This is a genomic window from Leisingera sp. CC-HEC096, assembly GCF_059429235.1.
The window spans coordinates 2,373,452-2,429,016 of sequence record NZ_JCAIJS010000001.1 but is presented as its reverse complement, the minus strand read 5'-3'; the positions used below and the strand labels follow the sequence as shown (position 1 = coordinate 2,429,016).

At 63.6% G+C, this 55,565-nt stretch carries 54 protein-coding genes and 1 riboswitch (2 of these 55 running past the window's edge); of the genes, 36 read left to right on the top strand and 18 right to left on the bottom strand.

Features of this window, described 5'->3' with window-relative positions:
* On the bottom strand, window positions 1-90 hold the 5' portion of the coding sequence (locus tag AC5STI_RS11720) for a hypothetical protein (protein ID WP_495446774.1). The gene continues 225 nt to the left of window position 1, outside the view; 90 of the gene's 315 nt are visible here — the first part of the coding sequence; it begins with the start codon at window positions 88-90; the stop codon falls past the left edge of the window.
* A gap of 295 nt (window positions 91-385) precedes the next feature.
* Between AC5STI_RS11720 and AC5STI_RS11715 the strand changes: the two genes are divergently transcribed.
* The 3 genes from AC5STI_RS11715 to AC5STI_RS11705 all read left to right on the top strand — a co-directional run bounded on the left by AC5STI_RS11715 (window position 386) and on the right by AC5STI_RS11705 (window position 2,290).
* Window positions 386-730 carry a helix-turn-helix domain-containing protein gene (locus AC5STI_RS11715; RefSeq protein WP_490399604.1) on the top strand — a complete coding sequence of 115 codons (345 nt, stop codon included), beginning with the start codon at window positions 386-388 and terminating at the stop codon, window positions 728-730.
* A 197-nt stretch (window positions 731-927) separates the two neighbouring features.
* The gene (locus AC5STI_RS11710) at window positions 928-1,563 is read left to right on the top strand and encodes a helix-turn-helix transcriptional regulator (RefSeq protein WP_475047579.1); all 636 of its coding nucleotides are present in this window, start codon (window positions 928-930) and stop codon (window positions 1,561-1,563) included.
* A 61-nt stretch (window positions 1,564-1,624) separates the two neighbouring features.
* Window positions 1,625-2,290, top strand: a complete 666-nt coding sequence (locus AC5STI_RS11705; protein ID WP_495446773.1) for an acyl-homoserine-lactone synthase — start codon at window positions 1,625-1,627, stop codon at window positions 2,288-2,290.
* Window positions 2,291-2,450: 160 nt separating this feature from the next.
* On the opposite strand, the gene AC5STI_RS11700 is transcribed toward AC5STI_RS11705, so the two are convergent.
* The 3 genes from AC5STI_RS11700 to AC5STI_RS11690 form a co-directional block, all read right to left on the bottom strand.
* Window positions 2,451-3,968 (bottom strand): tripartite tricarboxylate transporter permease, encoded by a 1,518-nt coding sequence (locus tag AC5STI_RS11700; RefSeq protein WP_495446772.1) that lies wholly within the window; start codon window positions 3,966-3,968, stop codon window positions 2,451-2,453.
* Window position 3,969: 1 nt separating this feature from the next.
* Window positions 3,970-4,464, bottom strand: coding sequence for a tripartite tricarboxylate transporter TctB family protein (locus AC5STI_RS11695; protein ID WP_421054398.1), 495 nt, complete (start codon window positions 4,462-4,464; stop codon window positions 3,970-3,972).
* Window positions 4,465-4,701: 237 nt separating this feature from the next.
* A complete protein-coding gene (locus AC5STI_RS11690) occupies window positions 4,702-5,685 on the bottom strand; it encodes a tripartite tricarboxylate transporter substrate binding protein (RefSeq protein WP_475047574.1) in 984 nt (327 codons plus the stop codon).
* A 117-nt stretch (window positions 5,686-5,802) separates the two neighbouring features.
* On the opposite strand from AC5STI_RS11690, the gene AC5STI_RS11685 reads away from it, so the two are divergent.
* The 3 genes from AC5STI_RS11685 to AC5STI_RS11675 are packed head-to-tail and all read left to right on the top strand — an operon-like array spanning window position 5,803 to window position 8,854.
* Complete coding sequence (locus tag AC5STI_RS11685) at window positions 5,803-6,468, top strand: response regulator transcription factor (RefSeq protein WP_495446771.1); 666 nt, start codon at window positions 5,803-5,805, stop codon at window positions 6,466-6,468.
* On the top strand, window positions 6,465-7,850 hold the full coding sequence (locus AC5STI_RS11680; protein WP_495446770.1) for a sensor histidine kinase: 1,386 nt from the start codon (window positions 6,465-6,467) through the stop codon (window positions 7,848-7,850). The genes AC5STI_RS11685 and AC5STI_RS11680 overlap by 4 nt, the downstream gene beginning before the upstream one ends.
* Complete coding sequence (locus AC5STI_RS11675; protein ID WP_495446769.1) at window positions 7,820-8,854, top strand: ABC transporter substrate-binding protein; 1,035 nt, start codon at window positions 7,820-7,822, stop codon at window positions 8,852-8,854. The genes AC5STI_RS11680 and AC5STI_RS11675 overlap by 31 nt, the downstream gene beginning before the upstream one ends.
* A 60-nt stretch (window positions 8,855-8,914) precedes the next feature.
* On the opposite strand, the gene AC5STI_RS11670 is transcribed toward AC5STI_RS11675, so the two are convergent.
* From AC5STI_RS11670 to AC5STI_RS11645, 6 genes are read right to left on the bottom strand one after another with little or no spacing between them, the layout of a single operon-like run.
* Complete coding sequence (locus tag AC5STI_RS11670) at window positions 8,915-10,462, bottom strand: cryptochrome/photolyase family protein (RefSeq protein WP_495446768.1); 1,548 nt, start codon at window positions 10,460-10,462, stop codon at window positions 8,915-8,917.
* Between the two features lie 19 nt (window positions 10,463-10,481).
* Complete coding sequence (locus AC5STI_RS11665) at window positions 10,482-11,030, bottom strand: DUF3833 family protein (protein ID WP_495446767.1); 549 nt, start codon at window positions 11,028-11,030, stop codon at window positions 10,482-10,484.
* A complete protein-coding gene (locus AC5STI_RS11660; protein WP_495447761.1) occupies window positions 11,027-12,253 on the bottom strand; it encodes an MFS transporter in 1,227 nt (408 codons plus the stop codon). Before AC5STI_RS11660 ends, AC5STI_RS11665 begins: the two co-directional genes overlap by 4 nt.
* Window positions 12,254-12,255: 2 nt before the next feature.
* Complete coding sequence (locus tag AC5STI_RS11655; RefSeq protein ID WP_495446766.1) at window positions 12,256-12,747, bottom strand: hypothetical protein; 492 nt, start codon at window positions 12,745-12,747, stop codon at window positions 12,256-12,258.
* Window positions 12,740-13,897 (bottom strand): class I SAM-dependent methyltransferase, encoded by a 1,158-nt coding sequence (locus AC5STI_RS11650; RefSeq protein ID WP_495446765.1) that lies wholly within the window; start codon window positions 13,895-13,897, stop codon window positions 12,740-12,742. Before AC5STI_RS11650 ends, AC5STI_RS11655 begins: the two co-directional genes overlap by 8 nt.
* A complete protein-coding gene (locus tag AC5STI_RS11645) occupies window positions 13,836-15,185 on the bottom strand; it encodes an NAD(P)/FAD-dependent oxidoreductase (protein WP_495446764.1) in 1,350 nt (449 codons plus the stop codon). Before AC5STI_RS11645 ends, AC5STI_RS11650 begins: the two co-directional genes overlap by 62 nt.
* A 124-nt stretch (window positions 15,186-15,309) precedes the next feature.
* On the opposite strand from AC5STI_RS11645, the gene AC5STI_RS11640 reads away from it, so the two are divergent.
* Together AC5STI_RS11640 and AC5STI_RS11635 are read left to right on the top strand one after the other, a co-directional pair.
* Window positions 15,310-16,080: a DUF1365 domain-containing protein gene (locus AC5STI_RS11640; RefSeq protein WP_495447760.1), complete on the top strand. Its 771-nt coding sequence runs from the start codon at window positions 15,310-15,312 to the stop codon at window positions 16,078-16,080.
* Window positions 16,077-16,802 carry an SDR family NAD(P)-dependent oxidoreductase gene (locus tag AC5STI_RS11635; RefSeq protein ID WP_495446763.1) on the top strand — a complete coding sequence of 242 codons (726 nt, stop codon included), beginning with the start codon at window positions 16,077-16,079 and terminating at the stop codon, window positions 16,800-16,802. The genes AC5STI_RS11640 and AC5STI_RS11635 overlap by 4 nt, the downstream gene beginning before the upstream one ends.
* Window positions 16,803-16,844: 42 nt before the next feature.
* On the opposite strand, the gene AC5STI_RS11630 is transcribed toward AC5STI_RS11635, so the two are convergent.
* Together AC5STI_RS11630 and AC5STI_RS11625 are read right to left on the bottom strand one after the other, a co-directional pair.
* Window positions 16,845-17,480 carry a ChrR family anti-sigma-E factor gene (locus AC5STI_RS11630; protein ID WP_495446762.1) on the bottom strand — a complete coding sequence of 212 codons (636 nt, stop codon included), beginning with the start codon at window positions 17,478-17,480 and terminating at the stop codon, window positions 16,845-16,847.
* The gene (locus tag AC5STI_RS11625; protein ID WP_495447759.1) at window positions 17,481-18,035 is read right to left on the bottom strand and encodes a sigma-70 family RNA polymerase sigma factor; all 555 of its coding nucleotides are present in this window, start codon (window positions 18,033-18,035) and stop codon (window positions 17,481-17,483) included.
* Window positions 18,036-18,265: 230 nt separating this feature from the next.
* Between AC5STI_RS11625 and AC5STI_RS11620 the strand changes: the two genes are divergently transcribed.
* Window positions 18,266-18,982: an SDR family NAD(P)-dependent oxidoreductase gene (locus tag AC5STI_RS11620; protein WP_495446761.1), complete on the top strand. Its 717-nt coding sequence runs from the start codon at window positions 18,266-18,268 to the stop codon at window positions 18,980-18,982.
* Between the two features lie 383 nt (window positions 18,983-19,365).
* On the top strand, window positions 19,366-20,739 hold the full coding sequence (locus tag AC5STI_RS11615; RefSeq protein ID WP_495446760.1) for an ammonium transporter family protein: 1,374 nt from the start codon (window positions 19,366-19,368) through the stop codon (window positions 20,737-20,739).
* Window positions 20,740-20,812: 73 nt separating this feature from the next.
* Here the strand turns inward: AC5STI_RS11615 and hutC are convergent, their stop codons facing one another.
* Together hutC and AC5STI_RS11605 are read right to left on the bottom strand one after the other, a co-directional pair.
* Entirely contained in the window at window positions 20,813-21,496 is a 684-nt protein-coding gene (gene hutC, locus AC5STI_RS11610) for a histidine utilization transcriptional repressor HutC (RefSeq protein ID WP_495446759.1), read from the bottom strand.
* A gap of 136 nt (window positions 21,497-21,632) precedes the next feature.
* On the bottom strand, window positions 21,633-22,502 hold the full coding sequence (locus AC5STI_RS11605; RefSeq protein ID WP_495446758.1) for a glycosyltransferase family protein: 870 nt from the start codon (window positions 22,500-22,502) through the stop codon (window positions 21,633-21,635).
* A gap of 126 nt (window positions 22,503-22,628) precedes the next feature.
* Between AC5STI_RS11605 and miaB the strand changes: the two genes are divergently transcribed.
* The 12 genes from miaB to AC5STI_RS11545 all read left to right on the top strand — a co-directional run bounded on the left by miaB (window position 22,629) and on the right by AC5STI_RS11545 (window position 34,371).
* Complete coding sequence (miaB, locus tag AC5STI_RS11600) at window positions 22,629-23,951, top strand: tRNA (N6-isopentenyl adenosine(37)-C2)-methylthiotransferase MiaB (protein ID WP_495446757.1); 1,323 nt, start codon at window positions 22,629-22,631, stop codon at window positions 23,949-23,951.
* A 274-nt stretch (window positions 23,952-24,225) separates the two neighbouring features.
* Window positions 24,226-24,804 (top strand): OmpA family protein, encoded by a 579-nt coding sequence (locus AC5STI_RS11595; RefSeq protein WP_475047540.1) that lies wholly within the window; start codon window positions 24,226-24,228, stop codon window positions 24,802-24,804.
* Window positions 24,805-24,814: 10 nt separating this feature from the next.
* Window positions 24,815-25,123 carry a hypothetical protein gene (locus AC5STI_RS11590; RefSeq protein ID WP_475047537.1) on the top strand — a complete coding sequence of 103 codons (309 nt, stop codon included), beginning with the start codon at window positions 24,815-24,817 and terminating at the stop codon, window positions 25,121-25,123.
* A gap of 140 nt (window positions 25,124-25,263) precedes the next feature.
* Window positions 25,264-26,274 carry a PhoH family protein gene (locus tag AC5STI_RS11585; RefSeq protein WP_475047535.1) on the top strand — a complete coding sequence of 337 codons (1,011 nt, stop codon included), beginning with the start codon at window positions 25,264-25,266 and terminating at the stop codon, window positions 26,272-26,274.
* Window positions 26,275-26,342: 68 nt separating this feature from the next.
* A complete protein-coding gene (gene ybeY, locus AC5STI_RS11580) occupies window positions 26,343-26,855 on the top strand; it encodes an rRNA maturation RNase YbeY (RefSeq protein WP_495446756.1) in 513 nt (170 codons plus the stop codon).
* Between the two features lie 22 nt (window positions 26,856-26,877).
* Window positions 26,878-27,777 carry a hemolysin family protein gene (locus tag AC5STI_RS11575; protein ID WP_495446755.1) on the top strand — a complete coding sequence of 300 codons (900 nt, stop codon included), beginning with the start codon at window positions 26,878-26,880 and terminating at the stop codon, window positions 27,775-27,777.
* Complete coding sequence (lnt, locus tag AC5STI_RS11570; protein WP_495446754.1) at window positions 27,774-29,273, top strand: apolipoprotein N-acyltransferase; 1,500 nt, start codon at window positions 27,774-27,776, stop codon at window positions 29,271-29,273. Before AC5STI_RS11575 ends, lnt begins: the two co-directional genes overlap by 4 nt.
* Window positions 29,274-29,334: 61 nt before the next feature.
* Window positions 29,335-29,384, top strand: a riboswitch (SAM-SAH riboswitch).
* Window positions 29,385-29,391: 7 nt separating this feature from the next.
* Window positions 29,392-30,573, top strand: a complete 1,182-nt coding sequence (metK, locus tag AC5STI_RS11565; RefSeq protein ID WP_490399625.1) for a methionine adenosyltransferase — start codon at window positions 29,392-29,394, stop codon at window positions 30,571-30,573.
* Window positions 30,574-30,917: 344 nt separating this feature from the next.
* Complete coding sequence (locus tag AC5STI_RS11560) at window positions 30,918-31,451, top strand: COG3904 family protein (protein WP_475047525.1); 534 nt, start codon at window positions 30,918-30,920, stop codon at window positions 31,449-31,451.
* A 90-nt stretch (window positions 31,452-31,541) separates the two neighbouring features.
* On the top strand, window positions 31,542-32,318 hold the full coding sequence (gene trmB, locus AC5STI_RS11555; protein WP_475047522.1) for a tRNA (guanine(46)-N(7))-methyltransferase TrmB: 777 nt from the start codon (window positions 31,542-31,544) through the stop codon (window positions 32,316-32,318).
* An 86-nt stretch (window positions 32,319-32,404) separates the two neighbouring features.
* The gene (aroA, locus tag AC5STI_RS11550) at window positions 32,405-33,751 is read left to right on the top strand and encodes a 3-phosphoshikimate 1-carboxyvinyltransferase (protein WP_495446752.1); all 1,347 of its coding nucleotides are present in this window, start codon (window positions 32,405-32,407) and stop codon (window positions 33,749-33,751) included.
* Window positions 33,748-34,371 (top strand): (d)CMP kinase, encoded by a 624-nt coding sequence (locus AC5STI_RS11545; protein WP_495446751.1) that lies wholly within the window; start codon window positions 33,748-33,750, stop codon window positions 34,369-34,371. The genes aroA and AC5STI_RS11545 overlap by 4 nt, the downstream gene beginning before the upstream one ends.
* Window positions 34,372-34,457: 86 nt before the next feature.
* On the opposite strand, the gene AC5STI_RS11540 is transcribed toward AC5STI_RS11545, so the two are convergent.
* The gene (locus tag AC5STI_RS11540) at window positions 34,458-34,937 is read right to left on the bottom strand and encodes a YHS domain-containing (seleno)protein (RefSeq protein WP_495446750.1); all 480 of its coding nucleotides are present in this window, start codon (window positions 34,935-34,937) and stop codon (window positions 34,458-34,460) included.
* Between the two features lie 237 nt (window positions 34,938-35,174).
* Between AC5STI_RS11540 and AC5STI_RS11535 the strand changes: the two genes are divergently transcribed.
* From AC5STI_RS11535 to AC5STI_RS11505, 7 genes are all read left to right on the top strand, one after another.
* Window positions 35,175-35,561: a hypothetical protein gene (locus AC5STI_RS11535; protein ID WP_495446749.1), complete on the top strand. Its 387-nt coding sequence runs from the start codon at window positions 35,175-35,177 to the stop codon at window positions 35,559-35,561.
* Entirely contained in the window at window positions 35,495-35,707 is a 213-nt protein-coding gene (locus AC5STI_RS11530; RefSeq protein WP_495446748.1) for a hypothetical protein, read from the top strand. Before AC5STI_RS11535 ends, AC5STI_RS11530 begins: the two co-directional genes overlap by 67 nt.
* A gap of 154 nt (window positions 35,708-35,861) precedes the next feature.
* Entirely contained in the window at window positions 35,862-37,007 is a 1,146-nt protein-coding gene (locus AC5STI_RS11525) for an amidohydrolase (RefSeq protein ID WP_495446747.1), read from the top strand.
* A 2-nt stretch (window positions 37,008-37,009) separates the two neighbouring features.
* Window positions 37,010-38,200 carry a diaminopropionate ammonia-lyase gene (locus tag AC5STI_RS11520; RefSeq protein ID WP_495446746.1) on the top strand — a complete coding sequence of 397 codons (1,191 nt, stop codon included), beginning with the start codon at window positions 37,010-37,012 and terminating at the stop codon, window positions 38,198-38,200.
* The gene (locus tag AC5STI_RS11515; protein ID WP_495446744.1) at window positions 38,193-39,359 is read left to right on the top strand and encodes a M24 family metallopeptidase; all 1,167 of its coding nucleotides are present in this window, start codon (window positions 38,193-38,195) and stop codon (window positions 39,357-39,359) included. The genes AC5STI_RS11520 and AC5STI_RS11515 overlap by 8 nt, the downstream gene beginning before the upstream one ends.
* A gap of 15 nt (window positions 39,360-39,374) precedes the next feature.
* On the top strand, window positions 39,375-40,133 hold the full coding sequence (locus AC5STI_RS11510) for a maleate cis-trans isomerase family protein (RefSeq protein WP_495446743.1): 759 nt from the start codon (window positions 39,375-39,377) through the stop codon (window positions 40,131-40,133).
* Between the two features lie 139 nt (window positions 40,134-40,272).
* Window positions 40,273-41,844, top strand: a complete 1,572-nt coding sequence (locus AC5STI_RS11505) for an alkaline phosphatase family protein (protein WP_495446742.1) — start codon at window positions 40,273-40,275, stop codon at window positions 41,842-41,844.
* A gap of 79 nt (window positions 41,845-41,923) precedes the next feature.
* Here AC5STI_RS11505 and AC5STI_RS11500 read toward each other — a convergent pair whose 3' ends face one another.
* A complete protein-coding gene (locus AC5STI_RS11500; RefSeq protein WP_495446741.1) occupies window positions 41,924-45,040 on the bottom strand; it encodes a M10 family metallopeptidase in 3,117 nt (1,038 codons plus the stop codon).
* A 27-nt stretch (window positions 45,041-45,067) separates the two neighbouring features.
* Window positions 45,068-45,472, bottom strand: a complete 405-nt coding sequence (locus tag AC5STI_RS11495) for a hypothetical protein (protein WP_495446740.1) — start codon at window positions 45,470-45,472, stop codon at window positions 45,068-45,070.
* 282 nt (window positions 45,473-45,754) lie between these two features.
* On the opposite strand from AC5STI_RS11495, the gene AC5STI_RS11490 reads away from it, so the two are divergent.
* The 4 genes from AC5STI_RS11490 to AC5STI_RS11475 all read left to right on the top strand — a co-directional run bounded on the left by AC5STI_RS11490 (window position 45,755) and on the right by AC5STI_RS11475 (window position 49,412).
* Complete coding sequence (locus AC5STI_RS11490; protein WP_490399637.1) at window positions 45,755-46,657, top strand: metal ABC transporter substrate-binding protein; 903 nt, start codon at window positions 45,755-45,757, stop codon at window positions 46,655-46,657.
* Window positions 46,658-46,756: 99 nt separating this feature from the next.
* A complete protein-coding gene (locus AC5STI_RS11485; RefSeq protein ID WP_495446738.1) occupies window positions 46,757-47,674 on the top strand; it encodes a manganese/iron ABC transporter ATP-binding protein in 918 nt (305 codons plus the stop codon).
* On the top strand, window positions 47,674-48,552 hold the full coding sequence (locus tag AC5STI_RS11480) for a metal ABC transporter permease (RefSeq protein WP_495447758.1): 879 nt from the start codon (window positions 47,674-47,676) through the stop codon (window positions 48,550-48,552). Before AC5STI_RS11485 ends, AC5STI_RS11480 begins: the two co-directional genes overlap by 1 nt.
* On the top strand, window positions 48,552-49,412 hold the full coding sequence (locus AC5STI_RS11475) for a metal ABC transporter permease (RefSeq protein ID WP_495446737.1): 861 nt from the start codon (window positions 48,552-48,554) through the stop codon (window positions 49,410-49,412). Before AC5STI_RS11480 ends, AC5STI_RS11475 begins: the two co-directional genes overlap by 1 nt.
* Before the next feature lies 1 nt (window position 49,413).
* Here the strand turns inward: AC5STI_RS11475 and AC5STI_RS11470 are convergent, their stop codons facing one another.
* The gene (locus AC5STI_RS11470) at window positions 49,414-50,328 is read right to left on the bottom strand and encodes a LysR substrate-binding domain-containing protein (RefSeq protein ID WP_495446736.1); all 915 of its coding nucleotides are present in this window, start codon (window positions 50,326-50,328) and stop codon (window positions 49,414-49,416) included.
* Between the two features lie 94 nt (window positions 50,329-50,422).
* Between AC5STI_RS11470 and AC5STI_RS11465 the strand changes: the two genes are divergently transcribed.
* From AC5STI_RS11465 to AC5STI_RS11455, 3 genes are all read left to right on the top strand, one after another.
* Window positions 50,423-51,943, top strand: coding sequence for a trimethylamine methyltransferase family protein (locus tag AC5STI_RS11465; RefSeq protein ID WP_495446735.1), 1,521 nt, complete (start codon window positions 50,423-50,425; stop codon window positions 51,941-51,943).
* Between the two features lie 152 nt (window positions 51,944-52,095).
* Window positions 52,096-54,570, top strand: a complete 2,475-nt coding sequence (locus AC5STI_RS11460; RefSeq protein ID WP_495446734.1) for a GcvT family protein — start codon at window positions 52,096-52,098, stop codon at window positions 54,568-54,570.
* A gap of 22 nt (window positions 54,571-54,592) precedes the next feature.
* On the top strand, window positions 54,593-55,565 hold the 5' portion of the coding sequence (locus AC5STI_RS11455) for a GlxA family transcriptional regulator (protein ID WP_495446733.1). It continues 11 nt past the right edge of the window; the window shows 973 of its 984 coding nt (coding positions 1-973); its start codon is at window positions 54,593-54,595; its stop codon lies off the right edge, out of view.

Below are 55,565 nucleotides of genomic sequence, written 5' to 3'. Positions count from 1 at the left end.
GCGTGCGTGGGCGTAGTCTTGGGCTGCGGCAATCACGGCCCGAATGCGTTCTGCCTGCGTTTCAGGGAGGGCGGCATTACTGGCGTTCATCTCAAAAACTCCAAGCGTCATCAAAAAAAGCAGAACAACTGTCCGGAACTGCGGCTGCCCGTGCTTGCGGGCCTGTTCAGGAAATCTGTACCCTGCGGTTCGATCCGCCGGGGTCTTGAAGTCCTGAATGTCATCGCGTCCTCCCGCAATTTGCCGCGATAGAAATATAGTTCTATCTGCGTGCGGGTGTAAATCGGTTTCTGGGGGCTGATCCGCGAATATCTGCACTAAGTGATATCGTAGATCGAATTATAATTCTATTTGCGGGAACTATAGTTCTGTGTATGCTGCTGCTATGAAAGAACACGACACTAAAACACAACTCTCTGCTGATGAGGGGATTGAGCTTTGGAGGCAGCGCCTTCGTCAGGCGCTGGACATCCGCGGCCTGGACTATGATGAGGTCTCCGAAGCGGCAGGCAATAATCCGGAGTACGTCAGCAAGGTGCTGAATGGCCGGTTCAATCCGACCGTGGCGCGGATCATCCGGATTTGTGAAGTTGCAAATATAGACATGGCTTATCTGTTTTCAGATGAGCCGAACGCAGATGACCGTAGCGTTCTGGATAAAGCAGCGGATCTTACGGAAGATGACGCAATACTAGTTAGCCGGCTCATCAGCAGCGCCCGAGCGCGCTGATTCTATCCTTTCGATAATTCGTTTAAACAGGCGGGTTCCCTGGCGGGGCCTTTCCTGGTTGGCCTCGGCGACCGTGCGTAAGAGCGCTTCTAAGGTCGCCGCGGTAATCTTTTCTCTTTGCATAGTCTTGCCCGGGTAAGGTATTTATCATTTATGATAATCGCTTTTTGCGGTATCATCTGATTTGGTTGCATACTATGCGTGTGGATTACAATATGAGAAGTGATATACGCGGCATTCTTTTGAGGTCCTTGGATGAAATATCTGAGAACGGATATTCCATTGGTGTGGGCTTCAACGGGGTAGAACCGGTGTTCGTCCACAGCACTTATGCCAAGGACTGGGTGGATCGCTATGTCGACCAGTCCTACCTGCTTGTTGACCCGACCATTCAGTACGGTTTGAGCAGCACCGGCTGGGCAACCTGGAAAGAGCTTGAGCGGCTTTTTCCTGCGTCAAAGACGTTTTTTGAAGACGCCGCGGCCTTTGGGCTGAACCACGGCAATACGCTGGCGATCAGCGCTGACGGGCGCGTCTCAGTACTGAGCTGCTCTGGTCCTGAGTGGAGGGGCGAAGACCTGCGGATCGCCCGCGCGGCTCTCTATGCGCTGCACGCGCTGGAATTTGAGCCGTCCAACGCAATCACGCTTACGGCTCCGGTGAAAGATGTTCTCAGGATGATGTGCAACGGCTGCAAAGATCAGGAAATCGCTGATAATTTAGGGGTCAAGCTGGAAACGGTCAGAGCCCGGCGGCGGACCGCGATGCAAGCGCTTGAAGCCAAGACAAGCGCACAGCTGATATCACAAGTAATAAAATTCGGACTGATCTGACACTTCAGGATTTCAAACGGCTAAGACCCTTCGATCATGGCGCTGCAAAAAGGAGAGCGCCATGCAGCTACATATTTTTTCTTACGAACAGCGGTCCAGCTTCCAAGCGGCGTATCAGGGATTTCTTGCCCTGCGCAAACAGAAGCTGGTGGATGAACTCGGCTGGGGGTTGAATCACGATGGAACTTTTGAACAGGATCAGTACGACCGGCCGGGAGCCGTGTACTCGGTTGTCACGCAGGGCCGCCGGATCGTTGCCGGGGCGCGTGCTGCGTCCTGCGGCGGCAGTGACGGCTATTGGACGTATATGCTGAAGGATGCCAGGGACGATAAAATCCAAGGCATACCTGGCGGATTGCTGAGCGAGTACCCGGAGACAGGCCGGACATGGGAGTGCACCCGTTTCGTTATGGACGAAACCCTGGCGGACGCTGCGCAGCCGTCCATAGAGACCAAGCTGGTTGTTGCCGGGCTGTGCCAGGCGGCTTACAGCTTTGGCGCCACAGAGATGATGTCGCTATCGCCGCGCAGCCTGGGGTTGTTGCTGAGACGGTTCGGGTACTCTGTGCGCAGGGAGCCGGCCCGTTACATCTGCGATGATGACGGGCGCGAATACCGGTCGTTTCTGATGGCCTGCGACCCGGAGGTGAACCTGGACCTGGCAGCGTATTATGTTTCGCCTGCTTCGCAATTCGGCCTGGTGCCTGAGCTGCAAGGGGCTGCGTAACAGCGGTACCGTGATCCGGCGGCTGTTTGGCGGGGCTGTTGCTGCCCCGCCGGTTGAACCCGCCGCTGCCGGGCAAATGCTTGTCCGGCAGCTGCAATTTCTTCTGGCCGCCCCTTCGGAGATGGGCGGCAGGCGGGGCACGCCGTGCCCCCGATGCGGATCAGTCCGCGTCGGCAGACCCTTCGGCCCGCAGCCGGGCGCGCCGGGCGCGGTAACTGGGCAGAACCACCAGAATGATCGCAAGGCCCAGCAGGCCAAGGGTCATCGGCCGTTCCAGGATGAATCCCAGCCCGTCATAGAGCTGCATCGAGCGGGCAAAATTATCCTCCAGCATCCGCCCCAGGATGAAGCCGATCAGCAGCGGCGCCAGCGGGTAGTCCGCAAACCGCAGCACCGTCGCGCAGATCCCCAAACCCACCAGGATCAGCAGCTCGGTGGCGTTGTTCTGGCCGATGTAGGCCCCCATCAGGGTGAAGAACAGGATGAAGGGGATCAGATAGTTGCGCGGCACCGCCAGCACCTTGGCGATGTAGGGGATCAGCGGCAGGTTCAGGATCAAGAGGATCAGGTTGCCCAGATACATCGAGATGATCACCGCCCAGAAGATCTGCGGCTCATCCACCATCAGCCGCGGCCCGGGCGAGACGTTCAGCGCAATCAGCGCCCCCAGCAGGATCGCGGTGGTGCCGGAGCCGGGGATGCCCAGCGTCAGAAGCGGCACAAAGGAGCCGGTGCAGGCGGCGTTGTTGGCGCTTTCCGGCGCGGCGAGGCCTTTGACAGAGCCCTTGCCGAACTGCTCCTGCTCCTCCTTCGGGGCAATGTTGCGCTCGACCGCGTAGCCGAGGAAAGAGGCAATTGTGGCGCCCGCGCCGGGCAGCACGCCGATCAGGAAGCCCTGGATCGACTGGCGCCCGATCACCGGGGCGATGGCCTTGGCCTCGTCTTTGGTGATGCGCAGGTCCTTGATCTCGTTGCTGCCGCTGCCGGAGTTCGAGCGGGAGGGGTCCAGCACCAGGTACATCGCCTCTGGCAGGGCGAACATCGCCATCGCAAGCGTGATGAAGCCGAAGCCCGACTGCAGATCCATAATCCCCATGGTGAAGCGCGGCATGTTGAACAGCGCGCCTTCGCCCACCGTCGCCATGATCAGCCCCAGCAGTGTCATCAGCAGCGCCTTGCCGACCTGGCCGGAGCCCGCGAAGGCGGCAATCGCCGACAGGCCCACCACCATCAGCGCGAAATATTCGGCCGAATGGAACAGCAGCGCCACGGTGGCCAGCGCCGGGGCGAAGATCATCAAGAGGATCGCCCCGATGGTGCCGCCCGAGAAAGACGCGATGGCCGCCACCGTCAGCGCCTTGCCGGCCTTGCCCTGGCGGGCCAGCGGGTAGCCGTCGAAACTGGTCGCCACGGTAGAGGCGACGCCGGGCGCGTTGATCAGGATCGAGGAGGTGGAGCCGCCGAAGATCGCGCCGTAGTAGACACCTGCCAGCAGGATCAGCGCGGCGGAGGGGTCGCCGATGGAGATCGCCACCGGGATCATGATAGCGATGATCGACATCGGCCCCAGCCCCGGCAGCATGCCGATAAAGGTGCCGATGAGGCAGCCGCCGATGACCATCAGAAGATTGGTGAGGGAAAAGGCCGTTCCCAGCCCGACCATGATGCCTTCGAGCATGTCAGCCTCCGTTTGTCAGAAATGCGGGCCAGGGGCTCAGGAAGATGCCAAGCACCTCCTGCACCAGATACCAGACCACGCCGGCCGCCCCGGCGGTGACGGGCAGCAGGATGTGCAGCTTGCGCTCACCCAGCACCCAGGCGCCTGCAACCAGAAAGCCCACTGTGGCGGGCAGGAAGCCCGCAGGCCGCAGCAGCAGCGCATAGGCCGCCATCAGCCCCAAGAGCGCCAGCGCCTGGCCCAGCTTGTACTCCGTCAGGCGGCGGTAGTTGATGTCCATCGGTTTCGGGTCGTCAGCGCCCTTTTCAAAGCCCAGCAGCACGTAAAGGGCCACCAGGATGGCCATCACCGACAGGATCTTGGGAAAGGTGCTGGGCCAGATCGGGTTGCGTTTCATGAAGGGCGGCAAGGCGGCATCCATGGTGAAGAAGGCCGCATAGCCGTAGGCGAGGCAGATCATCAGAATGACCAGGGCAATCCAGCGGTCGAGTGCCATGTTCTCCTCCGGTATTTAGAGGGAGTGGAAGGAAAGGGGGCGCTGCCCCCGCCGCGCGCTGCGCGGCTCCCCCGGGGTATTTGCAGCCAGAAGAAGGACTGTGCCCGCGCTCTGAAAACAGTTTTCAGCGCCGCCGGGCGCGAAAGCCAATCAGTTATCGGCAGTTTGGGGGCGGGCTTCTTCTGGCTGAAAATATCCTGGGGGTGCGGGGGCAAAGCCCCCGCGGTTGCGCCGGGCTCAGAGGAAGCCGAGCTTCTTCATCAGATCGCCGATCGCCTGTTCCTGGTCCTCCAGGAAGGCGCGGAAGTCATCGCCGCTGTTGTGGATATTGACCCAGCCGTTGCGGGCGCGGACCTCTTCCCATTCCGGGGTATCGTACATTTTGGCGAGCGCATCCTGGTAGGCGGCCAGCTTGTCCTCGGGCAGGCCGGGGGCCGCGAAGAAGCCACGCCAGTTAACGAAGGTGGTGTCGAGCCCCTGTTCCTTCATCGTCGGCGCGTCCGGGTAGCTGTCCACGCGCTCATCGGCGGTGACGCCAATGATCTTCACCTCTCCGGCATTGGCCAGGTCGATGGCTTCGGAAAACCCGGTGCTGAGCGCCGCGATTTCACCCGACAGCAGCGCTGCCATGGCCTTGCCGCCCGCGTCATAGGGGATGTATTTCACCGCCGTCGGGTCTTCGCCCGCGGCCTCCATCACCATCGCCGCAACCAGGTGATCCATGCCGCCCGGAACCGAGCCGCCGCCAACCGCGGTGCCGCGCGGGTCGGCCTTGTAGGCGGCCAGCAGGTCCTCCATTGAATTGATCGGGCTGTCCTTGCCCACCACGATGGCCGCATAGTCGCCAATGGTGCCTGCCACCAGCGTCAGATCGCGGAAGTTCTGCGGGAACACGCCGGTGAGCGAGCGGATCACGATCGGGGTGGAATTCACCATAAGCGTGCCGTGCTGGCTGGCGGCGTTTTCGATCAGGTAGCCGATCGCCTTGCCGCCGCCGCCGCCGGACATGTTCTCGTAAGACGCCTTGCCCACCAGCCCGGCTTCGGTCAGCGCTTCGCCGGTGCCGCGGGCGGTGCCGTCCCAGCCGCCGCCTGCGCCGCCGGGGATCAGGAAGTGGATGCTGTCGACCACCTGCTCCTCGGCCCAGGACGGGGCGGCAAAAGCCAGCGCTGCCGCGGTGGCCGCCAGCGCGGCGCGGCGGGTCAGGGTCCATTTGTTCATGTTGTCCTCCCATTTGACAAAATGCGGTCAAGCCGCTCATGACTGAAAGTGAGCACAGCAAGCTGACACAAACCTGTCACGGGGCCGCCAAGAACAGTTTGGAAAGGAGCCGCGCCGATGCGCTTCCTGCTGGTTGAGGATAACGAAAGCCTGGCAAAGGCCATTCTGGACCGGCTGCGGCTGGACGGGCATGTTGTGGATCATGCGCCGGATGTGAGCACTGCCTCCGCGTTTTCCTTCACCACTGATTACGATTTGATTTTACTGGATATTATGCTGCCGGACGGGGATGGGCGCAGCTTCCTGAAGGCCCACCGGGAGAATGCGAAGGAAACCCCTGTGATCGTTCTGACGGCCCGCTCGGAGGTCTCTGACCGGGTCGGGATGCTGGACCTTGGCGCCGATGATTACATCACCAAGCCGTTCGATTTTTCCGAGCTGGAAGCACGCTGCCGGGCGGTGCTGCGGCGGCGCGGCGGCGGCAGTTCCAACCTGCGGCGATTCGGAAACCTGCAGTTCGACCCGATGGCGGGAACACTGTCCACCGGCGGTTCGACCATCACATTGCGCAACCGGGAGCTGCGCTTGCTGGAGGTGTTCTTGAACGCGCCGGATCGGATTTTTTCTAAGGCGAAACTGGTCGACCGGCTGTTTTCCTATGACGAGGAAGTTTCGGAGAATGCCATCGAGGTCTATGTCGCCCGGCTGCGCAAGCATCTGGCCGGGTCCGGGGTGCAGATCACCACGGTGCGCGGTCTTGGCTACCGATTGAGCCTGGGATGAGCGCTGCGGTCAATGTGAGCGGCTCCCTGCGCCGCCGCCTGCTGCTGCAGCTGGTGGGCAGCGCAGCGCTGCTGGCGGCGATCCTGTTCTTTGCGGTGCTGGGGTTTGTCCGCAACGTCGCCGAGGAAAGCCACGACAGGATCCTGCTGGCCTCGGCAACGTCGATACTGGATTCCGTGTCGGTGCAAGCGGGGGAGATCACCGCCGACATTCCCTATGCCGCCCTGTCGATGCTGGGAAATGTCAGCGACGACCGGGTGTTTTACCGGATCGCCAGCCCTGCCGGGGTGCTGACCGGATACACCGATTTGCCCGCCGGTAGCCAGCCGGTGCAGCCGGGGCAGCCACGGTTCGAAACCGCTGAGTACAAAGATGAGACGATCCGGGCGGTGACTGTGTCCCGCCGCCTGTCGGCGCAGGGCGCGCCGGTGGCGGTGCAGGTTTCAGTGGCTCAGACGCGCACCGGCCAGGCCGCCTTGCTGGAGCAGCTGTTCCGGTCCGCGTTGTACCTGGGGGTGGGCTTTTTTGTGCTTGCCTCGGGCCTGGCGGTGTGGACAGCGCAGTCCAGCATCACTCCGCTGCGGTCGCTCACTGAGGCGATTTCGCGGCGGGGGCCCAAGGATCTGCGCCCGGTGACCCGCCCGGTGCCTGCCGAGATGTCGCCGCTGGTGTCTTCGCTCAACAGCTTCATCAGCCGCTTGCAGGCCTCGCTGACCCGGTCCGAGGATTTCATTGCCGAAGCCGCACACCGGGTGCGCACGCCCTTGGCAACCGTGCGCACCCAGGCTGAGGTTACCCTGATGCGGGTCGATCGGGAGGAAAACCGGGCCAGCCTGCGCGAGATGATCCGCGCCATCGACGAAAGCTCCCGCGCGGCCGGGCAGCTGCTGGATCACGCCATGGTGTCGTTCCGCACTGACAGCCTGGAGCAGGAGGAGGTCAATCTGACCGCGCTGACCCGCGATCTGGCAGAGCGGCTGCAGCCGGTGGCGGAGCTCAAGGATATTGTTCTGCATTTCCAAAGTGATGACGATGCCCGCGTCAAAGGCGATGCCATCCTGCTGCAGAACGCGGTCCGCAATATTCTGGACAATGCCATCAAGTATTCCGGCCGGGAGAGGGACATATGGGTCCGCTCGGCAAACTCCGGCAGCGAGGCATGCATCCAAGTGGAAGATGAGGCTGGCGGCTTTGCCGGTGAGGATACCGAGGCGCTGACCCGCCGTTTCGTCCGCGGGGGCAATGCCGGGGACACCATCGGCTCAGGCCTGGGGCTGACCATTGCCCGCGAGGTGGCCGAAGCCCACGGCGGCCGCCTGATCATCGAGGACAGCCAAACAGGAGCTGGCGCATGCGTAACGCTTTGTTTTCCGCTCTCCTGACGTTCCTGACCCTTGCGGCGGCAGCGGCAGCCGGGTTCGAGGTGGAGGAACGGCACTGGATCGGGCCTGAGGACGGTACCCCGCTGCGGGTGATTTCAACCACGGACACGGCCTTTCTGGAGCCGCTGATCAGCAGCTTTCTGGAGGATCATCCGGGGGTGGCGATAGAGTACACCGTGGCCAACAGCAGCGAGGTGATGAAAGCGGTGCTGGAGGGGCAGGAGCCCTTTGACGTTGCCCTGTCTTCGGCCATGGATTTGCAAACCAAACTGGCCAATGACGGGTTCACCCGGCCTCATCAGTCCGCATCGACCGCTCTGATCCCGGAATGGGGCGAATGGCGCGGCCATGTGTTTGCTTTTTCCCTGGAGCCTGCGTCCATTGTCGTGTCAGCCGCAGCGTTTTCCGGCGGCAAAGCCTTGCGCACGCGGCAGGACCTGATTTCGCTGCTGCGCGCCCAGCCGGAGCGGTTCCGCGGCAAGGTGGGTACCTATGATGTATCGCTCAGCGGGCTGGGCTATCTCTTTGCGACCCAGGACGCGCGCACAGCGGAAACCTACTGGCGGCTGATGGAGGTCATGGGCAGCCTGGATCCGCAGCTGTTCTGCTGTTCGTCCAGCATGATCGAAAGCGTCGCCTCCGGAGAGATCCTGGTGGCCTATAACGTCTTGGGCAGCTATGCGCGGGCCCGGCGGGATCTGGCGGACAAGATCATCGTGATCGACCCCGAGGATTACACCCACCTGATGATGCGTTCCGCCGTTCTGCTGAAAGGCGGGCGGCGGCCCGGTCTGGCCCGGAGCTTTGTCGATCACCTGGCGGCCGCAGCCTGGTCGCAGCCGCCGGCGGCAAACTATCCCTTCTCTCAGCCGCCGGTCGCCTTTGTGGACAGCGCCAGCCCGAAACGGCCGATCCAGCTGGGGCCTGGTCTGCTGGTTTATCTGGACGCCGAGAAACGCCGCCGCTTCATGGCGGAATGGTTCAGCGCGGTCCGGAAGGAATGACGCTGCTGCGGTGCCCGCGGCCAAGACGGCCGTCCCGTCCTGCTGTCCCGGCGTTTGCGGTCAGAGCTGGTCAAGCACCTTGCGGGCGCTGTCCAGGTATTCCTCCTGCCGCGCCTCGGACATCCTGTCCCAGGTGCTGTAGGCCCGCTTGAGGCGCGGATTGTCCCGCAGCTTGTCCTGATTGCGCACCAGGAAGTCCCAATAGAGCGGATTGAACGGGCAGGCATCCTCGCCGGTCTTCTGCGTCACGCTGTAGCGGCAGCCTGCGCAATGGTCGGACATCTTGTTGATGTAATTGCCGCTGGCGGCATAGGGCTTCGACCCCAGCAGGCCGCCATCGGCGTACTGGCTCATGCCGATCACATTGGGGGCCTCCACCCATTCATAGGCGTCGGCGTAAACTGCCAGGTACCATTCATGCACCTGATGCGGGTCGACGCCCGCCAGCATGGCGAAGTTTCCTGTCACCATCAGCCGCTGGATGTGATGCGCATAGGCTTCGTCGCGGGTTTGGCGGACCGCAGCCGCCACACAGGCCATGTCCGTGTCAGCCGTCCAGAAAAAGCCGGGCAGGGGGCGGGTGGCCTCCAGAAAGTTCTGTTCGGTATAGCCGGGCATGTTGAGCCAGTAGATCCCGCGCACATATTCGCGCCAGCCGATGATCTGGCGGATGAATCCCTCGGCGGCATTGAGGGGGGCATCCCCCTCGTAATATGCCCGCTCCACCCGGCGGCAGACCTCCAGCGGCTCCAGGAGTCCCGCATTGATGTAGTGAGACAGGACGGAGTGGTAGAGGAACCGCTCCCCCTCCAGCATTGCGTCCTGATAATCGCCAAAGCCGGGAAGCGCCTTGTCGGCGAAGCTTTCCAGCGCTTCCAGTGCGCCGTCCCGGGTGACTGCAAACCAGAACGGGCGCAGGGTGCCGAAATGGTTTCCAAACCGGGCCTCGACCAGATCCAGAACCTCCTCTGTGATGGCGTCCGGGCTGGTTTCCGGCGGACGCGGCAGGAACAATCCGCCATCGGCCGGTTTGCGGTTCTCGTGATCGAAATTCCATTTGCCGCCTTCCGGCTCATCGCCGTCCATCAGCAGCCCGGTTTCCCGGCGCATCTCGCGGTAGAAATACTCCATGCGCAGCTGCTTGCGCCCTTCGGCCCATTCGCGAAACCGGTCATGGGAGCAGAGAAACCGGCTGTCCTGCGGCATCTCCAAGGGAATGTCCGCCGCCTCTGCCCAGTCAAGAAACGCGGATTTCAACCTGTATTCGCCGGGTTCGGTCACAACGACGCGGTCGACCGGATGCTCAGCAAGCAGCCGGTCGATTTCGCCGGTCAGGCTGCCGGAGTTATCCGGGTCATCGAGGCGCACATAACGCACCTGCCAGCGGTTATCCTCCAGCTCCTGCGCGAAGTGGCGCATAGCTGAGAACAGAAACGCGATCTTCTTCTTGTGGTGCTGGACATACCCGGCTTCCTCCGCAACTTCCGCCATCAGGATGATGTCGCGCTCGGGGGCCGCGCCCTTGAGCGCGGCGATGTTGCGGCTGAGCTGGTCGCCTAGAATGTGGATGAGGCTGCGCTCGCCGGACTGATCGTCAGAGGAGGTCATTGGGTGTCACCGTCACGGGTCAGCGGGCAGGCCGCATGGTGGCGACCAGCTCCGCAACCTTGAGCCCGAATTTGCGCATTTCCGACTTGTTCATGATCACGCCGTCAGCAGTCAGATACAGCCAATCGGTGGCTTTCAGGGTGTGCCCGCCGGCGCTTTCAGGCAGGATGATTTCATAGGTGAGTTGCACGGTGGAGCCGGACACGATGCCCTGCGCCTCTCCAACCAGATCATCGGCTGTTGCGGTAAATGTGTTTCCAGGGCCAAGGGTCAGGAACCATTTGCGGCTTTGGGTGACGCCGTTGGAATACGTGAATTCCTCGCTCAGCGTGCCGGTGTCGCCATCCCATTCGCCCACCATCCTGGCGGTAAAGCTGTTTGCCATCTTGCCGGTGGGGCCGAAAATCACGCCTTCGGACAGGATCTCACCGGACAGGTGCTTGGTCAGGATGAATTGCGGGCCGGTGTCCGCATAATCATCCGGTGATTGGAAGCGGAAGCTGAACAGGTAGGTTTTCGCGATCATCAGAAGAAGAACGATCGCGAGGAGTATGGTGAGGAGTTTCATGCTGTTGCTCTTTCTGATGGCAGGGTCAGGGCAAAGGCGAAGGCGGCGGTTTTCAGAATGCAGGGGAGGACGGCATAGGCCAGCGCAAGGGCGGTGAGCGCTTGCTGGCTGTTGTCCGTTCCAGGCCGGAAGCCCTGCTGCTCCAGCAGCGGCAGCGCCAGGGCGGCGGCCAATGCCAGCGCCAGTTTGCCGGCAAAGGACCAGATGCCGAAAGCGGCGGATGCGTTGAGACCCGCCTTGGTCAGCGCGATGCTGAACATGGCGGGCAGCAGCACCATGTCAGCACCCAGAGTGGCGCCCGACACCGCGCAGATCACCGCAAAGCCCAGCAGGCTGCCCGGGCTTAGGGCTGCGGCGCCCGCAAAGCTGGCAATGGCCAGCGGCATGGCGATCAGAAGCGTCTTTTTCGGTCCAACCCGCTGGCTGAGGCGTGCCCACAGCGGCACGCTGAGCCCGGCGCAGAGGAAGAACAGGACCAGCAACGGCCCGGCGTAACCTGCAAGCTGCAGCCGGTCTTCGACAAAAAACAGAAATAGGGTGGAGGTCAGAGCCACCGGCAGGCTGTTGAGCACCGCCAAGGTCAAAAGGCGCAGCGCGCCGGCTTGTGTCAGGGCCATGGCTGACAACGGCTGACCTGTGACCGCCGGGCGCATCCAGACCGGCCGGGTGGCCGCCGCGGTGAACAGGGCAAAGCCCCCGAGGACAAGGCCAAAGGCCGCATAACCCTGGCCTGCAGCACCGAGTGCTACCAGAACCGCTGGTGCGATGGCGGCGAAGATCACGCCGCTCAGCATTCCGGCTTCGCGGAAGGCGGCCAGCGTCATCAGCTCGCGCGGGGTGGACTGTTTGGCAAGCGTTGCGCTGCGGCCATAGAGAAGGATCATGCCCAGGCTGTAGGCCGAGAACAGCAGCAGCAGGACAAGCACAAGCTTTGGCACCACGAGGGGGCCTGCCGAAAGGCCGAACAGCAGCGGAAATCCGACGGCCAGGCCGCCCGCCGCCGCCAGCGCGAACCAAAGCTGCGACTGCGGCCAGCGGTCGATAGCCCAGCCGATCAACGGGTCCTGTACCAGATCAAACAGTCGGATCCCCAGCAGGATGCCGCCAAGCGCCCCCAATCCGATCCCCAGGTTAACTGACGCAAACTGCGGCAGGTGGATATAAAGCGGGATCCCCGCCGAGGCGAGCATCATCGCATAGAGGCTGACCCGGGGATACAGCATCATCAGCCCAGGAGCGCGCGGGTGAAGCGGTCAGAGCGGGTGTTTTCCCCGACAAAGATCGACATAAAGCTGCGCTTGATTCCTGCCTGGTTCAGGGTGCAGGCGGTGCGCCCATTGCGTAGAAACCTGACCCGGTCCGGACCCTGGCTGACCGCAAGATACCGGTCGCCGGGAGAGACGCCCTTGAAACAGGCCTCAAACTGGGTGCGGCCGGGCGCAGAATATCCCAGGCGCTGCATTTCGCGAAGCGTTGCCTCGACCAGATCATCCTGGCTCAGCCGGCGCTGATAGGTGAGCTCGATGCCGAAATCCTGGGACCAGTCGAGCGGTGCTGCGCCCCTGGTGAACAGCCGGGCCTGATAGACCGGCAGGCCAAGAAACCGGAATGTCGCCGCGCCGCGCTGTTCGGCCCCCGGCAGCAGCGATTGAACCGGAGAGGCAAAGCCGCCCGCCGGCACCGCAAGCAGGCAGAGGGTCAGGAGCAGCTTACGCATGGGCCAGCTCCACCTGCACCACATTGGTGTGGCCGATCGCAAAGGAGGCGGCGCAGATCTCAAGATAGTATTGCCAGTTGCGGAAGAAAGCCTCGCCATAGCCCAGATCCATGATGCGGCGCTTCTGCGCAGCCAGACGCTCGGCCCAGATCCGGCAGGTCTTGGCGTAGTCCTGGCCAAAGGCGAAATTGTCCGCGACTTGCAGCCCGGCGGTCTTTGCCTGCTGCGCGATCACTTGGTCGGACAGCAGCATGCCGCCGGGAAAGACATACTGGCGGATGTAGTCGGAGGAGGTCCGGTAGGTCGGGAAGAAGTCATCGCGCACCGTGATCGCCTGCAGCAGCACCCGGCCGCCTTCGGCCAGGCTGTTCTTGAGCTTGGCGAAATAGCTGGGCCAGTAGCGTTCGCCGACAGCTTCGATCATCTCGATGGAGACGATGCTTGAAAACTTCCCTTCGATATCGCGGTAGTCGCGCAGCTGGATGTCGGCGCGCCCGTCCAGGCGGCTTTCGGCATAGCTGTGCTGGTTGCGCGATATGGTGACGCCGGTCACGTCGCGGCCCTCGGCGCTGGCCTGCTCGGCAAAGCCGCCCCAGCCGCAGCCGATCTCCAGCACCTGCTCGCCATCGCCAAGCCGCGACAGAATACGGGCATTCTTGCGGGTCTGCGCCTGCGCCAGATCATCGCCCTCCGCCCCGAACAACCCGGAGGAATAGGTCATGCCGTCGTCCAGCCACAGCTGGTAGAACTCATTGCCCACATCATAATGCGCGCGGATGTTCTTGCGGGCGCCGCGTTTGGAGTTGGCCCGCAGCAGGGTGTCGACGATGCGGAACTTGGCCCGGTTCAGCGGGCTGGCCTGATCATAGCTGCTCAGGTGGTCCCGATTGCGCATCGCCAGCTGCATCAGCCCCTCGACGGACGGTGTGTCCCACAGGCCCTGCACATAGGCTTCGCCCAGCCCGACCTGGCCGTGCGCCGCCATCGCAGAAACCGCGGCCCAGTCGTTGATCTGCATTTCGGCCTCGGGGCCGTGGTCACCGAATTCATAGCGTGCGCCAACCGGCGTGCGCAGCGTCAGCCGCCCCTCACGCAGTCGCGCGCAGGTGTCCAGGAATTCCGACTGAAGAGCTTTGTCCGTGAATGCCATGATCTGTTCCTTTGACCGGTGAGTAGGTGAGAGAATTCATCATGCGGACGATCCGCATGGCGCTGGCGATGCCGTCTTCGTGAAAGCCGTGGCGATTGTAGGCGCCCGCGAACCAGGTGTTGTTCTGCCCCTGCATCGCCCGGATCTGGCGCTGGGCGCGCAGGGCTGCCTTGTCGAAAACGGGGTGGGAGAACGCCACCGTGTCATAGACCTTGTCCGCAGGAATGGGCCGGGTGGGGTTCAGGGTCACGAACAGCGGATCGCTTTCCGGGATGCTTTGCAGCCGGTTCATCCAGTAGGTGACCCCGACGCCGCCGTCCTGGCTGCGGTAGGCCCAGCTCGACCAGCAGCTGCGCCGCTTGGGCATCTGCCCTTCGTCGCAGTGCAGCACCGCCGTGTTCGGCTGATAGCGGATTGCCCCGAGCGCGGCGGCCTCCAGCTGAGTGGCATCAGCGCCAAGGATGGCCAGCGCCTGATCGGAATGGCAGGCAAGGATGATGTCATCAAAGACGCGCGGGTCCGCTCCCTGGGCCTGAACTGACACACGGCCAGCGCGGCGGGTGACGTTTTGAACCGGGGAGCCGGTGCGGATCTCACAGCCGCGGGCAATCAGCGCGGCTTCCAGACGGCGGACATATTCGATGCTGCCGCCCTTGACGGTCCACCACTGGTGTTTGCCGGTGCCCGCCAGCAGCGCGTGGTTGCGGAAGAAGCGGACCAGCGACTTGGCCGGGAAGGCATCGACGTCGGTGACAGGGGTCGACCAGATCGCGCCGCACATCGGCATCAGGTAGTGGTTGCGGAACCAGCTCCCTAGGCCCAGCTCCTCCACCAGTTCGCCGATGGTCTTGTCGTCATCGGTTGCTGCGGCCTCGGCCCGTTTGCCAAAGCGCACGATATCGGCGACCATCTTGTGGAACTGCGGGCGCACCAGATTGCGTTTCTGCGCGGCCAGCATGCGGAGATTGTTCAGCCCGTATTCCAGGCGGCCGTCGTCGATGCTGGCGCAAAAGCTCATTTCACTTTTGATTACCGGCACGTCCAATTCGCGGAACAGCCGGGTCAGGTAGGGGTAGGTGGCGTAGTTGAATACTATGAAACCGGTATCCACCGGCTGATCGCCGTTCTTGCCCGCCATCACGGTGCGCGCATGGCCGCCCAGCCGCGGAGCGGATTCAAACAAGGTGACATCATGCCGTTCAGACAGGTAATACGCCGCGGACAGCCCTGAAATACCGGCTCCCGCGATGGCAATCTTGCGCCGTGGCCCCTGAGTTTGATCCAGCATGTGTCGGTTTTCCCTTGCTGTTGTTTCGACCGGATACGCCGCCGGCAAGAATGCGGATCACTTCGTTCCCGATAAAACTGTGTTTGCGGGTGATCCGGGGCAGCGGCGGATGCGTAACCGGTGCATGATCGAACATATTGCAGCACAGACTTTTCACGCGCGCCGGGGCAGCCTGAGGAATGCATTCCGCTACGGCGTGGACTATATTCTGACTGACATGACCCATGGCGCGCCGCCGCTGCTGTCGCGCAATCGCTTCAACTTGTTCTCGATTCACGACCGCCGCCACGGCGGCCCCCGCGGCAACGGGCGCGGCGCCGCCTGGTTCCGCGAGGAGCTGGAGCGGCGCGGGTTTCACTTGGAGGGGGCCCAGCTGCTGCTGCTGACCCAGCCGAGCTTCCTGTGGTTCCATTTCAACCCGGTCAGCTTCTGGATCGCGGTGAAGGATGGCAGCCCGCGGGCCTTTATTGCGGAGGTGAACAACACCTTCGGCCACCGCCACTGCTATTTCGCGGCGCACCCCGATTTCCGCCCGATCCAGCGCAGCGATGTGATCGAAGCGGAGAAGCTGATGCATGTGTCCCCGTTTCAGCAGGTCGCGGGGCGCTACAGGTTCAATTTCGAAATGACAGAGCGGGCGTTCAACATCCGGATTTCCTATGCCAACGGGCGCGAGGGTGTGCTGGCGACGCTGAATGGCCTGCGCCGTCCGGTGACCGCCGGCGGCCTGCTGCGGGCTGCCCTGCGCAGGCCGCTGGGCGCCGCCCGCGTGGTGGCGCTGATCTACTGGCAGGCGCTCAAGCTTTGGGTCAAGCGCGCGCCATTCCTGCGCAAGCCGGAACCGCCGGAGCCGCTGATCTCTGACAGCTCGACATTTTCGGGGGGCAAAGCGTGACTCAGTTTGCAGGCAAAACCATTTGGATGGTCGGGGCGAGCCACGGTCTGGGGCGCGAGGTAGCGCGGCGGCTGGACCGGGCCGGCGCCCGGCTGATCCTGTCGGCGCGGTCAGAAGATGCACTGAACGCGCTGGCAGGTGAGCTGCGCCAGGCAGAGCCGGTGCCGCTGGATGTCACAGATGCGGAATCGGTTGCGAATGCCGCGCAGCAGGCCGGGCCGGTCGATGCACTGCTGTACAACGCAGGCGCCTATGAGCCGATGCGTACCCAGGATTGGGATAGCGAGGCGGTTCTGGGGATGAGCGATGTGAATTTCACCGGTGCGCTGCGCGTTCTGGGGCAAGTGGTCCCCGGGTTCGTAAAGGCGGGCCGCGGGGATATCACGCTGGTTGGCTCGCTTGCCGGATACCGGGGGCTGCCCGCGTCCATCGGTTACGGCGCCAGCAAGGCGGCGCTGATCAGCCTTGCAGAAACCATGCGCCACGACCTGAAGGACAGCGGCGTCACTGTGCGCGTGGTCAACCCGGGCTTTATCAAAACCCGGCTGACGGACAAGAACAGCTTTAAGATGCCGCAGCTGATGGAGCCGGAAGACGCCGCCGAACATGTGGTTGCTGCCATGCAATCGCGCCGGTTCCGGACGGACTTTCCCCGTCCATTCGCCTATGCGATCAAGGCACTTGATCTGATGCCCGACTGGCTGGTTTACCGCGGAAAGTGAGGCTGGGGGCCCAAGATCGTGCCCAGCCTCAATCAGTCTTCTTCAAATCCGGAACAGCGGTTGCAGCAAGCGCGGGATCAGCGCCTTGAACCGCAGCGGCGCATCGGTGGCCGCCAGACAGATGCAGGGGTCGCCAGCATCTGCAACCGGGGTGTGATCCAAGGTCTCATCACCGATCTCGACGTCCCCGACACCAAACCGCCCGGTTTCGTCGCTGAAGCTTCCCTGAAGCACCAGGGTGAGCTCCAGCCCGTTGTGGCTGTGATCCGGCACTGCCTGGCCTGCGGGAATATACAGCAGCCGCGCGGAGCCGAAGTCATCTTCGAATAGGATGTCCTGCTTTACCCCCATGCCCAGCGTGCGCCAGCGCGGCGGCCGGCCTTTCAAAGACTGCATAACCGGACCCGGATAGACCCCTTTGGCGTCATAGACCGGTGTCGGCGCGGCTGGCTCATCCAGCAGGGCCATGAGATCGGATTTCGCGCCCTGCGCCATCGCCACGCAGTCGGCCCCCTCCAGCAGCGCGCCGCCAACCGCCTGGTGCGCACCAAGCGCTGCCTGGCAGTCGCGGCAATAAGACAGATGGCTGGCGACAACCATCGAAAACGCGTGCGGCAGGCTGCCCGAGGCATAGGCCGCGATCATCGGATCGGGGATGTGATGGGTGATTGCAGGCATTCAACGCAATCCTTTTAGTTCCTTGCGCAGCCGCCCAAGGCCAAGGCGGATACGCGACTTTACTGTTCCCAGCGGCAAGCCCGTCTGGGTGCTGATTTCCTGATGGGTTAAATCCCCGATATAGGCCTTTTCGATCATCTCTTTCTGATCGGGGTGCAATTGCGCGATGGCTTGCCTCAGGTGCAGGGCTTCCTGCTCCAAGGCCAGGATCTGGCTGGCATCGGGCTCGGAACCGGGATCCTCTCCCAGTTCGTCGGGCACGGGCCGGTTCTCCTTGCGGACAATATCAATATGGCGGTTGCGGGCGATCTGGTAAATCCAGGCCGACGCCTGCGCCTTGTGCGGGTCAAACATCGCCGCCTTGCGCCAGATCGTCAGCATGACGTCCTGAACAATCTCTTCGGCCAAGGCGGGCCGGGCGCCGCAGCGGATCACAAATCCCTTGAGGCGCGGGGCCAGGAAATCAAACATGTCACCGAACGCCGCGCGGTCGCGGTCGTCGCGCACGGCCAGCAGCCACACGGTCAGCTGAGAATAGGTTTTTTCTTTTGACACTACTGCTTTGCCCTCAGGGGATGCCCGAAGCACAGCGTTTTTAACGGGCGGCCTGTCCAAGTTTAGTGTCAGCATAGTCCCGATACGGACCGGTGTGGAAGTTGGATCATAGGCGGGCGTGATTTTTTACGCGGCCCGCCAGCCCGGATGGATGGTCAGGCATCAAGAACTGATCCGCTTCCAATGCCGGGGCGTAACAAACGCAAATCCCTGCTAGAAGGTGACTGGTCATGCGAAACATTGTTGTCAGCGGCGGGTCCGGGGCGATCGGCTCAGCTTTCCTGAGTGAGCTGGCGCAGAAATACCCGCGCGCCAGCATCCATAGCCTGACCCGCACCCCGTCAGCCCAAGCCCTGGCCGGTGTTCAGTTCCTGCAAGTGGATTATCTGGATGAAGACAGCTTGCAAGCCGCAGCGGAGCAGGTTGCCGGCAAGGGTGCGGTTGATCTTGTGATTCTGGCGGGCGGGATCCTGCATCAGGGCGAGATCATGCCCGAGAAATCCCTGAGAGACCTGAGCGCCGAAAAGCTGCTGGCGCTCTTTACGGCCAACACTGTCGCCCCGGCCCTGACCGCCAAGCACTTTCTGCCGTTGCTGCCGCGTGACAGGCGGGGGGTGTTTGCAGCATTATCTGCGCGTGTCGGCAGCATCTCCGACAACTATCTGGGCGGCTGGTATTCATACCGGATGTCCAAGGCCGCGCTGAACATGTTCATCCGCAATGCCGCGATAGAAATCCGCCGCCGCCACCCGGAGGCCATTGCCGTCGGGCTGCATCCCGGAACAGTGGAGAGCGGCCTGTCGCAACCGTTTCTGCGAAACGTCGCGGAAGAGAAACGCTTTTCGCCGCAGTATTCGGTGTCCCGGATGCTGGCTGTGATCGACAGCCTGACACCTGCCCAAAGCGGACACTGCTTTGCCTGGGATGGCAGCCTCATCGACCCCTGAGACGTTTCTGAAGGCAGGTGGGGCAGGGCGCGTGCGAAGCCGTTTTCGCTGGGCGCAGGCGGTGCGTAGGCTGCCCGATAGCTTCCTTTCGCCCGAGCGGAGCCTAAAATTCTTGCACATCAGCTCTTTAGACTTGGCCATATGCGGCAGGCATCTTCCCGTTTGCGCACTCAGGGTAAAAAACATTTCCGGAAAATAAAAAATGTCTTTGTGATGCGCCTTCTTCCCAGCATCATTCACCTGAGGCCAGATGAGTCCGCAAGCCGGCCTGATCTGGTGCGCCTCAATCTGGCACGGCCCGCCTGAAGCGGTTGTGCGTGCCGGCAAACAAGACCGGGGAAACACACCCGGCTAGATGGCAATGAACCGGGAGGAAAATTCAAATGTCATTGGACGTGAGCACAATATTTGCTCAGCAAGTCACTCTGAACTCGCTGGTGCAGAACATTCTGTACGCATCGGGTATCGTCGGTGCAATCCTGGTGGTTGTGGGACTGCTGCTGATCGACGCGGGAACCGCGCGCCGCAGGAACCTGTTTAATTCAACCATCGAAAAGACGCTGGGCTTCTTCCTGGGGTTTGCAACCTACTACGTTATCGGTTTCGGCCTGTGGGCCGGGCAGTATTACATCATGGAAGGCGCAACCATGATGGATTCCATCAACGACTGGTGGCTGGGCGGCGCGATGACCAACGCCATGGCGCATCATACCGATCCGGGGATCTTCCCGGGGCTGAACACCTTCCAGATCTTCATCTTCTTCCTTGCTGTGTTTGCAGGGATCATCAACATCCTGCTGCATTTTGCGGTGTCTGAGCGGATGAAGGCCCCGGCCTATTTCATCACCTGCATCGTCGCCGCGGTGGTGTCCTCGGCACTCAGCTGGGCGACCTGGGGCTCGGTCGGGCCGCTGACCAACGCAGGCTTCCACGACTTCTTTGGCGTTGGCTTCGTGTATCTGTTCCCTGCGGGCATGGCACTGGTGTTCACGCCGAAACTGGGCGCGCGCCCGGGAATGATGGCACCGCATCCGCGGATCTCGGCCTACCTGGCCCCCAGCATCGGCCTGTGCGCACCGGGCCTGCTGCTGATCTTTGCCGGTCTGCCGATGGTGATCCTGTCCTGCCTGTTCTTCTTTGACCCCGAAGCGCTGGCGGTCAGTGTCACCATGGCTGATACCAGTGTCGGTATTGCGATCAACAACTACGCGATGGTCTGGGCCGGCGGCGCGGTCACGGGCCTGCTGATTGCCTACTCGACAGGCAAGTATGCCTATACCCTGCTTGGTCCGCTGGCCGGCTATGTCGCCGGGGCATCGGGCTTTGACGTATACCTGCCGTGGCAGGCCTTCATCGTCGGCCTCGCGGCGCCGTTCGTGGCCTATGTTGTCTACGAGTTCACGCTGAAGCGCGGCATCGACGAACACAAGCTGTTCCCGCTGTTCCTGGGCTCCGGTGTCTTTGGGATGGTCATGCTGGGTTTGTTCAAGGCCGGCACCCCGCGCGGCGGCTACTTCGGGATCGAGGAAGGCGCCTATGCGTTCCAGCACGGGGAAATCTCGCTGGTGATGCAGCTGGCTGGCACGGCTGTCTGCATCGGCACTGGCGTGGTCACGGCAATGATCCTGGCCTTCATCCTGGAGCGGACCGTGGGGCTGCGGGTGACTGAGGACGACCAGATCGAGGGTCTGGACGGCAAGATCTGGGATCTGGAGCCCGACGTGGTCACCCACGCGGACAGCGCGCAAAAAGCCTGATCCCGCCTGCAACTGCAAAGGCCCCGGCATTTGCCGGGGCCTTTTTCATGGCCGGGTCAGGCCGCGGCAGGCGTCACAGATGCGTGGTCAGCTTGTATCCCGGTGCAAAGTACAGCTTGGCCAGCGTGACCGGGCGGCCGCGCAGCCAAGTGATCCGTTCCGCCGTGAATACCGGGTCTCCGGCGGGCGCGTCCAGGAACTCGGCCACCGCCTGATCCGCCTTGGTCGCCATAAAGCTCAGCTCCAGATTGGTGAACGGCACCTTCTGCACCAGCCAGTCATTGGGTCCCGACTGGGAGAAATCCGCCTCCAGCACCTCCGGGATGCTGTCGGGGATCACCCAGCGCACTTCGTACTGAAAGGGTGCGTTGTCCGCATAGTGCATGCATCTGATGTGCAGCACCTCCTGGCCCTGGGGCAGGTCGAGCCGGGCGGACAGCCATGGCGGTGCAGCCTGGACGCTGCGCTCCACCAGGGAATAGCGGTATTCTGCGCCGGCTCCCGCAATCTCATCCCGGACAAGGGGGATTGAGAACTGGGCTTTGCGGACCGGGGAGTTCAGCACCCGTGTGCCTGCCTTTCGCTTGCGCTCCAGGAAGCCTTCCTCGGCCAGCTCCCGCAGCGCCCGGTTCACGGTGGTGCGGGTGCTGGAAAACTCCTCAGCCAGTTCGGTCTCGCTCGGCAGCAGGCTGTCCGGCGCCCAGATCCGGTTCTGGATGCGGTCGAGAACGACCTGCTTGATATCCCGGTAGCTCATGTTCCGGCGCGGTGCTGCCATTGTGCCTCTCAGGGTCATAAGAAAATTTAACACCCATAAGAATACACATAATCCCCGGACAGGAAAGCGGCATCCGGTCCCGGCGGCCTGCGCGCGCGGGCAGGGCGTCAGCCGCTCAGAACCATTGCCCGGGTTCCATCAGCCCCAGATCCAGCAGCTGGCGCGAGTGCCACTCGAACGGCGCGGAATTGTGCCAGCGGAAGGTTTCGATATCGAAGGTGGAGCCGGGATTGCGTTTCAGTGCCTTGGCTGTGCGGAAAGAGCAGACGGCGGCGGTCAGGTTGTGATGCCAGGGGCAGGCATAGGTGTTGTATTCCTGGTCGTTGAACGTGTGGTCGGCCTGCAGCTTCAGCCCCGGCTTGGCCCGGAACAAGGAGATCCGGTCAATTTTGCGGCTGGCTGGGGGAATGTGTTCCTCGAACCGCCAGCGCACGCCGCCGAAGAAGTCCAGCTGCCGCTCGCGCGGGTGGCCGGTTGCGGGGTCCTGACGGGCCTGGGCGTAATAGCCGGACTTGTCCAGATAGGCATTTTGCAGGGAGACCCCGGCGGGGCAGGCATCAAGATCGCCCGCATAGAGGTCAATCACGTAGCTGAGCATTGCCTCACGCCGCTCTTCGGTGTGAAAGGCCAGCATCTCGCCAACTGTGCGGGTCTCGCAGAACGGGTAGAAGAGGTATTCCGCGTTGTAGCAGTAGTATAGCCAGCAACCCGGCTGCGCCGCCGCAATGACTGCGTTGACGGCACCTGTCACCGCACCCTCCGGCCCGCAGTCGAACGGCACCCGGTGCACCTTGGCGCGCACGTCCTGCGGCAGGTCGAAGGCATCCGGCATCAGCGCCGCAACCGCTTTGAAGCCGCTTTGCAGATGGTGGCGCAGGGTGGTGGCAATCTCCACCTCATCCTCGATGAAGACCAGCGCAACCGGCCCCTTGGCCAGCAGCAGCTTGCCCTGCTTCAGGAAATCCTCCAGCGAAGAGTACATCATGCCCGTCTGCCCCTGCCTTTCTGGCCTTTGCGGTCAAAATCGGGTAATTCCCGCGTCATTGCAAGCGGCGGCATTTGCCTGTAATGCAGGCCGCTGACCCCGGATCAGGCTAAAAGGCTGAGACTCATGAGCGCCCCGAAAAAGCTGTTTATCAAGACCTATGGCTGTCAGATGAATGTCTATGACAGCGAACGCATGGCCGAAGCGCTGGGCGGCGAGGGCTATGTGGAGACCAAATCGGCCGATGACGCCGACATGATCCTGCTGAATACCTGCCACATCCGGGAGAAGGCAGCTGAAAAGGTCTACTCCGAACTGGGCCGCTTCAAGGGTCTGAAGGCCGAAAAGCCGGATCTCAAGATCGGCGTGGCGGGCTGTGTGGCCCAGGCCGAGGGCGAAGAGATCATGCGCCGCCAGCCGCTGGTCGACCTGGTGGTCGGCCCGCAAAGCTATCACCGCCTGCCGGAGATGGAAGCCAAGGCGCGCGAAGGGGAGAAGGTGCTCGATACCGATTTCCCCGAAGAAGACAAATTCGAAAAACTGAAAAACCGCCCCAAGGCCAAACGCGGCCCGACCGCGTTTCTGACCGTTCAGGAGGGCTGCGACAAGTTCTGCGCTTTCTGCGTGGTTCCCTATACCCGCGGTGCAGAGGTGTCTCGTCCGGCAGACCGCATCCTGCGCGAGGCGCAGGACCTGGTTGAGCGCGGCGTGCGTGAAATCACCCTGTTGGGCCAGAACGTGAACGCCTACCATGGGGCCGGCCCCAATGGCGACATGACCCTGGCGCAGCTGATCTGGGAGCTGGACAAGATCGACGGGCTGGAGCGCATCCGCTTCACCACTTCGCACCCCAACGACATGCAGGACGACCTGATCGAAGCGCATGGCACCTGTGCCAAGCTGATGCCCTATCTGCACCTGCCGGTGCAGGCGGGCTCCGACAAGATCCTCAAGCGGATGAACCGCTCGCATACGGCGGAAAGCTATATCCGCCTGATCGAGCGCATCCGCGCCGCACGCCCCGACATCCTGATCTCCGGCGATTTCATCGTCGGCTTCCCGGAAGAGACCGAGGAGGATTTCCAGGCCACCATGGATCTGGTGGAAGAGGTGAAATACGGCACCGCCTATTCCTTCAAATACTCCACCCGCCCCGGCACTCCGGCAGCTGAGCGTGCTCAGGTTGACCCCGCCGCGGCCGACGACCGGCTGCAGCGGCTGCAGGCCCTGCTGACCAGGCAGCAGCGCGAGGTGCAGGACAGCATGGTCGGCCGCGAGGTTGGCGTGCTGTTTGAAAGAGCCGGCCGCCTGCCGGGCCAGATGGTCGGCAAGTCCGACTATCTCCACGCCGTGCACGTGGCCGATTGCAGCCGTAACGCCGGGGATCTGGCGCGCGTCCGCATTGTCTCTTCGGGGGCAAACTCGCTGGCAGGCGAGCTGATCGGCTAAGGCCGCGGCCGCCAAGCGAATCTCCTGGGGAGCGGGCTGGACGCAGCTCGCTTCCGGCGCCCGGCAATGGCCGGGCATTTTCCGATTGCATCCTATTCAGAGACAATGGGTTCCCGGCACGCGGAGTGTCCGGAACTGGCGTCCAATGCGCGCCGGAAAAGGAGGAATTTAACAGGTATACTGCATCAATTTCAGCTAGATTTGCCTTCAGGCCTGAGCGGTGGGCCCCTGTGCGGCTCTCACCCTGGGGAACTTAGGTGAAGGAAATCTGGTTGTGTCGAAATTCAAATTGAACAAGGTGATTGCGCTGGCTGCCGCTGCCACGGCCGCGCTCAGCATCGCCGCCGCGCCTGCCAGCGCGCAATCCCAGCAGCGGACAATTAAGGGCGAACGGTACGTGCCGACCATCTGGGTCGATCCGGACGGTTGCGAGCATTGGGTGATGGATGACGGAGCCGAGGGCTTCATGACTCCGCATGTCAAACCCGACGGCAAGCCGGTCTGCCGGCGGGGCAACATCTGCGGGGTGATGCCGACCGACCAGTTTTTCGCCACCGACAGGCATGTGATCAACGCAGCTGGCAAGCAGCGCCTGCGCGAATTCTTCCAGAAGGCGCAGGGCAACGGCGCGCGCTCTTTCATCGTCGCAGGCCACACCGATAGCCGGGCGTCGGATGAATACAACATACGCCTGTCCGAACGCCGCGCAAATGCGGTGGCCAAGGTTGCCCGCTCGGTCGGCGCGCGCATCGCCGGTGTCCGCGCCTATGGCGAACGCGATCCAAGGGTGCCCAACACCAGTGCCGCGAATATGGCGCAAAACCGCCGTGTCGAAATCTACTGCCTGCGCTGAGGGGGATCCTATGAAACGCAATCTGCACGCCGCCGCCGTTCTGGCCGCAGCCGCCGCCGTTTCGGCCTGCACGCCGGCGGTCAACAAAACCACCGACCAGCATATCGGGGACGGCAAATCGCTGGACCTGTCCAACCTGACTGCAGGCATCTGGGTTGACCCGAATGGCTGCGAGCATTGGATCATCGACGATGGTCTTGAGGGCTACGCGGATCTGCGCCGCACGCCTGATGGCAAGCCGGTTTGCAACAGCGACCTGCCGCCGACGCTGGCGACCGGCCCGTTCAAGGACGGTTCGACCTTCGCGGACCCGCTGTAAATCCAGCCTGTTTTTCAGACTGCAGCCGCCCCTCCGGGCGGCTGTTTTGTTTCAATTGAGTGAATTTCCGCTGCTCATGCTTGCGCAAACGGAGCAGGGGCGGCAAACTGAAAGGGCAACCCCGGATTGAGGAGATCAGCTTGGCCATCGGTGCCCTGAATGACGCGCAAGACCAGACCGCAACCCATGAAGTGCTTCTGGAATTTCCCGACAACCGCTTGCTGATCGACCTGTGCGGCGAATACGACCGTAACCTGGCTGACATCGAACAGAAACTGGGCGTGCAGATCGTCCGCCGCGGCAATCAGCTGTCTGTAATGGGCGAGGATTCGGCGCGCGAGCAGGCGGCTGGCGTGCTGACGGCGCTCTACGACCGGCTGGAAACCGGCCGCAGCGTCGAAAGCGGCGATATCGACCGCGAATTGCGTATGGGCCAGGAAGCGGACGAGGCCGAACCCGACGGCCAGCTGCAGATGTTCCGCGGCGGCCGGGTGGAGATCAAGACTCGCAAGAAACTGGTGGAACCGCGCACCGAGGCACAGAAGGCCTATGTGCATTCGCTGTTCGAGAATGAGCTGGCCTTCGGCATCGGCCCGGCCGGCACCGGCAAGACTTATCTTGCGGTAGCTGTCGGCGTGTCCATGTTCATCACCGGCCATGTCGACCGCATCATCCTGTCCCGCCCGGCGGTGGAAGCCGGCGAGAAGCTTGGCTATTTGCCCGGCGACATGAAGGACAAGGTCGACCCCTACATGCAGCCGTTGTATGACGCGCTCAACGATTTCCTGCCGGGCAAGCAGCTCGCCAAGCTGATTGAGGAAAAGCGCATCGAGATCGCGCCCCTGGCCTTCATGCGTGGCCGCACCCTCTCCAACGCCTTTGTGGTGCTGGACGAGGCGCAGAACGCCACCACCATGCAGATGAAAATGTTCCTCACCCGCCTGGGCGAGGGCTCGCGCATGGTGATCACCGGCGACCGCAGCCAGGTTGACCTGCCGCGCGGTGTGCAATCTGGCCTTGCCGATGCCGAACGGCTGCTGAAAACGATCCCCAAAATCAGTTTCAACTACTTCACCGCCCGCGACGTGGTGCGCCACCCCCTTGTGGCGGCCATCATCGAGGCCTATGACGCAGACGCAATGCCGGCCTGATCCCGTTTTCCTCTTGCCTTAAATATCCCGGGGGCGCGGGGGCTGGCCCCCGCTTCCGGACCTGATTCATGACACTCGACATCTCCATCGAAGACAGCCGCTGGCAGGACGCCGGGCTTAAGCCGCTGGCCGCCGAGGCGGTCACTGCGGTGCTGGACCATTTCGGGCTGGATCCGGAAGACTGCGAGATTTCCCTGCTGGGCTGCGACGATGCCCGCATCACAGAGCTGAACGCCGAGTTCCGCGAAAAAGCCAAGCCCACCAACGTGCTAAGCTGGCCTGCAGAGGATCTGGCAGCGGAACAGGATGGCGGCACGCCGCAGCTTCCGGAGGCTGATTTCACCGGGGAGATCCCGCTCGGCGACATCGCTATTTCCTATGAAACCTGCGTCCGCGAGGCGCGGGAGGCGGGCAAGCCGCTGGCAGATCACACCCGCCATTTGACCGTTCACGGAATGTTGCATCTTCTGGGCTACGATCACATCCGTGACCGCGATGCCGCATTAATGGAAGGGATTGAGGTTCTGATACTTGGCAAAATGGGTATCGCGAACCCATATATGACTGAGGATGCCCCCTGAGCGGGGTTTTTGGATAGGACCGATGGGCGACATAGAAGGCAGTTCTAACGCGGCGCAGGGCGCGCTGCAGAACGTGAACGGCACGGCGGCAGAAGCGCCTGCCACCGAAAAAACAGGTTTCTGGGCACGGCTTTTCAGCGTGTTCAGCACTGAAGCGCAAGCCGAAGAGGAACCCGGCAGCGATCAGCCCGCGGCGGGAGCAGTTCCGCACGGGATGATCAATCTGCGTCGGCTGCGGGTGGAAGATGTTGCCATCCCCTCTGCCGAGATTGCCGCAGTGCCGGTAACCATAGACAAGGACGACCTGGTCGGCATCTTCCGCCAAAGCGGCTTTACCCGGATCCCCGTGTACGAGGGCACGCTGGACACGCCCCTGGGTTTTGTCCACCTCAAGGATTTTTCGCTCACCCACGGTTTCAATGGCGGCAGCTCGGAGTTCGACCTGCAGCGGATGCTGCGTCCGCTGCTCTTCGTGCCGCCGTCGATGCCGATCGGGGTGCTATTGACCAAGATGCAGGCCGAACGCCGCCACATGGCGCTGGTGATCGACGAATACGGCGGTGTTGACGGGCTGGTGACCATCGAAGATCTGATCGAACAGGTGGTCGGCGAGATCGAGGACGAGCACGACGCCGACGAGCTGCAGACCTGGTACCAGGAAAAGCCGGGCAGCTACATCGCTCTGGCACGCACGCCCCTGCCGGAATTCGAAACTGAGATCGGCCAGTCGCTGACCAGCCACGATGCGGTGGATGAAGAAGAAATCGACACCCTGGGCGGTCTGGTCTTCATGCTGTCGGGCAGGGTGCCTGCCCGCGGCGAGGTGATTGAGCACCCCGAAGGGGCTGAGTTCGAGGTGATCGACGCCGACCCGCGCCGCATCAAACGGCTGCGCGTCAGGCTGCCGGACGCCGCCGCATGATTTCACTCGGGCTGCGCCGGGCTGCCCGCCAGCTCAGGCTTGCGCCGGCCGCGCTGGCCTTTGGCGGCGGTGCGCTGCTGTCTCTGGCGCTTGCGCCCTGGCACGTCCTGCTTGGGCTTCCCGTCGCGCTGGCTGCTGCGGGCTGGCTGATCCTGCAAGCCGCCTCGGCCCGCACGGCGGCGCTGGCGGGCTGGCTGTTCGGGCTGGGGTATTTCGCCTTTGGCCTGTCGTGGATCATCGAACCCTTCCAAATCGACCCGGAGCGCCACGCCTGGATGGCGCCGTTTGCGCTGGTGTTCCTGGCCGCAGGCCTTGCCCTGTTCTGGGGGGCGGCCTTTGGCCTGACCGCCCGGTTCAGCCGCGGCGCCTGGCGGGTGCCGGTGCTGGCGGCGATATGGACACTGGCCGAGTTCGCCCGGGCTTATCTGCTGACGGGATTTCCGTGGGCGGGTTTCGGGCAGGTCTGGATCGACACTCCCGCCGCAAACCTGCTGCCCTGGATTGGACCGCAGGGGCTGGGGCTGCTTACCCTTGCGGCGTTTCTACCGCTGGCCCTGATCCGCCAAAACCCGCTTGCCGCTGCCGCACCGCTCGCCATATCCGCGGCTGCCGTTCTCGCCGTGCCCGCTCCGCTACAGGGCGCGCAAACGGGCAAGACGGTGCGAATCGTTCAGCCCAACGCGCCGCAGAACCTGAAATGGCATCCTGACCACCGCTGGGAATTTGTCCGCAGGTCTGTTGCCTTGTCCGCGGGGGAGCCGCGGCCCGACCTGATTGTCTGGCCCGAAACCGCGGTGCCGCAGCTGCTGAACTACGCTGAAGACACGCTTCGGATCATCTCGGACAGCGCTGGCGGCGTGCCGGTCCTGCTGGGCATCCAGCGGGAGGAGGCGGGCGCCTACTACAACTCCGCGGTGCTGTTGGACGCTGATGGCATGGCCATCACCACCTATGACAAGGCGCATCTGGTGCCGTTCGGGGAATACGTGCCGTTCGGAGACTTCATGGCGCGCTTTGGCATCCACGGGTTTGCCTCCCAGGCGGGCGCGGGCTATGCCGCCGGTCCGGGCGCGCAGGTGATGGATCTGCCCATCGGCAGCGCCTTGCCGCTGATCTGCTACGAGGCTGTTTTTCCTCAGGATGTGAACGCCGCCGAAACCCGGCCGCAGATGCTGGTGCAAATCACCAATGACGCCTGGTTCGGCACCCGGTCGGGCCCCTATCAGCACCTGGTGCAGGCCCGGATGCGGGCGCTGGAGCAGGGTCTGCCGATGATCCGCGCCGCCAATACCGGCGTCTCTGCCATGATCGCGCCGGATGGGGCGATGCTGGACAGCCTGCCGCTGGGGGAGGCCGGGTATATCGACGCGGCCCTGCCTGCACCGCTGGCGCCGACGCTCTACAGCCGCACCGGCGACTGGCCTGTCCTGCTGCTGTGTCTTTTTGGTGCGTTTGCGGTGTTCTTCCGCCACCGGCCCCTTGCGCTGCGGTCATAGCTGTTTAACTCTATCCGAATATAGATTGACCCGCGCGGTCTTGCCGCGTAATGCGGCCCGATACCTGCCACAACGGCTTCCTGGCGTGGCGGGCTGAACCTCAATGGAGCACTTTTTCATGACCCGTATGAACTACACCTTCACTTCGGAATCGGTTTCCGAAGGCCACCCGGACAAGGTCTGCGACCGCATTTCCGATGCGGTGCTGGACGCTTTTCTGGCGGAGGAGCCCGAAGCACGTGTGGCAGCTGAGACTTTCGCCACCACGAACCGTGTTGTCATCGGGGGCGAAGTCGGCCTGTCCGACCAGGACAAGCTGCATGACTACATGGGCAAAATCGACGAGATCGCCCGTGCCTGCATCAAGGACATCGGCTACGAGCAGGACAAGTTCCACCACGAGACCGTGGAAGTGACCAACCTGCTGCACGAGCAGTCGGCCCATATCGCACAGGGCGTTGATGCCGCTGCCGACAAGGACGAGGGCGCAGGCGACCAGGGCATCATGTTCGGGTTTGCCACCAATGAAACCGACGCGCTGATGCCGGCGCCGATCCAGTTCTCCCACGCGATCCTGCGCCGCCTGGCCGAGGTCCGCAAGAACGGCACCGAGCCGGCCCTGGGCCCGGACGCGAAATCGCAGCTGTCGGTGGTCTATGAAGGCGGCAAGCCGGTGGGTGTCAGCTCGCTGGTGCTGTCGACCCAGCACCTCGATGAATCGCTGACCTCGAATGACATCCGCGCCATTGTCGAGCCGTACATCCGCGAAACCCTGCCCGAGGGCTGGCTGACGGACGCAACCGTCTGGCACGTGAACCCGACCGGCAAGTTCGTGATCGGCGGCCCGGACGGCGACGCGGGCCTCACCGGCCGCAAGATCATCGTCGACACCTACGGCGGCGCAGCCCCGCACGGCGGCGGCGCCTTCTCCGGCAAGGATCCGACCAAGGTGGACCGCTCGGCGGCCTACGCCGCGCGCTACCTGGCCAAAAACGTGGTGGCTGCGGGCATGGCTGATAAATGCACCATCCAGCTGTCCTACGCCATCGGCGTGTCCAAGCCGCTGTCGATCTATGCCGACACCCACGGCACCGGCGAAGTCGAGCCCGCTGCCATCGAAAAAGCGATTGATCAGGTGATGGACCTAACCCCGCGCGGCATCCGATCGCACCTGGGGCTGAACAAGCCGATCTACCAGCGCACCGCGGCTTATGGCCACTTCGGCCGCGAGCCGGAGGCCGACGGCGGCTTCAGCTGGGAGCGCACCGACCTGGCCGAGGCGCTTAAGAAAGCGGTCTGAAGCCAGAGGACTAACAACAGGGGAGCGGGCCGCAGGGTCCGCTCTTTTTTGTCGTGGAGTGCTGCCGCCCGCGTTCAAACATCCACGGAATGCGCCTCTTCCCTAAGGTCCGGCGCCGCGTCTGGCGCATTGGGGCAGAAGCGCTGACCCGTTGAGGCTGGAGCAAAACGACGGGCTGCGCCATACTGACCGGGTCGAAATCCTCACCTTCCGGAGTCGCGATGCTGCGTTTGACGGCTTCTATTCTTTGCTTGGCGCTGCCGCTAGCTGCGGCCGCAAAGGACGGGTTGCCGCAAAAATTCAGTCTTCTGGGCAGAACGCTTGTTTATGACACCGGGACAGATGTGAGAGGCGAACCGGCCGAGATCACCGATGAGGACGTTGAGAAGCTGCAGGGGATTCTGCTCCAGTCCCCGGAGATCACCGAATTGCAGCTCAACAGCATTGGCGGCAGTGTCTATGCCGGCGAGGAAATTGCCGCGCTGGTGCTGGAATACGGGCTCGACACATTAATCGACGGGGAGTGCATCAGCGCTTGCGTCGATGTTTTCCTGGCGGGTAACCGTCGCCGGATGACGTTTGGGTCGCGCATCGGTTTCCATCAGCGGAACTGGCCGGCACAGGCCGTGCACAAATACTACCGCAGCGAGCGGCGGACGCAGCGATGGTCGACACCGTTTGAGTTCGGCTCCTGGATTTATGAGGACACCCAGCGCGAGATTTATGACCATCTCAGCTATATGGTGGCGCGCGGTGTCGATCCCGGCTTTGCCATCGAAACGCTGCGCACCGATCCCGACGGGGAGTGGTACCCCAGCCGCTTGCGCCTGACCGCAGCCGGGGTTCTGCGGGACGTTCTGCCGCAACAGCGCCCCTAGCCGGGCCGGCACCGGCTTGACCCCGGGGCCTGCTTGCGGCAGAGGAGCGGCCAGCCTTTCAAATACCGCCTCGAACAGGAGCCCCGACGCATGTCCGGCGACCAGAAGCCACGCGACGACCAGTCCAAGGATGCCCAGCCTGCCGCCTCCAACGCGGCTGAAAAACACGCCAGCGGCGCCCCCTGGCGCAATTTCTATGGCCGCTTCAAGGGCAAGACGCTGAAGGACAGCCAAAAGCGTTATCTCGACGAGGATCTGGCCAAGCTCAGCCCCGGCGCCGTCGGCTGGGAGGAAAACCCGGAGCGCACGCCGCTGGATCTGGACGCGCTGTTTGGCGGCAAGGACGTCTGGCTGGAGGTCGGCTTTGGCGGCGGCGAGCATCTGGTGCATCAGGCCGTGAGCAATCCGGACACGGGCATCATCGGCGCCGAACCCTTTATCAACGGTGTGGCGATGCTGCTGGGCAAGATCCGCAACGCAGGAGCGGACAATATCGCCATCCACCCGGGCGATGCCCGCGACCTGATGGATGTGCTGCCCGCCGCCTCGATCTCGCGCGCCTTCCTGCTGTACCCGGACCCCTGGCCGAAGAAGCGCCACCACCGCCGCCGCTTTGTGACGCAGGAGCATCTGGAGCCGCTGGCTCGCTGCCTGAAGCCCGGTGCGATCTTCCGTGTGGCGACCGATATTCCCGACTATGTGCGCCAGACCCTGGAGGAGGTGCCGAAGGCCGGTTTCGAATGGCTGGCCGAAGGCCCCGAAGACTGGCGCCGGTCCTGGGATGACTGGATCTCCACACGGTATGAGCAGAAAGCCCTGCGCGAAGGCCGCACGCCGCATTACCTGACCTTCCGCCGCTTGGGCTGAGGCCAATAGCGCTGGACCGGCCAGATCCAATCCGTTACCGATAGCGCAAACGAACAGACGAACGACCGACAGACGAAGGAAGCCACATGTCCGGACACGGCACGCCCATCCCGATGACCTCGCACCGCTCTGGCCCGCTGACCGGCGTGGCTGAAGTGCCCGGCGACAAGTCGATTTCGCACCGGTCGCTGATCCTGGGCGCTTTGTCGGTGGGGGAAACCAAGATCTCCGGCCTGCTGGAAGGCGAGGATGTGCTGGACACCGCCAAGGCGATGCAGGCCTTTGGCGCCGAGGTGGTGAACCACGGCGGCGGTAACTGGTCGGTGTTCGGCGTCGGCGTCGGCGGCTTTGCTGAGCCGGGCAATGTGATCGATTGCGGCAACTCCGGCACCGGGGTGCGGCTGATCATGGGGGTGATGGCAACTTCGCCGATCACCGCGACCTTCACCGGCGATGCCTCGCTGAACAAGCGCCCAATGGCGCGGGTGACGGATCCTCTGGCGCTGTTCGGCACCCAATCCGTGGGCCGTTCCGGCGGGCGGCTGCCGATGACCATCGTTGGCGCGGCTGATCCGGTGCCGGTGCGCTATGAGGTGCCGGTGCCGTCGGCGCAGGTGAAATCGGCGGTGCTGTTTGCTGGCCTCAACGCGCCCGGCAAGACCGTGGTGATTGAGAAGGAAGCCACCCGCGACCATACCGAGCGGATGCTGGCGGGCTTTGGCGCCGAGATCACCACCGAGGAGACCGAAGAGGGTCGCGTCATCACCCTGACCGGCCGGCCCGAGCTGAAACCGCAGGTGATCGCGGTGCCGCGCGACCCGTCCTCCGCCGCCTTCCCGGTCTGTGCGGCGCTGATCACGCCCGGCTCTGACGTGCTGGTGCCGAACATCGGCCTCAACCCGACCCGCGCGGGCCTCTACTACACCCTGCAGGACATGGGCGCGGATCTGACGTTCGAGAACATGCGCGAAGAGGGCGGCGAGCCGGTTGCCGATCTGCGCGCCAAGTACTCGCCCAATATGAAGGGCATCGAAGTGCCGCCGGAGCGCGCCGCCTCGATGATCGACGAATACCCGGTGCTGTCGGTGGTGGCGGCCTTTGCCGAAGGCAAGACCATGATGGCGGGCGTCAAGGAGCTGCGGGTCAAGGAAAGCGACCGGATCGACGCGATGGCCAAGGGCCTGCGGGCCAATGGTGTGGCTGTCGAGGAAGGCGAGGACTGGTGGGAGGTCACCGGGCTGGGCATTGATGGCGTGCCGGGCGGCGGCACCTGCGAGAGCTTCCTGGACCACCGTATCGCCATGTCCTTCATGGTGATGGGCATGGGCGCGCAAAACGCTGTTTCCGTCGACGACGGCAGCCCGATCGCCACCTCCTTCCCGATCTTTGAATCCCTCATGGGCAACCTGGGGGCCAAGCTGGAGCGCACATGAGCAAGAGCTTCACCATAGCGGTCGACGGGCCGGCCGCGGCTGGCAAGGGCACCCTCTCCAAGGCGGTTGCTGCCCATTACGGCTTTGGCCATCTTGACACCGGTCTCCTGTACCGGGCCGTCGGGGCCAAGATGATGGAGGGCGTGACGCCGGTCACGGCGGCCCGGACCCTCACTCCGGAGGATCTGGCGCGCGAGGATCTGCGCGGGCCGGAGGTGGCGCAGGCGGCGTCCAAGGTGGCAGTTATTGCCGAGGTCCGTGCGGCGCTGATCGACTTCCAGCGTGCCTTTGCCCGCCGGGCGGGCGGCGCGGTGCTGGACGGGCGCGACATTGGCACAGTGATCTGCCCCTATGCGCAGGTGAAGTTGTTTGTCACCGCCAGCGCCGAGGTGCGCGCCCGGCGGCGGTTCCTGGAGCTGACGGCGGCAGGCAAGGTGATCACCCTTGCCGAAGTGCTGGCCGACGTGAAGGCCCGCGACGACCGCGACATGAACCGTGCCGAGGCACCGCTCAAGCCGGCCGATGACGCGGTGCTGATCGACACCAGCGAGCTGAGCATCGAAGAGGCGCTGGCCAAGGCCTTGGCCGTGATCGAAAGCCGCATGGAGCCAGCGGGCTGAAACGGAAACGCCCGCAGCCGGGACATCAGCTGCGGGCGCAAGGGCAGGCAGGAAGGCCCGCCCGGCGGGACACGGCCAGCGCGGGATCAGAGCGCGCCGACGGCCACGTGCTTGATCTGGCCCCACTGGCTGTCCGCGGTCTGGGCAGTACCGGCCACGTCCTCCAGGAAGGCAGCGCGGGTGGCGGCGTTCAGGAACAGGAACAGCTTGCCATCATGCACCAGGTACTGGTCCGGGTCGCCGTCGAACTTCTTTCCGACTGACACGCCGTAAGAGCAGAAGCCGCCATGCTGCGGCAGGTATTTCGCCGGGTTGGCCTCAAACGCGGTCTTGTTCTCATCCGAGACAAAATAATACGAAGCGCCGTCCACGGTGGCGGAGTAGGTGGCCATGCCCTCCACCGGGTTGCGGCTGTCCAGCAGCGCCACCAGGTCGACGCCATGCGCGCCCAGCGGTGCGCCGCCGGCGGAGATGCCGTTGGAGACGTTGACCTCGTCCGCGGCATAGGCGGGCGCGGCCAGTGCGGCAGTCAGTGAAATCAGGGCGGTTGTCAGAAGCGTTTTCATGTTGGTCCTCATCGGGTTTCAGGGCGGTTTCAGGGGTGCCGGGGCAGGGTGTGCGGCCCGGTGATCTGAAGCTAAGTCCGCCGCGCTGGACGTTTAATCTCCGTCCGTCCCGGTGATCTTGCAGATCGTCCCGAATTTCCGGGGCGTTGTTTTGCTGACGGCTCACCCAACTGTGCATGGAGCCGCGCGCGGCACCGAAGTAGCCTGAAAGGGCGCGTCAAAAGGGGAGGTGCCGTCATGGCCTGGCTGCGGACATTTGTGATTGCTTGCGTATTGGCTGTGCCCGGGCTGGCGCAGGAAGCATCACCAGAGCCGGAACCGCCGATGACCTATGAACGGCTGGGGCGGATCCTTTTTGCCCTGGACAGCGCGGCGCAGCCGGTGGGGCCGGGCTTCCAGCTGACCATCGCCGGGGTGCCGGTGCTGGTGGTCACCGACCCGGCAGCGGACCGGATGCGAGCCATGGTGCCGCTGCGCCCTGCAGAGGGTCTGACCGCGGAAGAGCTGATGCGGATGATGCAGGCCAATTTCGACAGCGCGCTGGATGCGCGTATGCGGTGGCGCGCGGCCAGCTTTGGGCGGTGTTCATCCACCCGCTGTCAGCGCTGCAAAAGGATCAGCTGATCTCGGGCCTGGGGCAGACGGTGAATATCGCCCGCACCTATGGGACGCTTTACACCGGCGGGGCCTTGCAGTTCCGCGGCGGCGACAGCCCGGGGATCCAGCGCCAGCTGATCGAGGAGCTGCTGGAAAAAGGCGAGGAAATCTAGCGGCCTGAACCCGGCCGGGTCCTTACCCTGCCGGGTACGAAAATCAGCCCGGATTGCCTGAACAAGAATGAATTTCGTCATCTGGTATCAGGATTAATACGCACCAAGTCGCCAGGCGCAGATTAAAGTCGCCTCAAACAGCTTGGAGAGCCAAATGACCAGCTTTCAGGACCGCCTGACCGCTCTGCGCCGGGAGTTTCACCGGCAGCCGGAGCTCGGCTTCCAGGAAGACCGCACCAAGGCCAAGGTCGCGGCGCACCTGCGCGGGCTGGGGCTGGAGGTGCATGAGGGCGCAGGCGTGGTCGGGCTGCTGCGGGCCGGCACCGGCAACCGGGCCATCGGGCTGCGGGCCGATATGGACGCGCTGCCGATCAGCGAAACTTCCACGCATGGATACGTGTCCGAAACACCGGGTGTGATGCATGCCTGCGGCCATGACGGCCATATGACGATGCTTTTAGGAGCCGCTGAACGGCTGGCGCAAGAGCGGGGGTTTGACGGTACCGTGGTGTTTCTGTTTCAGCCCAACGAGGAGCACGGGCTGGGCGCGCAGGCGATGATTGCCGAGGGTGTGCTGGAGCGGTTCCCGATCGAAGAGGTCTATGCCATCCACAATCTGCCCGGCGCGCCGGTGGGGCAGGTCTCGACCCGGCCGGGGCAGATCTGCAGCAGCGAGAGCCTGTTCGAGATTGCGATCAAGGGGCAGGGCGGCCATGCCTCGATGCCGCAGGCGGGGGTGGATGCCATCACTGTCGGCGCCGAAATGGTGCTGGCGCTGCAAACCATCGTCTCGCGCAAGCTGGCACCGGGGGTTGGCGCGGTTGTTTCTGTGACCGAGTTCCTGACCGACGGCCAGCGCAACGTGCTGCCGGGCCATGCGGTGCTGAAGGGCGATGTGCGCGTCCGGGTGCCGGAGGACCGCGCGGCGGTGGAACGCTTCATGCGCCAGATCGCCGCCGGAGTGGCTGCCACCCATGGGGTGGCGGCGGAGGTGAGTTTCAACACCGAATTCGTGGAAACTATCAACGCAGAAGGCCCTGTGGAGGCCGTTTATCGGGCAGGCGAGGCCGCGGGCTGCGCCGTGATCCGCAACCGCCCGCCGATGAGCTTCTCCGAGGATTTCGCCCATTTCGCCAACGCCGTGCCTGGCTGCTTCCTGCTCTTGGGCAATGGCGAAGGGGGGCCGCACGGCCAGCCGCTGCATGCGGCGGATTATGATTTCAACGACGCTCTGCTGCCCATCGGCGCGGAGTTCTGGGTGCAGCTGGTGCGGGACCGGCTGCCAGCGGGAAAGGACTGACGATGCTTGAACAATTTGCTGTTGCCCTGCGCCACACGGCAGGGAGCCCGAAACCCGGCGAGGCGGCCTATAGCGTGTTGTCGGAACAGGACTTCGCCAACGCGCAAGCGGAGATCACCGCTTGGGAGGGGTATGAGGAAACGCCGCTGGTCTCTTTGGCCGGGCTGGCGTCGCAGATCGGCGTGGGCCGGATCGACTATAAGCACGAAGGGCCGCGGTTCGGTCTCGGCAGCTTCAAGGCACTGGGCGGGTCCTATGCGGCGCTGCGGGTGCTGCAGCGGGAGCTGAGCCGCCAGCTGGGCCAGGATGTCAGCCTGGAGGAAATCCGCAAGGGCGCTCACAAAAACGCCTGCGCCGGGATCACCCTGGTCTCGGCCACTGACGGCAACCATGGCCGGTCGCTGGCCTGGGGCTGCCAGCGCTTTGGCGCGCCCTGCCGGATCTATATCCATGCCGAAGTCAGCGAGGGCCGCGCGGTGGCCATGCGCGAGCTGGGCGCCGAGGTGATCCGGATCGACGGCGACTATGACGACTCGGTGCTGCTGGCCAAGAGGGAAGCAGAGGAAAACGGCTGGTTCGTGGTCTCCGATACTTCCTGGGAAGGCTACACCGAGCCGCCACGCGATGTGATGGCCGGCTACAGCGTGATGACCCGCGAAGCCTGCGAGGCGATGGAGCAGCCCCCCACCCATGTGTTCCTGCAGGGCGGCGTCGGCGGGCTGGCAGCCTCAGTCGCAGCGGCTTTGCGGCAGTTTTACGGGGCAGCGTCTCCGCAGGTGGTGATTGTCGAGCCGGAACTGGCGGCCTGCCTGTTCGACAGCGCCAAGGCGGGCAAGGCGACGAATTTCGCCATCCAGGAAGAAACCATCATGGCGGGCCTCTCCTGCGGTGAGCCGTCGGAAATGGCGTGGGAAATCCTGACCGAGGAAGCCGCGGACTTTGTGACCATTCCTGACAGCATCGTTGCCCCCGCGGTGCGGCTGCTGGCCAATGGCGAAACCGGCGATCCGGTGGTGGAGGCGGGTGAAAGCGCAGTGGCGGGACTGACCGCGCTGATCGCGGCTTGCCAGTCGGCAGAGATGAAGAAGACCCTGCGCCTGGATGAAAGCTCGCGCGTGCTGCTGATCGGCTCCGAGGGGGTCACCGATCCGGCGATTTATGCCGCGATCATGGAAGGGAAAGACCATGTCTGACGCGCCCGCCCGCGGGTTCCCGGAAGCGGAATTTGCAGCCCGCACTGAAAAGGCGCAGGCGCTGATGGCACAGCAGGGGCTTGATGGGCTTCTTCTGCTGACCGAGCCGGATGTGCGCTATTTCAGCGGTTTTCACACGCTGTTCTGGCAAAGCCCGACGCGCCCCTGGTTCCTGTTCGTGCCGCCCGCCGGCAAGCCGGCTGCCATCATCCCGGAGATCGGCGCCGACCTGATGCGCCGCACCTGGATTGAGGACATCCGCACCTGGAGCGCGCCGGCACCCGAGGATGACGGCATCAGCCTGCTGACGGAACTGCTGTCACCGGTTGCCTCCCGTGGCGGTTCCATCGGCCTGATGAAGGGGCATGAAACCTCTTTGCGGATGCCGCTGGGCGACTATGAGCGGCTGATGGCGGGGCTGCCGGGGCTGAAGGTGGCGGATGCCACCCCGCTGGTGCGCAGACTGCGGATGGTGAAATCCGCCGCCGAGATCGAAAAACTCTCGCACATCTGCGCCATCGGCTCCCGCACATTTGCGCGGGTTCCTGAAATCGCTCATGAAGGCCAGCCGTTTGTGGATCTGTTCCGCGCCTTCCGGCGCGAGGCGCTGGCGCAAGGCGCGGATGACGTGCCTTACCTGGTGGGCGGGGCCGATCAGGGCGGCTACAGCGACGTGATCTCGCCGCCAACCGGCCGCCCCTTGCAGGCCGGGGACATCGTGATGCTGGACACCGGCTCTACCTGGGACGGTTATTTCTGCGATTTCGACCGCAACTTTGCCATTGGCCGGGCGGATGACCTGTCGCGCCGCGCCTACGGCGTGCTGTGGCGGGCGACCGAGGCGGGAATCGCCGCCGCGCGCCCGGGCGCGACCTGCCGCGAGCTGTTCCAGGCGATGCAGTCCGTGATTGCCGAAATGGACGATCAGGGCGGCGACGTGGGGCGGCTGGGCCACGGGCTGGGGATGCAGCTGACCGAATGGCCCTCGCACGCCGCCTTTGACGGGACGGTGATCGAGGAAAACATGGTGCTGACGCTGGAACCCTCGCTGAGCTACGGCGACGGCCGTATCATGGTGCATGAGGAAAACATCGTCGTGCGGGCGGATGGCGCTGAGCTGCTGACAACCCGCGCCGCGCCCGAACTGCCGGTGATCTGAAGGAGGCTTTGGGCCATGAAACTCCCCTATGAGACGGATGCAGGCATCGGCACCCGCGCCACCCTGGGCGTGATCGTGCTGGAAACCGACGAGACGCTGGAGCCGGAGTTCGCCAGGATGATGGCGCAGGAGGGGGTGGCGCTTTATCACAGCCGCATCCCGATGGTGCCGGAAGTCCGCCCGGAGACGCTGGCACGGATGCAGGCGGATCTGCCGGCCTCGGCCCGGCTGCTGCCGTCCTCGCTGGATTTTGACGTAATCGGCTATGGCTGCACCTCGGCCTCCACGGTGATCGGCTCGGCCAAGGTGGCGGAGGCGGTGCAGACGGTCCTGCCCAGGGCCAAGGTCACCGACCCGCTGGCGGCGATCATCGCCGCGGGCCGGGCGCTGGGGGCCGCGCGGCTGGGGTTTGTCACGCCCTACCTGCCCGAGGTCTCGGCGCAAATGCGGCAGAAGCTGGAGGCGGCGGGGTTGGAAATCGCCGGCTTCGGCTCGTTTGAGGAAATGGACGACCGGGTGGTGGCACGCATCACCGAGGCGGCTATTGCGGCGGCGGCCAAACAGGTGGCCAGCGCCGCGGACTGCGATGCGATCGTGATCTCCTGCACCAACCTGCGCTGCCTGCGGGTGATTCCGGAGATTGAGGAGGCGACCGGTGTGCCGGTGGTCTCCAGCAACCAGGCGCTGGCCTGGCACATGCTGCGGCTGGCCGGGATCACGGACCCCCAGCCGCAATTCGGCAGGCTGTTTGCCCGGGGTTCGGCGGGCGGATAGGTAGAATTTTACGGGAATTGCCGCCTGACAATTTTTGGCAAGCTGTCCCGCCGGACGGGGCAGTCTAAGCTTGAAATCCACGGGCGGATCATCACAGTTTGACAGCCGAAACCTGACACGAGCCGCGCGAGGACCCCGGATGCCTGCCACCCGCCCCGAGAACCGCCCCGCAACCCGCAACGTCCTGTTCATCATCATCGACCAGCTGCGTGCGGATTGCGTGTTCGGTGCCATGGCAGAGCATGTGGAGCTGCCCAGCATCCGCGCCTTCATGCAGGAGGCGGTCTCGTTCAAGCGGCATTTCTCCGTCACCAACCCTTGCGGGCCGTCGCGGGCGTCGATCCTGACCGGACAGTATGCGATGAACCACCGTTCCGTGCGCAATGGCACGCCGCTGCGCCACGACACGCCGAACATTGCCACCGAGATGCGCAAGGCGGGCTATTTGCCGATGCTGTTCGGCTATACCGATACCTCGCAGGACCCGCGCGCCTTTGACGCCAACGACCCGGCGCTGCGCACCTATGAATTCCCGATGAACGGCTTCCATGAGATGACCGAGATGCGGCTGGAGACGTCCTTCCCGTGGCAATCGCATCTGATGAACCGGGGCTATGAATTCGAGGACTACTGGGACGTCTACAAGCCCCGTTCGCCCGATGGCGGCGCGCCCCGGCTGAACGATCCGGCGCTTTACGCGGCAGAGGACAGCGATACCGCGTTTCTAACGGATTCTTTCCTGGGCAAGATGGCCGCTTATCAGAAGCAAAGCTGGTTTGCCCATCTGACCTATATCCGCCCGCATCCGCCGCTGGTGGCGCCGGCCCCCTACAACACCATGTACGACCCGGCCTCGCTGCCGCTGCCAACGCGGCTGGACACGCCGGAGCAGGAAGGCGCGCTGCATCCGTTCTTTGATCCGGCGTTGCGCAGCAGTACAGCGGCCGGCTTTGTCGAGGGGTTCCCGGATCTGGAGCCGACGGACGACAACATCCGCACCCTGCGCGCGGTTTACCTGGGGCTGGCCACCGAGGTGGATCACCATGTCGGGCGCGTGATCAAATTCCTCAAGGACACGGGCCAGTATGAAAATACCATGGTCGTCATCACCGCCGACCACGGCGAGATGCTGGGCGACCGGCACGCCTGGGGCAAGATGTCGGTCTATGACGCCGCCTATCACACGCCGCTGATCATCCGGATGCCTGGCAATGAGGACAATGCCGGCGCCTGCCTCACTCAGACCACCGAGTCCATCGACGTGACGCCGACCATTCTGGAGTGGGTCGGGCAGGAGGTCCCGAACTCGATGGACGGGCGGTCGCTGCTGCCGCTTTTGCGCGGGGAGAAGCCGCGGGACTGGCGGCAATACTCCTTCTCGGAACTGGATTTTTCCGAACCACTGGAGCCGACGCTGTGGCAGCAGGCGCTGGGCACCTCGCCTAGCGACAGCAGTCTGGGCATCCTGCGGGACGGGCGCTTTACCTTGGTGGAATTCGCCGCCGACCTGCCGCCGATGCTGTTTGATGCGGTAGGGCAGGGGGAGCTGGAGAACGTGGCCGGGCAGCCGGAGTATGCCGCCGATCTCAACCGGCTGACCCGGCTGATGCTGCGGCACCGGATGAAGAACATGGACCACACGCTGTCGCTGATGTCGATCACCGCTGACGGGGCGCAGGGCGTGTCCCGTTTCGCGCCGCGGCGAGGCTAGGCCCAAGCCCGGACGATGCCGCGTGAACAGGGAAAGGCCCGGTCCAGTAAGGAGCCGGGCCTGTGGCGGTTTTTAAGCGTCAGACGAACCAGTCTTCGGTCAGCTGGTCGGTTGACTTGACGCCTTTCAGCCAGGCGATCTGCAGCGGGTCGTTGCCGCCCTCACCGTCCGCATCGTATTGAAGCCAGACATCCTTGGTCCCGTTCAGGCTGAGACTGCCGCTGGTCAAGGCATCTTCAAGCGTCGTGTTCAGTTCAAGAAGCAGCCCGTCGATATCGAGCGCATCGCCTTGGCTGATCTTGAAGTCGCGCAGGGTGTCGCCGGCGTCGTCAGCGGAGGCAAAGACAAACACGTCGGCATCTGCCCCGCCCTTCAGGAGATCCGCGCCTGCGCCGCCTTCCAGCCTGTCGCTGCCGGAGCCTCCATCAAGCGAGTCGCCGCCGCTGCCGCCGCGGATATCGTCATTGCCCTCGCCGCCCTTGACCTTGTCCGTGCCGGCACCGCCGTCAACCGTGTCGTCGCCTTTGCCCGCATTGATCAGATCGTCACCGCTGCCCGCGTCCAGACTGTCGTCCCCGTCGGCGCCGTTGACCTTGTCAGCACCCGCGCCAGTCTGGATCGTGTCATTGCCGTCGCCGCCATTGACCTTATCCCTGCCGCTGCCGCTGGTGATCACGTCATTACCGCCGCCGCCGCTCACTTTGTTTTCGCCGTCTCCGGCAGACAGGGTGTCATCCCCATCGCCGCCCTTCAGCTGATCCTTGCCGCTGCCGCTGCTGATCACATCATTTCCGTCATCACCGGACAGCTTGTTGTCACCGCCGCCGGCTGCGATCGTGTCGTTGCCCTCGCCGCCCTTGATCTGGTCCTTGCTGTTGCCGCCGGTGATCGCGTCGTGGCCAGCATCGCCGGTGACTCTGTTGTTGCCGTCGCCGGCGGCTATCGTGTCGTTTCCTTCGCCGCCCTTGATCCGGTCCCTGCCGCTGCCGCCGGTGATCGAGTCATCGCCGAGGCCGCCGTCGGTCTTGTTGTCGCCGTCGCCGGCAGCAAGGGTGTCGTTTCCGTCGCCGCCCTTGAACTGGTCCTTGCCGCTGCCGCCGGTGATCGAGTCATCGCCCAGGCCGCCGTCAGCCTTATTGTCGCCGTCGCCGGCGGAAAGCGTGTCGTTTCCTTCGCCGCCCTTGATCCGGTCCTTGCCGCTGCCGGCGGTGATCGAGTCATCGCCCAGGCCGCCATCGGTCTTGTTGTTGCCGTCGCCGGCAGCAAGGGTGTCATCGCCCTCGCCGCCGTAGATTTTATCGTTACCTGCGCCTGCCAGAACGGAGTCATCGCCACCGTCCCCAAAGAGCTGGTTTCTGCCGTCGCCGCCCTGGAGGGTGTCGTTGCCGTCGCCGCCATAGATTTTGTCGTTGCCGTCGCCGCCGTCCAGGCTGTCGCCGCCCAAGCCGCCCTCCAGGATGTCGTTGCCGCTGCCGCCGGACAGCGTGTCATTGCCGTCCAGTCCGTACAGCCGGTCGTGGCCTTCCCGCCCTTCGATCAGGTTGGCGGCGCTGTTGCCGTAGCCTTTGTCGCTGCCGCTGCCCAAAAGGATGTTCTCGATCACTGAGCCTTCGCTGATCGTTAGGGTCTTGGAGCCGATTTTCCCGGACACACCGCTTTCCAGGTTGATCGTGGCTGCCAGCGTCACGGTGCTGAGATCCAGCGTGTCGATACCGCCATTGGTGTCGGTGACGGTGCCCAGCAGGCTGGTCCACTGCGGCACGAAGCTGTTGGTGAAGATGTAGGTGTTATCAATGGTTTCCGGCGTGGGGTCCGGATCCGGGGTCGGGTCCGGATCTGGCGTGGGCTCAGGCTCCGGGCCGGGCTCCGGGGTCGCGGAAGTGTTGATGATTTCTGCCGGATCGGCGTTCGCATCGATACCGGCCAAGAACACCAGCAGCGTGCTGCTGCCATTGTGGGAAATTTTCAGCCAGGAGCCGCCGCTGCCTGCCTGAAGTGATACAACGCCGTCGCCCGCGGGATCGCTGCCCGCATAACCGATCTCCTGCAGCAGGGCGGAAACGTCGACCCGGTCTCCGGCGGCCAGGTTGAAGTCGGCGATTGAATCGCCGGATTCGCCTAGCGACCGGTAGACAAACCGGTCGGCGCCCGTTCCGCCCGTCAAGTAATCTGCACCCGTTCCGCCGATTACCGTGTCGTCGCCGGCGCCCGCCTCGATCCGGTCGTTGCCGGCACCGCTTTCCAGCACATTGTCCGCTGCGTTGCCGGTAATGTGGTCAATGCCCGAGCCGGTCACGGCATTTTCGATCACGGTGCCGCTGGCAATGGAAAAGTTGCCGGTCTTGCCATTGATGCTGGAGAAGGTGCCCGCGTTCAGGTTCAGCGTCTGATTGTAGCTGCGCGAGCCCAGGTCAATGACATCGGTGCCGCCGCTGTCGACAATCGCCACCGCCCAGCCGCCGTTCAGGTCCATGCCGAAACGGCCGGTGGTCTGACCGTCGCCATAGGTGGTGTCGCCGGTTTCCACGTTTACAGGCGCGCCATACAGATGGTGCACTGCAGCGATGTCGGCCAGCTGTGCCGTCGCCAGATAGGCAAAGGAGGCATCGACAGCGGTGTTTTCAGCCTGGCTGAAGTAGGACATGATCGACATTTGCCAGCTGTCATTGGCGAAATGCGCATCCGAGCCATAGCTGGCGCTGCCGTTGTAATTGCCGGTGTGGCCCAAGCCGAGGGCGTGGCCGATTTCGTGGATAAAGGTCTGCAGGTAATAGTTGCCGTAAGCCGACCAGCCGTCGTCCACGTTGATGTGCGAGCTGAGGATGGTTCCATTGCTGACAGTGGATGTGGCATATGCCCCGGATCTGTTGTCATCAAAGGTGATCTGGGCGCTGCCTGTGGTTTCGGCAAAGTCGATCCCGGTCAGCGCGGTCCAGCTTTCCAGCGCCTTGCGGGCGGTTGCCTTGCCGTTTGCATTCAGCCCGCTGAGGTTGACCGTCAGCTGCCCCCCGGTTTCTACGTCAAAGGAACGCTGGGTCCGGCCGGTGTCCTCCCAGAAACCCTGGTAAAGATACTGCGCGATCTGGTCGACCGTATACGTTGGCTTGCCGCCGGCATCGCCGCCACCGGTGCCGGAGCCGCTGCTGTCGGTGACTTCGGGAATTCTGTGATTGGCTTGACCGCAATATTCACACATATCCGTTTTCCATCCTAAATCGCTGAATTACAGGGGGAATTCCGTGTGCCTGACCAGCTGGCCGGCAAAGTCCGCAAGGCTGTCGGCCGTGAGCTGCCCGTCCATGACCGACTGCTCCAGGACCGGGCCCTGACCGGTCCGGCCGTCGCTGTGCTGCCAGGCCAGGCAACCGGAGATCCAGTCCGCGGCCTGGGCCTGCCCGACGTATCGCAAGGTCAGATCGGACCCGGCTTTCTGACCGTCTGCCGTTGAAACCGCTGCTCCGGGAAACCTCTGGCGCAGACTTCCGGCCAATGCATCGCACAGGGGCTGCCGCATGGCGTCGCCGCATTGCAGTTCAATGGTCTGCACCGGGCTGCCAAGCGCTGCGGACCCGGTGACAAGCAGCCAGATTGCGGCGGAGCAGCTGGAGAGTTTTCCAGGTGAAATCATGGGAAAGGTGCTCGCTCAGACGGTTTTGGGATCAGGTTCAGTCCTGCGCCGTTCTGGCTGCACACTCAGTAATGGGAGCGGATTTGGGCGAAATGGCGGTCGCGATCCGGGCAATATTTAGACGTCGTTAACCGGGGTTAACCCTATTCTAACGCGGCTTGCGCGAGGGCGCGTTTTGGATCAGGCTGGGATTGTTGTTGCAAATCATTCTCAATTTCATTGACAGTTGCGAATGATTTGCAATAACGATGCATCAAAGGCATCTTCAAAACGGAGAATCGGATGTTTTCGAACCTGCTCAAGACAGTTTCCGCCGCAGCGGTCGCGGCCGTTGCTGCCAGCGCTGCCATGGCTGAGGACAAGATGAAGGTGGTTACCACCTTCACCGTGCTGGCCGACATGGCTGCCAATGTGGCAGGTGATGCCGCTGAGGTCGTCTCGGTCACCAAGCCGGGGGCGGAGATCCACGGTTATGAGCCGACCCCGCGCGACATCGTACGGGCGTCCGATGCCGATCTGATCCTGTGGAACGGCATGAACCTGGAGCTGTGGTTCGAACAGTTCCTGTCAAACCTCGACGACGTGCCCTCCGTCACCCTGACTGACGGCATCGACCCGATCCCGATCGCGGCCGGCTCCTACGAGGGGAAGCCCAACCCGCATGCCTGGATGGGTCTGGATAACGCGCTGATCTATATCGACAACATCGTCGAGGCCTTTGCCGAGCACGACCCGGAAAACGCCGCCGTCTATGTGAAGAACGCAGGCGAATACAAGGACAAGCTGCGCGCCACCATCGAGCCGCTGCGCCGTTCCATCGCGGAAATCCCCGAGGACAAGCGCTGGCTGGTGACCTGCGAGGGCGCCTTCAGTTACCTTGCGCGCGATTTCGGCATGAAAGAACTGTACTTGTGGCCGATGAACGCCGATCAGGTCGGCACCCCGCAGCAGGTGCGCGGTGTGATCGACGGCGTGCGCGCCAATGACATTCCGGTGGTGTTCTGCGAAAGCACCGTGAACACCGCCCCGGCACAGCAGGTGGCCCGCGAAACCGGCGTGGCCTATGGCGGGGAGCTTTACGTCGACTCCCTCAGCGAAGCGGACGGCCCGGTGCCGACCTACCTGGACCTGCTCAAGGTCACCTCTCAGACCGTTGCCCGCGGTTTGACCGAAGTGACCAACTAAGAACGCTTTTTTGCATATCCGAACAGCCCCGCAGCGCAAGTTGTGGGGCGTTTCATTTCACAAAGCACAATTTCTGTGTGTAACTCTGCAGGACAGCCCATGCTTGATGCCAGCGAGACCCACATCATGAACACCAGCGCCGCGCCTGCGGACGGCGGGATTGCCGCAAAAAATGTCACGGTCACCTACCGTAACGGCCATACCGCGCTGTGGAATGCCAGCTTTGGCATTCCCCGCGGCACCGTCACGGCGCTGGTCGGCGTGAACGGGGCGGGCAAATCGACCCTGTTCAAGGCAATCATGGGATTTGTCCCGGCCGCGCAGGGCGAAATCCGTATTCTCGGGATGACCGTCAAAGAGGCGCTGCGCAAGAACCTGGTCGCCTATGTGCCGCAGTCGGAGGAGGTCGACTGGGCCTTCCCGGTGCTGGTCGAGGACGTGGTGATGATGGGCCGTTACGGCCACATGGGTTTCTTGCGCCGTCCTAAGGCTGCCGATCACGAGGCCGTCGATCAGGCGCTACGCCGCGTGAACATGCAGGACTTCCGTCACCGCCAGATCGGCGAGCTGTCCGGCGGCCAGCGCAAGCGGGTGTTCCTGGCACGCGCGCTGGCGCAGGACGGGCAGGTGATCCTGCTGGACGAGCCATTCACCGGCGTCGATGTGAAGACCGAGGAGCAGATCATCGCCCTGTTGCGCGAGTTGCGCGCGGAGGGAAGGGTGATGCTGGTCTCCACCCACAACCTGGGCAGCGTGCCGGAATTCTGCGACCGCACGGTGCTGGTCAAGGGCACGGTGCTGGGCTACGGCCCGACCGAGACCACCTTTACCCGCGAAAACCTGGAACATGCCTTTGGCGGCGTTCTGCGCCACTTCACACTGGGCGGCCAAGCGCTGCATGACGATGGCGACACCCGCGAGGTCACCATCCTGACCGACGACGAGCGCCCGTTTGTCCAGTACGGCGAAAAGACCCAGACCAGCGAGGGCAGCGGCGAGGGCGGGGGTAAGCCGTGATGGAATACCTGCTGGAGCCGTTCACCTACGGCTATATGACCAATGCGATGTGGGTTTCCGCGCTGGTCGGCGGCGTTTGCGCCTTTCTCTCGGCCTATCTGATGCTCAAGGGCTGGTCGCTGATTGGCGACGCGCTCTCGCACTCGGTGGTGCCGGGGGTGGCGGGGGCCTACATTCTGGGTCTGCCGTTTGCGCTGGGCGCCTTCATCGCCGGCGGGTTGGCGGCGGGCGCGATGCTGTTCCTGTCGGAACGTTCCGGCCTCAAGGTGGATGTGATTATCGGCCTCATTTTCACCTCCTTCTTCGGGCTTGGCCTGTTCATCGTCTCGATTAGCCCGATGTCGGTCTCGGTGCAGACCATCACCATGGGCAATATCCTGGCAATCACGCCGGAGGACACGGCTCAACTGGCGATCATCGGATTTGTCTCGCTTGCGGTGCTGCTGGCCAAGTGGAAGGACCTGATGGTCACCTTCTTTGACGAAAACCATGCCCGGACCATTGGCTTGCGGCCCGGATTGCTCAAGGCGGTGTTCTTCGTGCTGCTGTCGGCCTCCGTCGTGGCTGCGATGCAGACCGTGGGGGCGTTCCTGGTGATCGCCATGGTGGTGACGCCCGGCGCTACGGCCTATCTGCTGTGCGACCGCTTCCCGCGGCTGATCATGGTGTCGGTGCTGATCGGCGCGGCCACCAGCTTCCTTGGGGCCTATGCCAGCTACTTTCTGGACGGCGCCACCGGCGGCATCATCGTGACGCTGCAAACGCTGATTTTCCTGGTGGTGTTCGTCTTCGCTCCGAAACACGGGCTGCTGGCTGCCAAGCGCAAGGCGCGCGAAGCGCTGAAGCGCGGCCCCGCCGCACAACAGGAGGCGGTGTGATGGATTTCGATACGCTGCTGATGCCGTTCCAGTTCGCGTTCATGCAGAACGCCTTCTGGATCTCCATGATCGTTTCGGTGCCCACAGCTCTGCTTTCCTGCTTCCTGGTGATGAAGGGCTGGGCGCTGATGGGCGACGCGGTCAGCCACGCGGTGCTGCCGGGGATTGTGCTGGCCTATGTGCTGGGCTTCCCGCTGATCATCGGCGCCTTTGCTGCCGGTATGCTGTGCGCGGTGGCGACCGGCTTTCTGGCGGGCAACAGCCGGGTCAAGCAGGACACGGTGATGGGGGTGGTGTTTTCCGGCATGTTCGGGCTCGGCATCGTGATGTACGTGGGGATGGAAACCAACGCGCATCTGGACCACATCCTGTTCGGCAACATGCTGGGCGTGGAGCCGGATGAGCTGTGGACCGCGGGCATCATCTCGCTGGTGGTCGGCGCGGCGCTGGTCTTGAAGTGGAAGGATTTGCTGCTGCACAGCTTCGACCCGGCGCAGGCGCAGGCCTCCGGCCTGCCGGTCACGGTGCTGCACTACGGGCTGCTTGCGGCGCTGTCGCTGACGATCGTGGCAACGCTCAAGGCGGCGGGTCTGATCCTGGCGATCGGGCTGCTGATCGCTCCCGGTGCCATCGCGTTCCTGGTGGTGCGCAAGTTCAGCACCATGCTGTGGGTGGCCGTGCTGGTCTGCATGTTCTCGATGCTGGCGGGCACCTATGCCAGCTTCTTCCTCGACAGCGCGCCCGCGCCAACCATCGTGCTGATCCTGACCGCGCTGTTCATCCTCGCCTTTGTGCGGCGGCTGTATCTGACGCATCGCAGGTCGATGCAGCGCGCCAGGGAAACCTCCGGGACCGCGTGAGTTAAACGGTCCCGGGCCTGGCCATCTCCAGCAGCCACTGGCGCACCAGTTCCGCGTTGGGAACCAGGTCCTGGGTCTTGGACCACACCAGATAGAACCCTGCCCCGGTGGTCCAGGACCATTCCTTGCGGGCGGCCAGCAGGCCCTGTTTGATCAGCGGCTCGGTCACATGCTGCCAGCCAAAGGCAAAGCCCTCGCCCGCAATCGCCGCCTGCAGCACCAGCGCGTAGTCATTTAGGCGCATCCCGGCAGCCGGCGGCCTGCCGGTGACGCCGAAATGTTCAAACCACTGCTGCCATCTGGGGCGCTCGCGTATCGGCTCCTCCAGGTGAATCAGCCGCTCATGCAGCAAGTTCGGCACCGTCGCCAAGTTGACGGCGGAGGCCATCACCCGCGGGCTGGCGACGGGAAAGATCACCTCCGGCGCGATCAGGGCGGAATGGCAGTCCGGCCAGTCGCCGTCCCCGCGCCGCACCGCCAAGGAAATCCCTTCTGTATTGATATCCGGCTCCCGGTCGGAGCTTTGCAGGCGCAGATCGATATCGGGGTGCGCCTCATGCAGCTGGGCCAGTCTTGGCATCACCCAGTAGTATGCAAAAGCCGACGAGCAATTGAGCGTCACATGGTCATTGCGCCCGAACTGCCGCACCGCCTTGGCTGAGGAAAGTATGTCCTCCAGCGCTTTGAACACATCCGTGTAAAGCCGCATACCGGCCCCCGTCAGCTCCACCTTGCGGTGGCCGCGGCGGAACAAAATAACGCCCAAAGACGCTTCCATCTGTTTGATCGCCGCACTGACGGCAGGCTGCTGCACGTTCAATTCCTCCGACGCGCGGGTGAAGGAGCCGTGCCGGGCTGCGGCCTCGAAAACGATGAGGTGGCGGGGGCTGGTGAGGAGCTTCCACAGGTCTTGCATAACTGTGTGTTATCCAAATCATCAGATTTTTCAACCGTCACAACGCGGGCTGCGGATCTTATCGTTACGCAGCTTTTGAACACTGGAGACCCCCATGGCCCGACGCGCCCGCGCATCCCGCGATAGAAACACTGCCCCTGCGGGCGCACCGGCCTCGCCCTGGATCCAGCGCACGCTGCCGTTCTTTGACGTGCTGGACGAAGAAAAGCTGGTCCGGCTGGAAGCCCAGGTCGACTGGATTTTCGAGGAGGTCGGCATCGCCTTCCGCGACGATCCAGAAGCCTTGCGGATCTGGAAGGACGCGGGCGCGAAGATCGACGGCGACACCGTGCGTGCCGATGCGCAGTGGATCCGCGCCCTATGTGCCAAGGCGCCGCGGGAGTTCACCCAGCTGGCCCGTAATCCGGCGCGGTCGGTCACCATTGGCGGCAACAACCAGGTGTTCGCGCCGATCTATGGCGCGCCGTTCGTGCGCGACCTGGAGGGCGGGCGGCGCTATGGCGACATGGAGAGCTTCGAGAAGCTGGTGAAGCTCACCTACATGCATCCGAACCTCCATCACGGCGGGTTTGTGATCTGCGAGCCTTGCGACGTGCCGGTGAGCAAGCGCCATTTCGACATGCTGTTTGCCCATATGACGCTGAGCGACAAGCCGCATCTGGGTGCCATCACCGAGATGTCCCGCGCGCAGGACAGCGTGGATATGGCCGAGATCGTCTTTGGCAAGGACGTCATGGACAAAAACTGTGTGATCATGGGCAATGTGAACACCAATTCGCCGCTGCTGGTCGACAAAGTGGTGACGGAGGCGGTGCGCACCTATTGCGCCCGCGGGCAGGGAATTATCGTTGTGCCGTTTATCCTTACGGGCGCGATGGGGCCGGTCTCCACCGCCGCGTCGGTGGCGCAGGCGATGGCGGAGGCGATGATGGTCTGCGCCTTCAGCCAGATCGTGCGGCCCGGTGCGCCGTTTGTGCTGGGCAACTTCCTGTCGTCCATGTCGCTGAAGTCCGGCGCGCCGACATTCGGGATGCCGGAGCCGGTGATCTCCAACTATGCGATCGGCCAGCTGGCGCGCCGCGCCGGGCTGCCGTTGCGCTGCGGCGGGTCGCTGACCGCGTCCAAGATCGAGGATGCGCAGGCAGCTTATGAGAGCGCCGACTCAATGCATTCCACCATGCTGGCCGGTGCCAATTATGTGCTGCATTCGGCGGGCTGGCTGGAAGGCGGGCTGTGCACCGGGTTCGAGAAGCTGATCATGGATGCGGACCGGCTGGGCTCCTACCAGAAGGTGCTGAGCCAGGGGCTGGATACCAGCGACGAGGCGATGGCCCGTGATGCTTACGCAGAGGTGGCGCCGGGCGGGCATTTCCTGGGCTCCGGCCACACCATGCGCAACTACCAGACCGCGTTTTATGAGCCGAAGCTGAGCGACAGCGAGAATGTCGAGAACTGGGAGGAAGGCGGTTCCAAGGACATGCGCCAGCGCGCCTATGAGCGCTGGAACCAGATGCTGAACGAGTATCAGGCGCCGCCGATGGATGAGGCGGTGAAAGAGGAACTGGCCGCCTATGTCGCCCGCCGCAAGGAGGAGATCCCGGATGCGTGGTACTGAGTTGACCCTTTCTTCACGCATAAGTTCAGCTGATGCAGGATGTGCCGGATTGCCCCGGCACCCCCTGTGCACCCCCCGTACACCCCCTGTGCACCCCCTGGGTGCCATTTGCAGCAAATCCCGCGCTTTGCCCCGGACCTGAGGACAAACCCATGTCAGACAATTTTGCCCAATCGACGCTCAACATCCACAAGGAGGAGAGCACCGGCGACAAGAAGCTGCCGAGCCACGCCAAGGCGGTGATCATCGGCGGCGGTGTCGTTGGCTGCTCGATCCTGTTCCACCTCGCCAAGTTCGGCTGGAAGGACGTGGTGCTCTTGGAGCGCGACGAGCTGACCTCCGGTTCCTCCTGGCACGCGGCGGGTCAGATCCATACGATCTCGTCGGACCCGAACATCTCGCGCCTGCAGAGCTATACCATTGATCTGTACAAGGAGATTGAGGAGACCTCCGGCCACTCGGTGGGCCTGCATATCACCGGCGGGTTTTATCTGGCGTCGAACAAAACCTGGTACGACTACCTGAAGCGGGAGCGTTCCAAGGCGCGGTACATGGGTCTGAACCAGGAATTCATCAGCCCCAAGGAAGTGGCTGAGCGCCATCCGCTGATTGATCCGAAGCATTATCACGCGGCGCTGTGGGACGATCAGGACGGCGATCTGGACCCGTCGGGCGCGACCTATGCCTTTGCCAAATCTGCCAAGGTACACGGCGCGCAGTATTTCACCCATACGCCCGTAACCGCGACCACCCAGCGCCCGGACGGCAGCTGGGATGTGACCACCCCGCGCGGTGTGATCAATGCCGAGCATATCGTGAACTGCGGCGGCCTGTGGGCGCGGGAAGTTGGCCACATGCAGGGCATCAACCTGCCGGTGCAGCCGATGGAGCACCACTATCTGATCACCGACAAGATCGACGCGGTGGCCAACCACCCGACCCGCCTGCCGGCCGGCATCGACTATGAGGCCAACATCTATTTCCGGCAGGAGCGGCAGGGGATGCTGCTGGGCACCTATGAGCCGAAGGGCACGCCCTGGAAGGTGGGCGGCACCCCGTGGGACTTCGGCCACGAATTGCTGCAGCCGGATCTGGACCGGATTGCCGACCGTCTGGAGATGTCGTTCGAGCGCATCCCGGCCATCGGGGAAGCGGGCATCAAGGATATGATCAACGGACCGTTCACCTTCGGCCCCGACGGCAACCCGATGATCGGGCCGGTGCCGGGCATGAAGAACTACTGGTGCGCCGTGGGCGTGATGGCGGGCTTCTGCCAGGGCGGCGGCGTGGGCCTGACCATGGCGGAGTGGATGATCGACGGCGAGCCGTCCATCGACGTCTGGGCGATGGATGTGGCGCGGTTCGGCGAGTTCGCGACCCCCGACTGGGGCACCGTGAAATCGACCGAGAACTACGAGCGCCGCTTCGTGATGACCTTCCCGAACGAGACGCTGCCGAAGGGGCGGATGCAGAAGACCACCGCTCTGTACGACCGGCTGGTCGCCAAGGGCGCGCGGATGGGGCAGGGCTATGGCCTGGAGAACGCGCTGTGGTTTGCCGACGGGCCGGAGGACGCGCATGAGGAGCCGACATTCGAGCGCAACCGGTCGCATGATTACGTGGCGCGCGAGGTCAAGGCGGTGCGTGAGGCGGTGGGCGGCATCGAGATTGCCAACTTTGCCAAGCATGAATTCAAGGGCGCAGGCGCGCGGGCCTATCTGGACCGGGTGCTGGCGGGCTATGTGCCGAAGCCGGGCCGCCTGACCCTGACGCCGATGCTGACGCCGAAGGGCAAGCTTTATGGCGATCTGACCGTGGCCTGCCTGGGTGAGGAGCATTTCATGCTGTTCGGCTCCGGCGCCATGCAGGAGGCGCACCGCCGCTGGTTCGAGAAGGATCTGCCCGCGGATGTGTCGTACCAGAACGTCTCGGACGATTGGCACGGGATTGCGCTGTCGGGTCCGAAATCGCGGCAGCTGCTGCAGCGGATCACCCGTGAGGATGTGTCGGGCGGGGCGTTCAAGTTCCGCGATCTGCGCCAGACCTTTGTGGGCGGCGTGCCGGTGATCCTGAACCGGATCAGCTTCTCCGGTGAGCTGGGCTATGAGATCTACTGCAAGCCGCAGTACCTGCTGCGCCTGGCGGAGGCGGTCGAGGAGGCGGGCAGCGATCTGGGCTACCGCTGGTACGGGGCACGGGCGCTGATGTCGATGCGGCTGGAGAAGGGCTGGGGCGTTTGGACGCTGGACTTCCGCCCCGATTTCGACGCGGTGGAAAGCGGCATGGATGTCTTCATCAACTGGAAGAAGGATTTTATCGGCAAGGAGGCCGCGCTGAAGGCCAGGGAGGCCGGGGCAAGCCGCAAGCTGGTCACCATGACCATCGACGTGGACGGCATCGACGTGTCGGGCGACGAGGCGATCCTCAAGGATGGCGAGGCGGTCGGCTACATCTCCTCCGGCGGTTATGCGCATCACGCAAAGGCGTCGATGGCGATGGGCTATGTCTCGGCTCAGCACGCCGAAGCGGGCACCCGGCTGCAGGTCGAGATCCTGGGCGAGATGTACGGCGCCGAAGTGCTGGGCGGGCCGGTCTACGACGCCAATGGCGCCAATATGCGGGCCTGATGAGAGCAGGGGGGCGGATGCCATGACGAAACTGATGCGGAAGCTCCCCGAAGCGGCCCGGGCGGTGCCGGCCTGCCGCTGCGTCTTCCTGCTGCTGCCGGCCTTTTCGCCGCTGGACCTGTCCAGCGCGGTGGCAGCGCTGGAAGCGGCGAACACATATGACGGGACCAAGCGCTATGACTGGCGCGTGGTCAGCGAGGACGGCTTGGCCGTGACCGCGCCTAACGGGCTGAGCGTGGCGGTGGACGGCGGTCTGCCGGAGCTGGCGCGCGGCGGCATTATCTTTGTCTGCGGCGGCCAGGGGCAGGAGCCGGGCCTCTCGCTGAAGGTGCTGGGCTGGCTGAGGAAGGCGCAGCGGATGGGGGTGACCCTGGGCGCGCTGGGCGGCGGTGTGCTGGCGCTGGCGCGCTCCGGCCTGCTGGCGGGGCGCGAGGTCTCGGCCCATTGGGCGTTGCGGGCGATCCTGGCGGAGACGCATCCGGATGTGGAGGTCAGGAACTCGCTGTTCACCATGGAGGGCAAGCTGATCACCTGTGCCGGCGGCACGGCAACGGTGGACATGATGCTGAACCTGATCTCGGAGCATCACGGGGCCGCCGTGGCAACCGGGGCGGCGGATCTGATGGTCTGTTCTTCTGCCCGCAAGGGGAGCCAGGATCAGACGGTCTCCGAATACGGCCGGACGGGCGTGCGGCATGAAAAGCTGGCGGCGGCGCTGAGCCTGATGCGCAGCAACCTGGAGGAGCCGCTGACGCCGGGCGGTATAGCCGATCTGGTCGGGCTGTCGGTGCGGCAGCTGGAGCGGCTGTTCGCCAAGTATCTGCAGACCACGCCCAAGGTCTATTACACCCGGCTGCGGCTGGACTATGCGCGCAGTCTGCTGCTGCAGACCAATATGCGGATCATCGACATTGCGCTGGCATCGGGGTTCAACAGCCAGACCCATTTCGCCAAGGTCTACCGCCGCTATACCGGCAAGTCGCCGCATCAGGAGC

Coding starts and splice junctions, on each gene's coding strand:
- AC5STI_RS11645 (WP_495446764.1), bottom strand. CDS start 15,185: ATGCTGGATCAAACTCAGGGGCCACGGCGCAAGATTGCCATCGCGGGA.
- AC5STI_RS11575 (WP_495446755.1), top strand. CDS start 26,878: ATGGGCGACATAGAAGGCAGTTCTAACGCGGCGCAGGGCGCGCTGCAG.
- AC5STI_RS11665 (WP_495446767.1), bottom strand. CDS start 11,030: ATGAAACTCCTCACCATACTCCTCGCGATCGTTCTTCTTCTGATGATC.
- AC5STI_RS11535 (WP_495446749.1), top strand. CDS start 35,175: ATGGCCTGGCTGCGGACATTTGTGATTGCTTGCGTATTGGCTGTGCCC.
- AC5STI_RS11490 (WP_490399637.1), top strand. CDS start 45,755: ATGTTTTCGAACCTGCTCAAGACAGTTTCCGCCGCAGCGGTCGCGGCC.
- miaB (WP_495446757.1), top strand. CDS start 22,629: ATGAGCGCCCCGAAAAAGCTGTTTATCAAGACCTATGGCTGTCAGATG.
- AC5STI_RS11695 (WP_421054398.1), bottom strand. CDS start 4,464: ATGGCACTCGACCGCTGGATTGCCCTGGTCATTCTGATGATCTGCCTC.
- AC5STI_RS11685 (WP_495446771.1), top strand. CDS start 5,803: ATGCGCTTCCTGCTGGTTGAGGATAACGAAAGCCTGGCAAAGGCCATT.
- AC5STI_RS11485 (WP_495446738.1), top strand. CDS start 46,757: ATGCTTGATGCCAGCGAGACCCACATCATGAACACCAGCGCCGCGCCT.
- AC5STI_RS11615 (WP_495446760.1), top strand. CDS start 19,366: ATGTCATTGGACGTGAGCACAATATTTGCTCAGCAAGTCACTCTGAAC.
- AC5STI_RS11505 (WP_495446742.1), top strand. CDS start 40,273: ATGCCTGCCACCCGCCCCGAGAACCGCCCCGCAACCCGCAACGTCCTG.
- AC5STI_RS11540 (WP_495446750.1), bottom strand. CDS start 34,937: ATGAAAACGCTTCTGACAACCGCCCTGATTTCACTGACTGCCGCACTG.
- AC5STI_RS11700 (WP_495446772.1), bottom strand. CDS start 3,968: ATGCTCGAAGGCATCATGGTCGGGCTGGGAACGGCCTTTTCCCTCACC.
- trmB (WP_475047522.1), top strand. CDS start 31,542: ATGTCCGGCGACCAGAAGCCACGCGACGACCAGTCCAAGGATGCCCAG.
- AC5STI_RS11640 (WP_495447760.1), top strand. CDS start 15,310: ATGATCGAACATATTGCAGCACAGACTTTTCACGCGCGCCGGGGCAGC.
- AC5STI_RS11670 (WP_495446768.1), bottom strand. CDS start 10,462: ATGACCTCCTCTGACGATCAGTCCGGCGAGCGCAGCCTCATCCACATT.
- metK (WP_490399625.1), top strand. CDS start 29,392: ATGACCCGTATGAACTACACCTTCACTTCGGAATCGGTTTCCGAAGGC.
- AC5STI_RS11470 (WP_495446736.1), bottom strand. CDS start 50,328: ATGCAAGACCTGTGGAAGCTCCTCACCAGCCCCCGCCACCTCATCGTT.
- AC5STI_RS11620 (WP_495446761.1), top strand. CDS start 18,266: ATGCGAAACATTGTTGTCAGCGGCGGGTCCGGGGCGATCGGCTCAGCT.
- AC5STI_RS11465 (WP_495446735.1), top strand. CDS start 50,423: ATGGCCCGACGCGCCCGCGCATCCCGCGATAGAAACACTGCCCCTGCG.
- ybeY (WP_495446756.1), top strand. CDS start 26,343: ATGACACTCGACATCTCCATCGAAGACAGCCGCTGGCAGGACGCCGGG.
- AC5STI_RS11650 (WP_495446765.1), bottom strand. CDS start 13,897: ATGGCATTCACGGACAAAGCTCTTCAGTCGGAATTCCTGGACACCTGC.
- AC5STI_RS11510 (WP_495446743.1), top strand. CDS start 39,375: ATGAAACTCCCCTATGAGACGGATGCAGGCATCGGCACCCGCGCCACC.
- AC5STI_RS11690 (WP_475047574.1), bottom strand. CDS start 5,685: ATGAACAAATGGACCCTGACCCGCCGCGCCGCGCTGGCGGCCACCGCG.
- AC5STI_RS11515 (WP_495446744.1), top strand. CDS start 38,193: ATGTCTGACGCGCCCGCCCGCGGGTTCCCGGAAGCGGAATTTGCAGCC.
- AC5STI_RS11480 (WP_495447758.1), top strand. CDS start 47,674: ATGGAATACCTGCTGGAGCCGTTCACCTACGGCTATATGACCAATGCG.
- aroA (WP_495446752.1), top strand. CDS start 32,405: ATGTCCGGACACGGCACGCCCATCCCGATGACCTCGCACCGCTCTGGC.
- AC5STI_RS11605 (WP_495446758.1), bottom strand. CDS start 22,502: ATGATGTACTCTTCGCTGGAGGATTTCCTGAAGCAGGGCAAGCTGCTG.
- lnt (WP_495446754.1), top strand. CDS start 27,774: ATGATTTCACTCGGGCTGCGCCGGGCTGCCCGCCAGCTCAGGCTTGCG.
- AC5STI_RS11475 (WP_495446737.1), top strand. CDS start 48,552: ATGGATTTCGATACGCTGCTGATGCCGTTCCAGTTCGCGTTCATGCAG.
- hutC (WP_495446759.1), bottom strand. CDS start 21,496: ATGAGCTACCGGGATATCAAGCAGGTCGTTCTCGACCGCATCCAGAAC.
- AC5STI_RS11590 (WP_475047537.1), top strand. CDS start 24,815: ATGAAACGCAATCTGCACGCCGCCGCCGTTCTGGCCGCAGCCGCCGCC.
- AC5STI_RS11520 (WP_495446746.1), top strand. CDS start 37,010: ATGCTTGAACAATTTGCTGTTGCCCTGCGCCACACGGCAGGGAGCCCG.
- AC5STI_RS11705 (WP_495446773.1), top strand. CDS start 1,625: ATGCAGCTACATATTTTTTCTTACGAACAGCGGTCCAGCTTCCAAGCG.
- AC5STI_RS11715 (WP_490399604.1), top strand. CDS start 386: ATGAAAGAACACGACACTAAAACACAACTCTCTGCTGATGAGGGGATT.
- AC5STI_RS11655 (WP_495446766.1), bottom strand. CDS start 12,747: ATGCGTAAGCTGCTCCTGACCCTCTGCCTGCTTGCGGTGCCGGCGGGC.
- AC5STI_RS11525 (WP_495446747.1), top strand. CDS start 35,862: ATGACCAGCTTTCAGGACCGCCTGACCGCTCTGCGCCGGGAGTTTCAC.
- AC5STI_RS11710 (WP_475047579.1), top strand. CDS start 928: ATGCGTGTGGATTACAATATGAGAAGTGATATACGCGGCATTCTTTTG.
- AC5STI_RS11660 (WP_495447761.1), bottom strand. CDS start 12,253: ATGCTGTATCCCCGGGTCAGCCTCTATGCGATGATGCTCGCCTCGGCG.
- AC5STI_RS11630 (WP_495446762.1), bottom strand. CDS start 17,480: ATGCCTGCAATCACCCATCACATCCCCGATCCGATGATCGCGGCCTAT.
- AC5STI_RS11675 (WP_495446769.1), top strand. CDS start 7,820: ATGCGTAACGCTTTGTTTTCCGCTCTCCTGACGTTCCTGACCCTTGCG.
- AC5STI_RS11460 (WP_495446734.1), top strand. CDS start 52,096: ATGTCAGACAATTTTGCCCAATCGACGCTCAACATCCACAAGGAGGAG.
- AC5STI_RS11495 (WP_495446740.1), bottom strand. CDS start 45,472: ATGATTTCACCTGGAAAACTCTCCAGCTGCTCCGCCGCAATCTGGCTG.
- AC5STI_RS11545 (WP_495446751.1), top strand. CDS start 33,748: ATGAGCAAGAGCTTCACCATAGCGGTCGACGGGCCGGCCGCGGCTGGC.
- AC5STI_RS11500 (WP_495446741.1), bottom strand. CDS start 45,040: ATGTGTGAATATTGCGGTCAAGCCAATCACAGAATTCCCGAAGTCACC.
- AC5STI_RS11680 (WP_495446770.1), top strand. CDS start 6,465: ATGAGCGCTGCGGTCAATGTGAGCGGCTCCCTGCGCCGCCGCCTGCTG.